At 68.4% G+C, this 57671-nt stretch carries 44 protein-coding genes and 1 tRNA gene (2 of these 45 only partly in view); 8 read left to right on the top strand and 37 right to left on the bottom strand.

The features are described 5' to 3' along the window. Positions 1-15709: the start of an Ig-like domain-containing protein gene (locus tag AC07V5_RS24010; protein ID WP_495118244.1), read on the bottom strand. 25757 nt of this gene lie to the left of the window's left edge; 15709 of the gene's 41466 nt are visible here — the first part of the coding sequence; its start codon is at positions 15707-15709; its stop codon lies beyond the left edge, outside the window. Positions 15710-15990: 281 nt separating this feature from the next. Between AC07V5_RS24010 and AC07V5_RS24005 the strand changes: the two genes are divergently transcribed. Next, positions 15991-17073, top strand: a complete 1083-nt coding sequence (locus AC07V5_RS24005) for an NAD(P)/FAD-dependent oxidoreductase (protein ID WP_495118243.1) — start codon at positions 15991-15993, stop codon at positions 17071-17073. A 6-nt stretch (positions 17074-17079) separates the two neighbouring features. On the opposite strand, the gene xopAW is transcribed toward AC07V5_RS24005, so the two are convergent. Both xopAW and AC07V5_RS23995 read right to left on the bottom strand, forming a co-directional pair. After that, positions 17080-17772 (bottom strand): XopAW family type III secretion system calcium-binding effector, encoded by a 693-nt coding sequence (gene xopAW / locus AC07V5_RS24000; RefSeq protein ID WP_495118242.1) that lies wholly within the window; start codon positions 17770-17772, stop codon positions 17080-17082. Positions 17773-17942: 170 nt separating this feature from the next. Beyond that, positions 17943-20186, bottom strand: coding sequence for an aminotransferase class V-fold PLP-dependent enzyme (locus AC07V5_RS23995; RefSeq protein ID WP_495118241.1), 2244 nt, complete (start codon positions 20184-20186; stop codon positions 17943-17945). Positions 20187-20318: 132 nt separating this feature from the next. On the opposite strand from AC07V5_RS23995, the gene AC07V5_RS23990 reads away from it, so the two are divergent. The 4 genes from AC07V5_RS23990 (at position 20319) to AC07V5_RS23975 (ending at position 21770) form a co-directional block, all read left to right on the top strand. Beyond that, positions 20319-20780 (top strand): Lrp/AsnC family transcriptional regulator, encoded by a 462-nt coding sequence (locus tag AC07V5_RS23990; protein WP_495118790.1) that lies wholly within the window; start codon positions 20319-20321, stop codon positions 20778-20780. A gap of 133 nt (positions 20781-20913) precedes the next feature. Continuing rightward, the gene (locus AC07V5_RS23985) at positions 20914-21165 is read left to right on the top strand and encodes a hypothetical protein (RefSeq protein ID WP_495118240.1); all 252 of its coding nucleotides are present in this window, start codon (positions 20914-20916) and stop codon (positions 21163-21165) included. Positions 21166-21339: 174 nt separating this feature from the next. Then, positions 21340-21528, top strand: a complete 189-nt coding sequence (locus AC07V5_RS23980; protein ID WP_495118239.1) for a hypothetical protein — start codon at positions 21340-21342, stop codon at positions 21526-21528. Continuing rightward, positions 21525-21770 (top strand): hypothetical protein, encoded by a 246-nt coding sequence (locus AC07V5_RS23975; RefSeq protein WP_495118238.1) that lies wholly within the window; start codon positions 21525-21527, stop codon positions 21768-21770. Before AC07V5_RS23980 ends, AC07V5_RS23975 begins: the two co-directional genes overlap by 4 nt. Positions 21771-21784: 14 nt before the next feature. On the opposite strand, the gene AC07V5_RS23970 is transcribed toward AC07V5_RS23975, so the two are convergent. After that, the gene (locus tag AC07V5_RS23970; protein ID WP_495118237.1) at positions 21785-22636 is read right to left on the bottom strand and encodes a PEP-CTERM sorting domain-containing protein; all 852 of its coding nucleotides are present in this window, start codon (positions 22634-22636) and stop codon (positions 21785-21787) included. A gap of 521 nt (positions 22637-23157) precedes the next feature. Between AC07V5_RS23970 and AC07V5_RS23965 the strand changes: the two genes are divergently transcribed. Next, positions 23158-23433 carry a hypothetical protein gene (locus AC07V5_RS23965; protein ID WP_495118236.1) on the top strand — a complete coding sequence of 92 codons (276 nt, stop codon included), beginning with the start codon at positions 23158-23160 and terminating at the stop codon, positions 23431-23433. A gap of 46 nt (positions 23434-23479) precedes the next feature. Next, positions 23480-23683 carry a hypothetical protein gene (locus tag AC07V5_RS23960; protein ID WP_495118235.1) on the top strand — a complete coding sequence of 68 codons (204 nt, stop codon included), beginning with the start codon at positions 23480-23482 and terminating at the stop codon, positions 23681-23683. Positions 23684-23702: 19 nt separating this feature from the next. Here AC07V5_RS23960 and AC07V5_RS23955 read toward each other — a convergent pair whose 3' ends face one another. The 22 genes from AC07V5_RS23955 to AC07V5_RS23850 all read right to left on the bottom strand — a co-directional run bounded on the left by AC07V5_RS23955 (position 23703) and on the right by AC07V5_RS23850 (position 38107). Further along, the gene (locus AC07V5_RS23955; protein WP_495118234.1) at positions 23703-23975 is read right to left on the bottom strand and encodes a hypothetical protein; all 273 of its coding nucleotides are present in this window, start codon (positions 23973-23975) and stop codon (positions 23703-23705) included. Positions 23976-24504: 529 nt separating this feature from the next. Beyond that, on the bottom strand, positions 24505-25152 hold the full coding sequence (locus AC07V5_RS23950) for a hypothetical protein (RefSeq protein WP_495118233.1): 648 nt from the start codon (positions 25150-25152) through the stop codon (positions 24505-24507). 95 nt (positions 25153-25247) lie between these two features. Beyond that, positions 25248-27698 (bottom strand): hypothetical protein, encoded by a 2451-nt coding sequence (locus AC07V5_RS23945; RefSeq protein WP_495118232.1) that lies wholly within the window; start codon positions 27696-27698, stop codon positions 25248-25250. A gap of 85 nt (positions 27699-27783) precedes the next feature. After that, positions 27784-28347, bottom strand: coding sequence for a hypothetical protein (locus tag AC07V5_RS23940; protein ID WP_495118231.1), 564 nt, complete (start codon positions 28345-28347; stop codon positions 27784-27786). Further along, on the bottom strand, positions 28344-28610 hold the full coding sequence (locus tag AC07V5_RS23935; protein ID WP_495118230.1) for a hypothetical protein: 267 nt from the start codon (positions 28608-28610) through the stop codon (positions 28344-28346). The genes AC07V5_RS23940 and AC07V5_RS23935 overlap by 4 nt, the downstream gene beginning before the upstream one ends. A 9-nt stretch (positions 28611-28619) precedes the next feature. Continuing rightward, a complete protein-coding gene (locus tag AC07V5_RS23930; RefSeq protein ID WP_495118229.1) occupies positions 28620-29219 on the bottom strand; it encodes a hypothetical protein in 600 nt (199 codons plus the stop codon). A 2-nt stretch (positions 29220-29221) separates the two neighbouring features. Further along, a complete protein-coding gene (locus tag AC07V5_RS23925; RefSeq protein WP_495118228.1) occupies positions 29222-29419 on the bottom strand; it encodes a hypothetical protein in 198 nt (65 codons plus the stop codon). Beyond that, positions 29416-29835, bottom strand: coding sequence for a hypothetical protein (locus AC07V5_RS23920; RefSeq protein ID WP_495118227.1), 420 nt, complete (start codon positions 29833-29835; stop codon positions 29416-29418). Before AC07V5_RS23920 ends, AC07V5_RS23925 begins: the two co-directional genes overlap by 4 nt. Continuing rightward, the gene (locus tag AC07V5_RS23915) at positions 29832-30011 is read right to left on the bottom strand and encodes a hypothetical protein (protein ID WP_495118226.1); all 180 of its coding nucleotides are present in this window, start codon (positions 30009-30011) and stop codon (positions 29832-29834) included. The genes AC07V5_RS23920 and AC07V5_RS23915 overlap by 4 nt, the downstream gene beginning before the upstream one ends. A gap of 56 nt (positions 30012-30067) precedes the next feature. After that, a complete protein-coding gene (locus AC07V5_RS23910; RefSeq protein WP_495118225.1) occupies positions 30068-30316 on the bottom strand; it encodes a hypothetical protein in 249 nt (82 codons plus the stop codon). A 181-nt stretch (positions 30317-30497) separates the two neighbouring features. Further along, positions 30498-31589: an AAA family ATPase gene (locus tag AC07V5_RS23905; RefSeq protein WP_495118224.1), complete on the bottom strand. Its 1092-nt coding sequence runs from the start codon at positions 31587-31589 to the stop codon at positions 30498-30500. Further along, the gene (locus AC07V5_RS23900) at positions 31586-32026 is read right to left on the bottom strand and encodes a hypothetical protein (protein WP_495118223.1); all 441 of its coding nucleotides are present in this window, start codon (positions 32024-32026) and stop codon (positions 31586-31588) included. The genes AC07V5_RS23905 and AC07V5_RS23900 overlap by 4 nt, the downstream gene beginning before the upstream one ends. Further along, positions 32023-32229 (bottom strand): hypothetical protein, encoded by a 207-nt coding sequence (locus AC07V5_RS23895; protein ID WP_495118222.1) that lies wholly within the window; start codon positions 32227-32229, stop codon positions 32023-32025. Before AC07V5_RS23895 ends, AC07V5_RS23900 begins: the two co-directional genes overlap by 4 nt. Continuing rightward, the gene (locus AC07V5_RS23890) at positions 32226-32417 is read right to left on the bottom strand and encodes a hypothetical protein (RefSeq protein WP_495118221.1); all 192 of its coding nucleotides are present in this window, start codon (positions 32415-32417) and stop codon (positions 32226-32228) included. Before AC07V5_RS23890 ends, AC07V5_RS23895 begins: the two co-directional genes overlap by 4 nt. Continuing rightward, positions 32404-32619 (bottom strand): hypothetical protein, encoded by a 216-nt coding sequence (locus AC07V5_RS23885; RefSeq protein ID WP_495118220.1) that lies wholly within the window; start codon positions 32617-32619, stop codon positions 32404-32406. The genes AC07V5_RS23890 and AC07V5_RS23885 overlap by 14 nt, the downstream gene beginning before the upstream one ends. Then, positions 32616-32894: a hypothetical protein gene (locus AC07V5_RS23880; protein ID WP_495118219.1), complete on the bottom strand. Its 279-nt coding sequence runs from the start codon at positions 32892-32894 to the stop codon at positions 32616-32618. Before AC07V5_RS23880 ends, AC07V5_RS23885 begins: the two co-directional genes overlap by 4 nt. A gap of 81 nt (positions 32895-32975) precedes the next feature. Next, positions 32976-33395 carry a hypothetical protein gene (locus AC07V5_RS23875; RefSeq protein WP_495118218.1) on the bottom strand — a complete coding sequence of 140 codons (420 nt, stop codon included), beginning with the start codon at positions 33393-33395 and terminating at the stop codon, positions 32976-32978. Then, positions 33392-33913, bottom strand: a complete 522-nt coding sequence (locus tag AC07V5_RS23870; RefSeq protein WP_495118217.1) for an HNH endonuclease — start codon at positions 33911-33913, stop codon at positions 33392-33394. Before AC07V5_RS23870 ends, AC07V5_RS23875 begins: the two co-directional genes overlap by 4 nt. Before the next feature lie 222 nt (positions 33914-34135). Further along, positions 34136-34549, bottom strand: coding sequence for a S24/S26 family peptidase (locus AC07V5_RS23865; RefSeq protein ID WP_495118216.1), 414 nt, complete (start codon positions 34547-34549; stop codon positions 34136-34138). A gap of 125 nt (positions 34550-34674) precedes the next feature. Beyond that, on the bottom strand, positions 34675-35916 hold the full coding sequence (locus tag AC07V5_RS23860; RefSeq protein ID WP_495118215.1) for a tyrosine-type recombinase/integrase: 1242 nt from the start codon (positions 35914-35916) through the stop codon (positions 34675-34677). 173 nt (positions 35917-36089) lie between these two features. Then, positions 36090-36165 (bottom strand) — tRNA-His (locus AC07V5_RS23855). A gap of 28 nt (positions 36166-36193) precedes the next feature. Continuing rightward, positions 36194-38107, bottom strand: a complete 1914-nt coding sequence (locus AC07V5_RS23850; protein ID WP_495118214.1) for a SurA N-terminal domain-containing protein — start codon at positions 38105-38107, stop codon at positions 36194-36196. Positions 38108-38444: 337 nt separating this feature from the next. Here AC07V5_RS23850 and AC07V5_RS23845 point away from each other — a divergent pair, with 337 nt between their 5' ends. Next, complete coding sequence (locus tag AC07V5_RS23845) at positions 38445-38693, top strand: hypothetical protein (protein WP_495118213.1); 249 nt, start codon at positions 38445-38447, stop codon at positions 38691-38693. A gap of 151 nt (positions 38694-38844) precedes the next feature. Here the strand turns inward: AC07V5_RS23845 and AC07V5_RS23840 are convergent, their stop codons facing one another. From AC07V5_RS23840 to AC07V5_RS23790, 11 genes are all read right to left on the bottom strand, one after another. Continuing rightward, positions 38845-47955 carry a PLxRFG domain-containing protein gene (locus AC07V5_RS23840; RefSeq protein ID WP_495118212.1) on the bottom strand — a complete coding sequence of 3037 codons (9111 nt, stop codon included), beginning with the start codon at positions 47953-47955 and terminating at the stop codon, positions 38845-38847. Continuing rightward, a complete protein-coding gene (locus tag AC07V5_RS23835) occupies positions 47895-48170 on the bottom strand; it encodes a hypothetical protein (protein WP_495118211.1) in 276 nt (91 codons plus the stop codon). Before AC07V5_RS23835 ends, AC07V5_RS23840 begins: the two co-directional genes overlap by 61 nt. Before the next feature lie 426 nt (positions 48171-48596). After that, positions 48597-48803 carry a hypothetical protein gene (locus tag AC07V5_RS23830; protein ID WP_495118210.1) on the bottom strand — a complete coding sequence of 69 codons (207 nt, stop codon included), beginning with the start codon at positions 48801-48803 and terminating at the stop codon, positions 48597-48599. After that, positions 48790-49269, bottom strand: coding sequence for a hypothetical protein (locus tag AC07V5_RS23825; RefSeq protein ID WP_495118209.1), 480 nt, complete (start codon positions 49267-49269; stop codon positions 48790-48792). The genes AC07V5_RS23830 and AC07V5_RS23825 overlap by 14 nt, the downstream gene beginning before the upstream one ends. Further along, on the bottom strand, positions 49269-50729 hold the full coding sequence (locus AC07V5_RS23820; protein WP_495118208.1) for a hypothetical protein: 1461 nt from the start codon (positions 50727-50729) through the stop codon (positions 49269-49271). The genes AC07V5_RS23825 and AC07V5_RS23820 overlap by 1 nt, the downstream gene beginning before the upstream one ends. Before the next feature lie 5 nt (positions 50730-50734). After that, positions 50735-51139 carry a hypothetical protein gene (locus AC07V5_RS23815; protein WP_495118207.1) on the bottom strand — a complete coding sequence of 135 codons (405 nt, stop codon included), beginning with the start codon at positions 51137-51139 and terminating at the stop codon, positions 50735-50737. Continuing rightward, the gene (locus AC07V5_RS23810) at positions 51136-53106 is read right to left on the bottom strand and encodes a hypothetical protein (protein WP_495118206.1); all 1971 of its coding nucleotides are present in this window, start codon (positions 53104-53106) and stop codon (positions 51136-51138) included. Before AC07V5_RS23810 ends, AC07V5_RS23815 begins: the two co-directional genes overlap by 4 nt. Further along, entirely contained in the window at positions 53106-53525 is a 420-nt protein-coding gene (locus AC07V5_RS23805; protein WP_495118205.1) for a hypothetical protein, read from the bottom strand. Before AC07V5_RS23805 ends, AC07V5_RS23810 begins: the two co-directional genes overlap by 1 nt. A gap of 5 nt (positions 53526-53530) precedes the next feature. After that, positions 53531-53821, bottom strand: a complete 291-nt coding sequence (locus AC07V5_RS23800; RefSeq protein ID WP_495118204.1) for a hypothetical protein — start codon at positions 53819-53821, stop codon at positions 53531-53533. Between the two features lie 3 nt (positions 53822-53824). Next, the gene (locus AC07V5_RS23795) at positions 53825-56053 is read right to left on the bottom strand and encodes a hypothetical protein (RefSeq protein WP_495118203.1); all 2229 of its coding nucleotides are present in this window, start codon (positions 56051-56053) and stop codon (positions 53825-53827) included. A gap of 129 nt (positions 56054-56182) precedes the next feature. Next, positions 56183-57671 carry the 3' portion of a hypothetical protein gene (locus tag AC07V5_RS23790; protein WP_495118202.1) on the bottom strand. Its footprint extends 74 nt past the window's final position, so the window shows 1489 of its 1563 coding nt (coding positions 75-1563); its start codon lies beyond the right edge, outside the window — the gene reads right to left on this strand; the stop codon is at positions 56183-56185.

Genomic DNA, 57671 nt, shown 5'->3' with positions numbered 1-57671 from the left:
CGCCGATGCCGGCCGTGACGGTGGGCGTGACCGAGCTGGTCGACTTGGCGCCCGAGCTGGCCACGATCAGGCCGCCGGTGGCGGCCGAGCTGGTGGCCGTGGAGTTCTGGTTGGCCGTCGCGTCGACGACAAGACCGCCGCCGTTGACCTTGGCCGCGCTCGTGGCGGCCGTCGTGCCGGTGGATGTGGACGTGGCCGTCATCGCACCGCGCGCCGCGCCGCCGCCGCCCAGGGCCGAGCCGTCGGCATTGACGAGGTTGTTGGCCAGGGCCTGCACGGTGGCAACGCCGCCATTGCCGTTCAGCGTTGCGTTGACCTGGGTCGTCGCGCTGGTGTTGGCACCCGACTTGGCCACCGAGGTGGCGCTTGCCACGCTGACGCCGGCACCGATGCCGGCGCTGTCAGCCTTGGCGCGCGCGCTCTGGCCGCCCTGGTTGTGTTGGGACAGCACATTGACGCCCTGCCCACTCAGCGTCGTCGTGCCTTGCACAAGGTTGATGACGGTGGGCGACACATCGGCATTGGCCGACATGAGGCCGACCGCGCCGACAAGCCCGACCGACAGGCCACGCGCCTGCGCATTGGCGTCCATCTCGGACAACGCCAGGATGGTGATGGAGCCCGAGCTGTTGACGGTGCTGGCCGAGCTGGTGTTGCCCGCGCCGGCCGTCACGGTGCCGTTGGCCTTGGCCGTGGCGTCGCCGCTGTTGACGCCCGCACCCAGGCCGCCACCCGAGGCGTTGGCCTTGGCGTCGGCATAGTTATGGCCCAGGGCGCGCACGTCGACAAAGCTGCTGCCGCCCGAGCCGCCGGCGATCTCGGCCGTCGTCGCGCCGTTCGCGTTGGAGATGGCGACGGACTTGCCGGCCGCCACCAGTGCGCTGATCGACACGCCCGAGGTCTCGGTGTTGGCGACGTTCGCCGCGTCGGCATGGATGCTGATCGAGCCACCCGCCGTCAGCACGCTGCCGGCACCGCTGCGCGCGGTCGTCGCGGCATTGGCATTGGCCGTTGACGCGGCGCCGGTGGCGCCCAGCAGGCCGCCACCCGAGGAGCTGCGCGCCAACGCCGTCGTGTTCTGGCTGCTGGCACCCGCGCCGTCATGGTTGTGGCCAGCGTGGATGTTGATGTTGCGGCCCACATTGGCCGTCTCGTTGCCCGTCAGCGCGTTGACGCTGGGGCTCATCGTCGCGGACGCGATCGAGCCACCCATGCTGATGCCAGCCCCCACGGCCGCGCCGGTGGCGGTGGCCGTCGTGTCGGCCAGCGAGATCGCATTGACGATGAGATCGCGGCCCACGTTGAGGCTGCCGCCGCCGCCCAGGTTGGCCGTGAACGTCGGCGTGAAGCTGGCCGTCGCCGAGTTGAGCTGGCCGGCGCCGAGCAAACCCAGCGCGGAAGCCTTGGACGTGGCGTCGACGACGTGGTTGGCCGACGTCTCGACCTTGAAGTCGATGCCCTGCGTGCCGCTGACGGCGCCGAGCACCTGGCTCACGGTGCCGTTGGCGGTGGCATTGGACAGCGCACCACCCAGGCCGCCCACCAGGCCGAAGCCGCGCGCGTCGCCATTGGCGTCCACATGCGCACCGGCCAGCGTGGTGAAGGCCACGCCGCGCGCTGCGTTCAGCGTCACACCGGTGCCCGTCGTCGTGTTGATGTTGTAGTTGAGCGCTGCCGTCGCGTCGGCGCCGCCGCCGGCCGCGATACCGCCACCGGCCGCGAAGGCCGTCGCCGTGGCGCCGCCGCCCTGGGTGCTGCCGTTGTTGTGGCTGAGCGAGAAGTTGATGTCGCCGGTGTTGGCCGAGTGCGTCGTCGCGTTGACGCCGGTGCCCACGCGCAGCGTCATCGTCGGCGCCAGCGTGACGTCGGACTTGGACAAGCCCAGCGACGGCCCGGCCGACACGGCCACGCCCTTGGCCGTGCCATCGGCATCGGTCGTCGCGCTGCCACTCACATTGATGGCGCCGGCCACGTCGATGACGGCACCGTCGCCCAGGCCCGCACGCACGTCGGGGTTGACGGTGGTCGTCACGCCCGCGCCGGTGCCGGCCGCCAGCAGGCCGCCGGCCGCGCCTTCGGCGGTCGCGTCGCCGGTCTGGGTCGCGGTGGACTGGACGGTCAGCGAGCCGGCCTGCACGTCGGCACCGCTGGTGGCCTCCGTGATGCCACCGGAACGCGCCGCCGCCGACACGACGCCGGCCGAGATGCCCAGCGCGCCGTTGAAGGATTCGCCCGTGCCAGTGACGACGTTGTTCGCCGTTGCGAGCACGGAGACACCCTGGTTGCCGGCGTCGAAGCTGGTCGCATTGCCGGTCAGTGCCTTGGTGTCGGCCGCGGCCGTCGCGTCGGCACTGGCGCCGCCGATGGACACGCCGCCACTCACGCCGGCCGCGTCGGCAACCGCCGTGCTGTCTTCGCCGCCCTGGTTGTGGCGGGCGCGCACGGTGATGCCGTTGCCGGTCACGCCGGTGGTGCCGCGCACCTCGGCCGTCACGGCCGGGCTGACCTGGCTGGTGGCACTCATGATGCCCACCGCGCCGGCGAAGCCGAAGGAGAAGGCCTTGCCCTTGGCGTCGGCATCGGCGCTGGAGAGCGCGTCCACGAGCACGGCGCCCGTGCTGAGCGCGTTGCTGGCGACGCTGCCGTCGCCCATGCCGGCCAGCACGCCGCTGTTGGAGCGTGCCGTCGCGCTGCCGCCGCTGACGCCACCCAGGCCCGCCGCGCCGGAGGCCGCAGCCTCGGCCACGGCCACGTTCTTGCCCTGGGCAACGACGTTGATGGATGTAGAGCCGCCGACACCGCCGCGCAGGTCGGCCGTCGTGCCGCCGCCGACGACGGCCGAACTGGTCGACTTGCCGAAGCCGATCAGGCCAGCGGCGCCCAGGCCCGAGGTGTCGCCGGTGGCGATGTTGGCGCCGTCGGCCAGCACCTTGACCGAGCCGCCGGCCGTCAGCTTGGCGCCGGCGCCGACGGTGGCGTCGACATTGGCGGCCGCCGTGGCCGAGGCGGACGCACCCGTGCCGCTGACGAGGGCGCTGCCCGCCGAGGCCTTGGCCGTGGCGGTGGTGTCCTGGCCGGTGGCAGCCGTGCCGTCGTGGTTGTGGCGGGCCTCGACGAGGACAGCACCGCCGGCGTCCAGCACCTGCGCGCCGGTGCGAGCGAACACGGTCGGGCTCATCGTCGCCGTGGCCGAGGACGCACCAATGCTGCCGGCGATGCTCAAGGCCTTGCCGATGGCGCTGGCCGTCGTGTCGGTGCTGGAGAGCATCTGCACTGTCGCGTCGCCGCCCACATGCGTCGTGCCGCTGCCCAGGTTGATGCCCATCGTCGGCGTGAAGCTCGCCGTCGCGCTGTTGATCTGGCCGCTGAACAGGCCGCCGCCGGCTGCCTTGGCCGTGCTCGTGACGGGCTGGTTGGAAATGCCCAGCGCGTTCAGGTCACGCCCGACCGTGCCACTGGCGCTCGTGAAGTTGCTGGTGGCCGAGCCGTCCACCGTCGCATCGGCAACAGCGCCGCCCACGGCGGCGACGAGGCCGAAGGTGTCGCTGTCTGCCAGGGACTCGACATGGTTGCCCACCAGCAAGCCGATGTTGAGGTCGCGGCCGGCGTTCAGCGTGACGCCCGAGCCGGAACTCTGCAGGACGTTGTAGCTGGTCTGCGCCGAGGCGCCGGAGCCACTGGTGCCCAAGACGGCGCCGCCGGAGGCGGCCGTGGCCGTGGCCGTGGCGCCGCCAGCCTGGCTGCTGCCGTTGTTGATGCGGGTGCGGATGGAGAGGTCCGACCCGGCACCGTTGGCACTGAGGCTGGCCCCGGCGCCGATACGGTTGGTCATGGTCGGGCTCAGCGTCGCGTCGGCAACGGACTTGCCCATGGAGACGCCGCCCGACACGGCGACGCCGGTGGCGATGCCGTCGGAATCGGCATTGGTTTCAGCCACGATGGAGATCGGGCCGCCAACGCTGACCTGGGCACCGTCGCCGATGCCTGCGTTGACCGTCGGCGTGACGCCGCTGGTGCCAAAGGCACCGCTGGCCCCGGTCAGCACGCCGCCGGACGCCGCCTTGGCGTTGCCGTCGGCGTTCTGGTCGGCGTGGGCCAGCACCGAGTAGCTGGCGCCGCTCACGTCGGCGCCGCTGACCGCGCCCGTGGTGCCACCGGTGTAGGCATGGGCCACCACCGCGCCCGCGCCGACACCCCAGGCCACCGACAGGGCGTCGCCCGTGGCGTTGGCGATGTTGTCGGACAAGCCCTCGACGACCACCGCGCCGCTGCCGCCGGCCATCGACGTGCTGTCGCCCACCAGGGCCTGGGCGCCGCCCAGGCTGCTGGCATTGACGATCGCGCCGGACGCCGCCAGGCCCAGGCTGCCGCTGGCTGCGTCGGCCGTCGCGCGCACATCCTCGCCGCCCTGGTTGTGATACGCCCCGACGCGCACGCCGCTGCCCGACACGAGGTTGGTGTTGCCGGTGACGGTGGAGCGCACGTCGGGCGAAGCCTCGGCGCTGGCCGCCATGATGCCAACCGCGCCGCCCAGGCCCAGTGACAGGCCGAAGGTGTTGGCCGTGGCGTCGTTGCTGGAGCGGGACTCGATGACGATGCTGCCGCTGGCGTTGAGGGTCGCGTTCTGTGCCGCGACGCCGATGGTGGTCTGCACGTTGCCGTTGGCACGCGCCGTGCTGCTGGCGCCGTTGGTGCCGACGATGCCGCCGCCGGAGGCGTCGGATGCCGAGTTGGCGAGGTTGCGGGCCTGCGAGCGCACCGTGAGGTCGGTGGAGCTGCCGACGCCGCCGAGCAGTTCAGCCGTGGTGCCGCCGTTGGCACGCGCATTGCCGACGCTGACGCCAACCGTGGCGCCACCCACCGACAGCGCCAGCGCCTTGGCCTGGGCCTCGTTGTTGCCGTAGGCCAGCACATCCACGCGGCCGCCCGCGCTGATGAGGGAGCCCGAACCGACGCTGGCCTTGACGACCCCGTTGGCCTCGACCGTGGGCACCGCGCCGTTGCCGGAGAAGCCGCCGAAGCCTGGCGCCGTGGACGTGGCCCAGGCGCCCTTGTTGGCGAGGGCGCTCGTGCCGTTGTGGTTGTTGCGCGCCTGCACGCGGATGAGGCCGCCGGCGTTCAGCACCGAGGTGGCGCCGAACAGCGCCTGCACGGTGGGCGAGAAGGTGGCCGAGGACAGGCTCACGCCGGTCGCGCCGGCACCGCCGGTGACGGTCAGCACGTTCGCGTCGGCCTTGCCGGTGGTGATGGCGTCGACGGTGGCGTCACCCGTGGTCTTGATCAACGAGGCGTCGCCCACCGAGGCGCGCACGGTCGGTGTCACTTCGACGATGGCGAAGTTGGCGCTGATGGCGACCGCGCCGATCGAGAAGCCCAGCGTGTGGGCGTAGGTGTCGAAGTTCGCCTCGGCGTCGACGTGCAGCGCGCCGACGTTGAAGCCGGCGTCCTGGCCGATGCGGGCGCCCAGGCCCACGTCGGCGCTGACCTGGCCGTCGCTCGTCAGCCGCGTGAAGGACGCGCCCGCGGCAACCGCGCCGGCGGTGCCCTGGTCGGTGTTCAGGTGGATGGTGCGGTTGGAGAGCGCCGTCACGTCGACGCTGGACGCGGCCCGCACGCGTGCGCTGTCGGCCAGGGCGCTCTGCACATAGCTGTGGTCGCTGAGCACGGACACGGCCGCGCCCAGGCCGACGAAGCCGGCGCCGCCCGCAAAGGCGATGGCGTCGACGGTGCTGTCCAGCCGCGAGTTGACCTTGAACTGGCCGCCCGCCGTGTAGGTGCCGGCGGCGTTGGCATTGGTGTTGAAGGCGGTGGAGAACACGCCGATGCCGGCGCCGATGCCGCCCGCGCCGGCACCGATGGCGCCGACGAGGAAGTCCACGTCCGCCCACTGGCGGGCATTGACGGTGATGGCGTTGCCGGCCGTGATGCTGGTACCACCGGCGACCGTCGCTTCGGTGCCCTGGGCCGGGTTGGCCGCGTTGATGGCCGCCAGCCAGTCAGCCTGGCTGGGGCCGGAGCCGTTGACCAGCGTGCTGGCCGCGCCGGCACGGTCGTGCACGCGCTGCTGGCCGCTGCCGGCCGAGCCGCCGCTGAAGCCACCGAGCACGCTGCCGACCTGGCCCTTGGCCATCGAGGCCTGGCTGGCTGCATCGCTGTCACCCGAGCCGGAGCTGCCGTCGCCCTGGGTCTTGGTCAGGCCATCGGCTGCGGTGCCCTGGTCGTTCTTGTAGCTGCGCTCCAGCGGCGTGCCGACGGACCAGACCGTCACCGCGCCCGCCGCGCCGACAAAGCCGCCGGCGCCGGAGATGGTCAGCGAGTCGAGGTCGATGCGCGACAGGCCGTTGACGGCCACGTCCGCCGCCGCGGCCACATCCGCATTGCCGAGGATGCGCGCCGCCGTGTCGTTGCGCAGGCTGCCCACCTGCACCGCACCGCCCACGCCGACGAAGCCGCCGGCCACCGCACCGGTGAAGTGGGTGCCGCTCGCGTTGTTGGCCGCCGTCACGTAGACGCCCTGGTCGCCGTCGGCGCCGGCATTGCCGTTGTTGCGGTTGATCCTGGTGTTGGCGCCGATGATGGCCGTCGTGTCGGAGTCCAGCAGCGTGACGCCCACGCCGCCGCCCACGCCCACGTAGCCCGCGCCGGCCGCCACGTCGAGGTGGAAGAAGTTCTCGCTGCTGTTGGCCTGCACGACAACGCCATGGCGCTCGGCCGTGCCGAGGCCGCCCGCGCCGACCGAGCCGTCCAGCATGCCCAGCAGCCCCGTGCCGACGCCCTTGCCGTCGACGCTGGCGCCGGTCAGCACGCCGGCATCGGTGTGCTTGGTCACGCTCATGACGCCGACGGACGCACCCACGCCCACCGTACCGCCGCCGAAGGCACCGGCTATGAGGTTGATGTCGCTCACGTCCTTGGCCAACACGCCGACGTCGCCGCCGGCCAGCACGGCCGACGCCGCGCCGATGGTGGCCGCCGTGTGGTTGTTGACGACCAGCACGTTGACCGCGCCGCCCACGCCGACCGTGCCCGCCGCGATGCCGGCGGAGATCAGCAGCAGGTGATCCTGGTTGGACGACTGCACGACGACATCGTCCCGGGCCTTGACGCTGGCATTGCCGCCGATGCTGGCGCTGGTGTCATGCGTCAGCACGGTCACATCCACGCCCGGGGCCACGCCAACGGTGCCGAAGCCGAGCGCGCCGGCCAGCGCCACGTGCGAGAAATCGTCGCCCGCGCCGACGAGGACGCTCTGGCCCGAACCGGCCGCGGTGGTGTCGGCGTTGACGTTGGCGCCGGCGCCGATGCCGGCCGTCGTGCTGGTGCTGACGACGTTGGTGGCCGAGCCAACGCCGATGCCGGCCGTGCCGGCACCGAGCGCGACGGCGAAGGTCTCGATGTCATCGCGGTTGGTGGCCGTGACGGCCAGGCCCGTGAAGCCGCTGCGCAAGCTCAGTGTGGCAACACGGTTGCCGCTGAAGCTCGGGTCGGTGCTGCTGTTGCCGTTGCCGTCGGGTGCGTTGAAGGTGGGCGTGCCGACCTCGAAGGCGGCCGCACTGCCCTTCTGGCCGGCGGCTGCGTTGGGCAGGCCGCTGGCGTTCATGGGGGGCGCCGCTGCGTAGCCGACACCGATGCCGCCGTCCGCGACGCTCAAGCCCGCGCGCAGGCCGTCGGCCGTGACCTTGGCGCCGTCGCCCACGAGGGCCACGGTGTTCTTCGTGGCCGTGACCACGCCCACGGCTGCGCCGACGCCGGCCGAGCCGGAGGCGCCGACCGAGCCGGTGATGAGGTCGATCTCGGTGTTCTCGTCGGCCGCGACGACGATGCTGCCCTCGGCATGCAGGTCGCCCGTGCCGGCGCTGGCCTTGGCATCGGTCGGGTCGTCGCCAAGGATGGCGCGCGTCGTGATGTTGAGCACCTGCACGTTGGCGTCCGCCGCAACGCCCACGCTGGAGCTGGCTGCGACGCCGGCCGCCACCGTGGAGATGTCTTCGTTGGACGAGGACGTGACCTTCAGGTCGCCATCCGCGGTGCCGACCACGCCCGAGCCCAGCCGGGCCTCGGTCGTCTTGTTCAGCGTGTTGACGACGACGCCCAGGCCGACGCCAACGCTGCTGGACGCGGCCACCGAGCCGGCGACGGAGACGATGCTGCTCTGGTCGTCCGCCCTCACCTTCACGTCGGCCTGGGTCGCACCCGAAGCGGTGCCAACCGTGAGGGTCGAGCTGTCGTCGATGCGGGCCTTGGTCGTCTCGTTCAGCACGTTGACGACGACCGAGCCGGCCACGGCCGCGCTGCTGGACGCGCCACCGCCGACGGCGATGGTGATGAGGTTCTCGTGCGAGGTGGCGGCCACGTCGACGCCACCGATGACGCCGGCCGCGATGGCCGTGCTCGGGCCCACCAGGGCCTGCACGGTGTCGGTGTGGACCAGCACCGTGCTGGAGATGCCGACGCCGGCCGAGTTGCCGTAGGCCAGCGCGCCGGCAATCTGCGTGAGGTCGAAGGGCGCGTCGGCGACGACGGCCAGCGCACTGCCGGCGTTCAGTGCCGAGCCAGCGCCACCGGCCGTGGTGGCTTCGGTGGTGTTGGTGACGACATAGACCGACACGCTGCCACCGACGCCGGTGCCGTCGGTTGCAACGCCCGCCGTGGCGGCGACGCTGGTGACGTCCTGGTCGGAGTTGGCGCGCACGCTGATGTCGCGCGCGGCGTTGACGGCCACGCCCGAGCCCAGCGTGGCCTTGGTGTTCTCGATGAGGATGGTCACGTCCAGGCCGATGCCGACGCCTGCATTGCCGATGGAGATGCCACCCGCGCCGGCGCCGCCTTCGAGGTCGGTGCGGCTCTTGGCGCCCACCGTCACGTCCTGGGCCGCGCCCGCGGCGACGCCCATCGCGGCGTCGTTGACCTTCACGCCGTTGTCCAGCCGGGCGATGGTGTCCAGCGTGTAGATGTTGACCGCCGCCGAGCCGGCGCCCGCGCCGCCATCGGTGGAGATGCCGCCGGAGATCGCCAGGTTGCTGACGGTCAGGTCGGGCAGCGGGCTGGGCAGGTCCAGCGTGGCCGGGATGACGGCGCCGCTGGCCGTGACGGTGGTCGCGTCGCGCGCGGCCAGCTGGGCGCCAGCGCCGACGGTCGCGTTGGTGTGCTCGACGACGATATTCAGGCCGACGGACGCACCGACGCCGGTGCCGCCCGTGCTGAGGGCCGCCGCGCCGGCGACGGCCTGGATGGCGGTGCTCTGGTCGGCGACGACGTCGAGCTTGCCGGCGTTCGCGCGGATCTGCGTGCCGCTGCCGACGGAGGCGGCCGTGTCCAGCGTGACGATGTTGATCGCGACGCTGCCGGCCACCGAGGTGTCCTTGCCGCCCGCGGCGGCGACGCCCAGGCTGCGGAATTCATGGTCGCCGCTGTTGCCGGGGCGGTCGGCGCGGATCAGCACCGAAGCGCCGCGCAGGTCGGCATTCGCGCCGACGCTGGCCGTGTTGCTCGCGTCGACGACGCCGAGCGCGACAGCCGCGCCGACGTTGGTCTTCTTGCTCAGGTCGATGGCATCGCCCTGGGCCGTGTTGATGGCGTTGTAGTCAGCCTGGGCGTCGATGGTCATCGCCCCGCCGGCCGTCAGCTTCACGCCATCGGCCACGCTGGCCGTGTTGTCGGTCACGAGGACCTGCACGACGACGGCCGCGGCCACGCCGGTGCCTTCCGAACCGCTGCCGCCGGTCTCGCCACTGGTTTGCGAGTTGGCGGAGGTGGTCTGGTCGTTGCTCTTGGGCAGCGTGCGCGACTGGTCCTTGTTGGGGTTGTTGTTGACCTGGTTGTCGGCTTCCTTGTCGGAGCTGCGGCCGCTGGAGCTGTTGCCCGAGGCGCTGGCCTTGGCCGTGCCTGTGGCCAGCACCGTGGCGCCGGAGGACACGTCGGCCGCGCCGACAGCCGTCACGTTGCGGGCCAGGCGCGCGCTGACGTCGCCGTCCACCACCGTGACAACGACGGAGGCGCCGACGGCCGTGTCGGAGCCGGCGGCTTCGGCCTTGGCGCTGCCGCTGACCTGGTCGAGGCGGAAGGCCCGGACGGCCACGTCGCCGCCCACGGCAAGCGTGCCGGTGGCCGTGCCGACGTAGGCATGGGTGTTGTTCGTGTCGATGGTGACGGCCGCGGCCACGCCGACGCCAGTGTCGCCCTTGGCGCCGTTCTCGGTCTCGGACGTGATGGTGTCCATGGCGGTCGACGTGACCGTCATCGCCGAGACATTGCCGTTGATCTGCGCGCCGTCGGCCAGCGTCGCGTCGAGGTTGCGATCGACGACGTTGACGGCGACGGACGCACCGACGCCCACGTCGCTGCCGCCCGCCTGGGCGCCCTCGTCCTCAGGCAGGGCCTTGGCCGTGTCGCTGGCGGTGGACTGGGTGATCGCCTGCAACGCGCCGCCGGAATCGGCACCGGCCAGCGTGGCGCTGGCGCCGCCGCTCATCTGCGCGCGGGTGTCTTCGTTGACGATGTTGATCGCGACCGAGCCGGCCACGCCGACGTCGCCGCCACCGGCGCCGCTCTTGGCGCTGGCCAGTGTGGTGTGTGTCGTGTCGCCGCCGACATTGGTCATCGTCGCGCCGAGCAGCAGGCCGTCGGCCGTGATGGCAACGGTGGAGCCCACCAGGGCCTCGTTGGTCGTCGCGGCGTAGTTCACCGCGACGGCCGCGCCAACCGAGTCGCCACCGTCGTTGGTGGTGGCGCTGCCGTCCGCCAGGGCCTGCACGTCGGTGTTGGCGCTGGATTGGACGGAGACGTTCTTGGCCGGCGTGGAGATCGTGCCGGCGGTGATGCGGGCACGGCTGGTCACGTCGGTGATATTGACGCCCACGGCGGCGGCCACGCTGACGGTCTCGCTGCTGCCGGAGCTGTCGGAGGTGTCGGTGCTGGCCACGCCGGCCGAAGGCGTGGCAGAGCTGCTGCTGGAGTCGCGCGCGCCGCCGGAGTTGGCGGCGGAGTTGCCCAGGCCGCGGCCGGCCGCGGTCTTCTGGTTGACGCCATCGTCATCGGACGAGCTGCTGTCGTCGTCCTGCTCGCCACCCACTGCGCTGGCCTCGGCGTTGGCCGTCGTGCTGACCTGGCTGGTGCCGGCCACGCTGACGGCGCCGGTGCTGGTGACGGAACGGGCCAGCTCCGCGTTGGCGTGGTCGAGTTCGATGTTGACGGCCACAGACGCGCCGACGGCGGCGTCCTTGTTGCCCACGGCCTTGCCCTTGGCCGTGGTGTTGTTCGTCGAGCGCAGGTCGGCCGAGATGGACAAATCGCCCGTCGATGTCAGCAGGCCACCGGTACCCAGGCGCGCGATGCTGTCCTGGTTGGCCACCGTGACGGCGACGACCGGTGCGACGGCGGTGCCACCCTTGGCGCCGCCCTCGGCCTGGGTCGTGATCGTGTTCTGCAGCGAGGACGAGATCGTCAGCGCGCCGGCGCTGGACAGGCCCGCCGAGTTGCCGACTTCGGCCCGCGCGATGTGGTCGGCCACGTTGACGGCGACGGACGCACCGACGCCGGTGTCCTGCGCATTGGCCTGCACGCCCGAGTCGGTCGGCGTTGCGCTGGCGGTGTCGGCATGCTTGCTAGCAGCCGTGACGCTGCTGGCGCCCGTGCCGGCATTGACGACGGCGCCGGTGACGACCTCGGCCGTCGTGCGGTCCACGGCCACGTTGACGGCCAGCGCGCCGGCGATGCCGGTCTTGGCGCCGCCGGCACCGCTCTTGGCCTCGGCGCTGTTGGTGTGCGTGCCGTTGTTCGTCATGCCGGCGCGCACGTTGATGCCCTGGCTGGCGACGACGGCGTCGCCCAGCACCCGGGCTTCGTTGGTGTTCACGCCGACATTGATCGCGACGCCCACGCCGACGCCGGTGTCGTTCGCGTTGTTCGGATCCTTGGCCCGTGTGCTGCCGTCGGCCGTGGCCTTGGCATCGGTGTCGGTCTTGCTGTCGACGCTGACCGCGCCGCCGGCCGTCAGCGTGCCGCCGCCCGCCGTCGCGCGGCTGGTGGCCTGGGCGATGTTGACCGCCGCGGCTGCCGCCACGCTGACCGTGCCGCCGCCGCTGCCGCCTTCGGCGCTCGGCGTGGCCTGTGATGTGGAGGAGTTGCGCGCGCCGGCCGAGTTGGCGGCCGAGTTGCCGCTGTTGCGCGCCGCGGCGTTCTGGTCGTCGACGGCGTGGTCGTCGCTGGAGGAGGAGTTGTCGTCCTCCTTGCCGCCGACGGCACTCGCCTTGGCGGAGGCCGAGCTGGCCGCGCTGCTGGTGGCCGAGATGCCGATGGCGCCCGTGCTCTTCAGGCTGCGCGAGCTGCTCGCCAGGCTCTTGTCGTTCTCGACGTTGACGGCCACGGCTGCGCCGACGGCGGCATCCTTCGTGCCCTCGGCCTTGCCTTCGGCGCTGGTGGTGTTGGTGCTGGCCAGCGTGGCGCTGACGCCGATGGCGCCGTTCGCGTCGATCAGCGTGCCGGTGCCGATGCGCGCGTTGGCATCCTGGTTGGCCACCGTGACGGCCACGACGGGCGCGACGGCCGTGCCGCCCTTGGCGCCGCCCTCGGCCGCTGTGATGATGGCCGAGTCGGTCTTGGCGTTCAGCGTCACCGAGCCGGCCGGCGTCAGCTTGGCGCCGTTCTCGATCTCGGCGCGGCTGAGATGGTCGGCCACGTTGATGGCCACGGAGGCGCCAACGCCGGTGTTCTCGGCCACCGTGCCGCCGCCGTCCGGCAGTGCCTTGACGCTGTCGCCGGTCGTCGAGTCGGCGTCCAGCGTCACGGCGCCCGCGTGGGCGTTGACGATGGCCGCAGGGGCGAGCGACGCCTCGAACTTGCTGATGCCCACGCCGATGGCCAGCGAGCCGGCGACGCCGGTATTGCCGCCTGCGGCACCGGAGGTGGCTGCGGTTGTCGCGTCGTTGCGCTGGCCGCTGACGGTGGTGGCACCCAGGGCCAGGCCGCTGCTGTCGACACTGGCGTTGCCGACGCGGGCGCTGCTGCCGATCTCGGCCACGTTGATGGCCACGGCGGCGCCGACGTTGGTGCTGCCCTTGCTTGCCACGCCGCTGGCGTCGGCCTGGGCGTCGAGGTCGCTCTCGTTCTTCAGCGACAGCGCACCGCCGGCGGTGATGTTGGCGCCGTCGCCCACGCGGGCCGTGCTCTGGGCGCCGAGGTGATGGATAGCGATGGCCGCAGCCGCGGTGACCGGGCCGTCACTGCTGCCGGCCGAGGGCGTGCTGCCGGAGGCGCCGCGCGCGCCGTTGTTGCTGGCCGCCGTGTTGCCGGCGCCTTGCGCGCTGGCGCCCTGCTGGTTGGCGTTGCTGCCGTTGTTGGTGGCACCACGCGCGGCGGCCTTGGCCTCGCTGCGTGTCATGCCGGTGTTCTTGCTCGACAGCAGCACGGCCGCACCGGCCTGCAGCTTGCCGTCCAGCACCGCCTCGACGATGGGCGCCGCATGCGTGACGACGACGGAGGCGCCGACGGCCGCGTTGCTGCTGCCTTCAGCGTCGCCAAGGCCCTTGGCGAGCACGTCCAGCGTGCTCTGGGCATTGCTCGTCATGCCGTTGATGAGGCTGATGTCGCTGCCGCCCAGGGCGCCTACCTTGGCGCCGGTGTTGACGACAGTGATGGCAACGACCGGTGCGACGGCAGTGCCGCCCGTGGCGCCGCCCTGTGCTTCGGTGTCGACATCGCCGGTGGCGGTGGCGTTCTGCGTGAGGCCGCTGCCGGTGAACTTGGCGTTGGCGTCCGCCTGGGCGCGCGTTGTCTCGTCAACGACGTTGATCGCGACGGACGCACCTAGCCCCAAGCTCTCGCCGGTAGCGCCATTGACCTTGGGCAGGGCGCGCGCCTGGTGATGGGTGTTGCTGGTGGCGCTGAAGCTGACGGCGCCGGTGGAGCTGGCCGTGCTGCCGGCTTCTTGAACAGCTTCGGTCTTCAGCACGGCGACGTGCAGGGCCAGTGAGCCGGCCACGCCGACGCCGCTGGTGCTGCCTGCGCCGGAGGTGGCGATGGCGCCGAACTTGGCATCGGTCGTCGTGCTGGCCGTGAAGCTGGCGCTGGGCGCCGTGAGGGTGACGCCGTCGCCCAGGGAGGCACGCGTGGTGCCGTCGGCAAAGCTCAATGCAGCGGCCACACCCACGCCGGGGCTGCCGGTGGCGGCGCTGCCGTCGGCTTCGGTCGTGGCGGCGGCGCCGGCTGCCGTGCTCGTGGCGGCTGAGGCAGCCACGGTGACGGCGGCGGCGCTGGTCACGCCACTGCCGGCCAGGCGAGCCGTGGTGTCGCCGCCCACGTGGGTGACGGCCACGGCGGCGCCGAAGTTCAGTGCGCCGTCGCCGGTCTGGGCGTTGTTGCTGGAGAGCTGGGTCTGGCCCTGGGTGGGCGTGCCACTGGGTTGCGTGGCGCCGCCGGCGGTGGCCTTGGCAGACGTATGCACGGTGCGCTGCGTCGTGGCCGTTGCGCTGACGCTGGCGCCGGCCAGGCTGGCGCTGCCGGTCACATCAACGGATGTGTTGCCGCCCAGCTGACTGACGGCGACCGTGCCGCCCTTGGCGCCGCTGGCACTGGCGCCGGCAGTGCCGTCGGCTATTGCCGCGACGTCCAGCGTGTTGGTGGACTTCAGGATCAGCGCGCCGCTGGCGCTCAAGGACGACGTGCCACCCACGCTGACGCCGGCGGCGCTGCTGGCGATGACGGAGGCGACGGACGCGTCCTTGTCACTGGCCGTGCTGTTGGCGTCGGGCTGGGTCGTCGCGTGGGCGGTGACGGTGGACGTGGAGGCCAGCGTGATCTTGCCGGCCGTGGCCGTCAAGTTGGTGGCCCCGGTCAGCGTGATCTGGGCATTGGAGTTGGTCTGGACGAAGGCGACCTTGATGATGTTGCTGGCGTAGCTGGCGTCCTGCGTGTTGACGTTGACGCTGGTGTTGACGATCAGGCCGATGTCGCTGGACGTCAGCGTGGTGCCCGTCAGCGTGATGGCGCCGCTCGCGTTACCCAGCAGGTTGAAGCCGCTGAGCAGCGTCACGCCGTCGGTGACGGCCTTGGTGACGCCCAGGTACATGTCGCTGGCCTGCAGCGTCACGCCGCCGGCGGTGATGGCCTCCTGGGAATCGACGTTGAGGGTGCCGGTGGAGCTGAAGCCGCTGGCGAAGACGATGTCGTCGCTGCTCTTCAGGAACAGCGCGGTCGGGTTGTAGAAGTCCGGGCCGCTGCTCTGGAAGGTCAGCGTGTCGTCGCTGACGAGCGGGATGTCGGTGCCGCCGTCCATCTCCACCATGACGGCGAAGGGCGAGGTGGCGTTGGTGCCGGCGGCGCCGTCGTCGTAGCCCAGGTCGACCTGGACCTTGTCACTGACGCCGGGCAGACCCTGGATGCTGACCTTGACGTTCTGCGTCAGCGCGACCTGGCCGAGCGAGGTGCCCAGCGTGTTGTCCCAGACGCGGATCTGCGGCGTGCCGCCGCTGTAGACGGTCTCGACCTTGAGGTCGCCAGAGTGGACGCTGATCGTCAGCGTGCCAGCGGGCGCAAAGGCGGCCAGCGGGATGGGCGTGTCCGACAGCAGCAGGCGCGGCTCGAGGTGCTCGAAGACGAGCTTTTCGCGGGGCGCCGATGGCTTGGCAGCTTTGGAGGGCGCTGGCGCCTTCTCGTCCGCGCTGCCGCGCAGACCCTGCTGAAGCTTCTGCCACCAGTTCTTGCGCTTGGCCATAGCCGTCTCCGCTCACGCTGGGCATTCGCCGGGCCTGGGTGCACACACGCGCCACCGAGCCGCAACCGAGCGGATGCCAGCGTCAGATCTTGCTCCGCCCGTGATAAATGCACGATTGGGGGTCGTCACCCTTAGCGGCGACAGTTGACCCCCTTAGCTAGGGGGCGGGCCGATGTCCGGTTCCGGTGCCCCGGCCCGAACGCCCTTGGCAAACCCTAGGTTCAATCTCTGGAATTCGAACTACTGGCTAGCCACGGCCAGGCCTTGCTAGGCTCGCAGCCATGGATGAGGTTGAAGTTGCAGTCATCGGCGCGGGCGTCGTGGGCCTGGCCATTGCGCGCGAACTGGCGCTGCGCGGGCGCGAGGTCGTCGTCATCGAGGCGGCCGGCGCCATCGGCACCGGCATCTCGTCGCGCAACAGCGAGGTCATCCATGCCGGCCTCTATTACCCAGCCGGCAGCCTGAAGGCGCGGCTGTGCGTGCGCGGCAAGGCGCTGCTTTATGACTACTGCGCGGCGCGCGGCATTGCGCACCGGCGCTGCGGCAAGCTCGTCGTCGCGACGCGTGCCGAGGACGTGCCGAGGCTGCAGCAGCTCGCGGCCAGTGGCGCGGCCAACGGTGTCGACGATCTGCGCCTGCTGGGCCAGGCCGACACGCTGGCGCTGGAGCCGGCGCTAAACGCGGCTGGCGCGCTGCTGTCGCCGTCCAGCGGCATCCTCGACAGCCACGGCCTGATGACGGCCCTGCTGGCCGACGCGGAAAGCCACGGCGCGACGCTGGCGCTGGCCAGCCCGGTGAGGGACGGCGAGCGCGAGGCGAACGGCTGGCGGCTGCGCGTCGGTGAGGATTTCGAGCTGGGTGCGCGCTGCGTCGTCAACGCAGCCGGGCTGTTCGCCACGCAGGTTGCGCAGCGCCTGGGCACACCGGCACCGCAGCTGCGCTTTGCGCGCGGCCACTATTTCTCCCTGGCCGGGCGCGCACCGTTCACGCGGTTGATCTACCCGCTGCCGGTGGACGGCGGCCTGGGCGTGCACCTGACGCTGGACCTGGGCGGCCAGGCGCGCTTCGGGCCGGACGTGCAGTGGCTGCCCACCACTGACCCCGCCACGCTGGACTACGCCGTCGACCCAGGCCTGGCGCCCGCCTTCGAGGCCGAGGTGCGGGGCTACTGGCCGGGCCTGCAGGCCGGCACGCTGCAGCCGGCCTACAGCGGCATCCGGCCCAAGCTGAGCGGGCCGGGCGAGGCGGCGGCTGACTTCTGCATCGACGGCGCCACGCCCGGTCTCGTCAACCTGTTCGGCATCGAGTCACCCGGGTTGACGGCCTCGCTGGCGCTGGCCGAGCAGGTCGCCGACCTGCTCTGAGCGCGCTCAGGCGGTGGTGCTGATCTGCGTATCCGACGCAGGCTGCAGCCAGTTCTTGCTGATCTGGTCGTAGAGCTTCTGCGCCAGCGCGGCGATCTCCGAGTTGAGGCCCTGGGCGCCATCTTCGGAGCCGGACTTGGCGAGTTCCTTCAGCTCGCCGGCCAGCCGCTCGATCTGCGACACGGTGCCGTCCTGGTTGACGTCCAGCGGGTCGTAGTCGGTCGACGTGGAACTCGTCTCGGTGCTGCTGCCCGACGAGGCAGCCGGTGGCGGCATGCCGCCTGCGGGGCGTTGCGGCCGGCCGGCCTCGAATTCGGTGCGCGACAGCTGGCCGTCGCCATCGGCGTCGAGCTTGGCGAAGGCGTCGCTGTCGCCGTCGTCATTGGCTGCGCCGCGCGACTGTGCGAAGTCCAGCGTCGATGCCGGCGGCGGCATCAGGTCGCGCATGCCCTGGCTGAGCTCGTCGCTGGACAGGCTGCCGTCGCCGTCGCCGTCCATCTTCTTCAACAGCTCGGCGCTGTCGGCGGACTGGCCCGTGTGCTCAAGCATCGAGGCCAGCTCGGTGGCGTCGACGCCGCCGCTGCCGTCGCTGTCCACCTTGGCGAACATGCGGGCGTCATGCTCGGCCTTGCGGCTCTGGCCGCCCTCGGCAATTTGCCAGGACCGGTTGGCACCGCCCAGGCCGCTGATCGTGCTCATGGTTATTCCTTCAAAAGAGGTTGTGTTTGCCCCCGCGAACCGGCTGGCCGCGGGGTGAACTCATTCTTCTGAGGGCGAGTAAGCCGTCTTTAGCCGCTGTGTATCGAGGTGGACACAAAGCGGGTTTCGATGCCTCGAACTGGCCGCGGTCTGCGGCGCTTTTCCAGCGATCAGATGGCCAATGCGGCATCCGCGCCGGCCATGGTCCGCGGCCACAAGGCCAGGCCGCCTCCCAGGCTCCAGGCCTGCTCGTGGCCCAGCCGGCGCAGCGCCCGCGCGGCCTGGGCACTGCGGTTGCCGCTGCGACAGTAGAAGACAACGTGCGTGTCGGCCGGCAAGGCCAGCCACCGCGTCAGCGCATCGGGCAGGCCAGACAGCGCCACGGCCTCGCGCTTCACGGCGGTGCCGAGTTCGGGTGCCTGGCCAAGGCGCTGTTCGTAGGGCTCGCGCACGTCGACGAGAAGCAGGCCCGGGTGCTGGCCCAGCAGCTCGTGCAGCGCGGCCAGGCTGAGTTCGCTGGACACCTGCGCGCAGCCACTGTCGACACGCGCGCCGCAGGCAACGGTCTGGTATTCGGTCAGTGCCAGGCCGCTCTCCAGCTGTGCCTTGGCGGCAGCGAAGGCAGCGGCGTCGATGCGGCCGCCCAGCACCTCGGCCAGCAGTGGCTGCGCGGTGCATTCCACGGCCAGCGTGCTGGCGAAGCGGTCGTCGTAGTCGTGGCCGGGCAGCAGCAGCGTTTGCGGGCCCACAGCCTGCTCAAGGCGAGCGAGCGAGGCACCGTAGGCCAGCGGCGCGCTTTGCTCGAAGTCGCTGCGCCCCAGGGCGCCGGGCATGACGGTGTCGCCCACGAAGGCCAGGCGCAGGCTGCCTGCACCGTGCAGCAGGTAGGCGGTGGAGTCTTCGGTGTGGCCGGGGATGGCCAGGCGGGTCAACCGCGAGGCGCCGAGCTCGATGGCCTCGGTGCCGCGCGGCCAGCCCAGGCCGTCAACATCGCCGCGTGGCTGCTTCACGGCGGCCAGCAGTTCGGGTGCGGACGAGGCGTGGTCGCCGTGGCTGTGCGTGTCCAGCACGGCAGCCAGCTCGTAGTTCTGGCAGCGCAGCCACTGGGCCAGGCGCTCGGTCAGCTCGGGCAGGGGGTCGATGACGACGGCGCGGCGGCTGGCGGCATCGGCCAACAGGTAGCAACAGGCGCCGTCGACGACGAAGCGCGTCAGCCCGTCGGCCGGCAGGGCCTGGCCGGGGGCGCTTGGGTCCAGGCAGCTGTCGCGCAGCGATTCACCGCAGATGCGGATGCGCGCGCAGGCCTCGTCGATGAAGGCGCGGTCGGCCACCGGGCCAAAGGACAGCCGCACGGCGGAGGCCGTCTGCCAGGCCGGCAGGCCCATGGCTTCGAGCACGTAGCTGGGCTGGGCCTTGGCCGCACTGCAGGCCGAGCCGCCGCTGACGCGCAGCTCTGCGGCATCGAACAGGTCGAGCAGTAGCTTGGAACTGATGCCGGGCACGGCGAAGTTCAGCGTCGTTGGCAGGCAGAGTTCGGGCGGCGCGTTGAAGACGAGGCCGGGAAAGGCCTGCTGCAGCGCGCTGGCCAGGCGGTCGCGGTAGGCCACCAGCGTCGCGTGATCGCGGAAGGCCACGCCCTCCTCCAGCGCTTGCAGCACGGCGCCCAGGGCCGCGATGCCCGACATGTTCTCGGTGCCCGAGCGCAGCGCGCCCTCCTGGCCGCCACCGGCCAGCAGCGGCGTGAACGGCGCGCCCTCGCGGACATAAAGCAGGCCGATGCCCTTGGGCGCGTAGAGCTTGTGGCCGGAGAACGGCGCGTAGTCGATGCGTCGCTCGGCCAGGCGCAGCGGCAGCTTGCCCAGCGCCTGCACGCCGTCGACCATCCAGCGCGCGGAGCTGCCGGCCAGCGCGGCTTCAATGCCGTCGAGGTCGCTGATGATGCCGGTCTCGTTGTTCGCCGCCATGGTGCAGACGAGGCCCGCACGCGGCGCGTGTTCACGCAGCCAGGCCAGGTCGTGACGGCCATCGCGGCCGACGGGAATGGCGCGCACCTCCAGGTTCAGGCCCAGCAGGGCGTTCCAGTGCTTGATGGCCTCGGGCACGGCCTTGTGCTCGGTCGCGCCGTAGAGCAGCAGTTCGGGGCGCACCGGGGCATCGCGCAGCGCGCTGAGGGCCGACAGCACGGCCGTCTGGATGCCTTCGGTCGCACCACTCAGGAACAGCAGCTTGCCCGTACCGGCGCCGAGCACGCGGCGCGCCCGGGCACGCACGCCGTCCATCAGCGCCCTCGCCTTCAGGCCGGTGCTGTGGATGCTGCTGGGGTTGCCGAAGTCATCGGCCATCGCCGCCATTGCGGCCTCGCGGGCCTGGGGCAGGACGGGGGTCGTCGCATTGGCGTCGAGATAGATTTCCATGGGAAGGGCCTGGGCGAGAGTGGGTGGCGCTGACCCCATTGTTGCCGGCGGCGCGCGGAACTGGGTTGCACAAGTAGGGCCGCATTGCAGCCTTCGTAGCATCTTGTGCCACGTATCATCATCCAGATGAAATTGGATTCCGTCGATGTTCGTATTCTGGAAATCCTGCAGCAGGATGCCACCCTCCAGGTCGCCGAAGTGGCGGAGCGCATCGGGCTGTCGACGACGCCCTGCTGGCGGCGCATCCAGCGGCTCAAGGAGTCCGGCGTCATCACGCGCCAGGTGGTGCTGCTGGATCCGCTGAAGGTGAACGTTGGCGTGACGGTGTTTGTCTCGGTGCGCACGAGCACGCACAGCCAGGAATGGTTCGATGCATTCAAGGCGACCGTGCAGGCCATTCCCGAGGTCGTCGAGTTCTATCGCATGAGCGGCGATGTGGACTACCTGTTGCGCGTGGTGGTGCCCGACATCGCCGCCTACGACCGGGTCTACAAGCGCCTCATCGCCGGTACCCAACTGCACGATGTCAGCTCCAGCTTTGCGATGGAAGAACTCAAGCTGACGACGGCGCTACCGCTGAGCTACGTCACCTGAGGAGCGTCCGCTCGTCACCAGAAACCGCAGCTCATGCGGTTCCGGCGTCGATCCGTCGCCGAGGGCTCGCGAAGGCGGCGGCGCGCGACGACATTGACGTCACTGACGCAGCACACGCCGACCGGAGCCCGCCATGAACGCCGTCGCACAGACCTTCGCCATCGCCTTCGCCTCCGTGGCCGCGGCTGCCACCATCGGCATCGGCCTGGCCAACAGCACCACCGAGACTGAAGCGCAAGTCGTGAAGCTGGAGCGGGTGGTGGTGATCGGCCAGCGGGCGCAGGTGGCGGTGGTGGCCAAGCTGCCGCGCGTGGTGATCGAAAAGCGCCGGGGCGAGCCAGCTGATCTGACGGTGGCACAAGTCCAAACCGTCAGGGCGCTCTGAAACGGCTATCCCGACTGAAGACGACCCAGATACCTGTTCAGCCAAAGCACCATCCTCCTTTAGGGGGAGACGGCGGGGGATACACCCCCACGCATCCCCCATCGTCCCCACCAAAGGGCGATTCCAGCCGCGCCGCCGGACTCCGAGACTGGCTCCATCGACACAGGAGCCGACATGCAATCGCAAGCCACCTCGCCCGCCCTCGATGGCGCCCACTGGGCCAGCGCAACCGTCCTTGGCATCACCATCCGCCAGTTGCACGAGTGGGAGGCACAGGCCTCGCGGCATCTCGTCATCGTGCCGAAGGCCGACGAGGAGGCCTGGGAAGACACCGAGATGGACGTCCGACGGACGGCGCTGTGAAGGGCACGCCGGTGGGTGTCGAGGCGCTTCTGGAACGGATGCCGCGCTGGTTCGTCGAGCACGCTCGCAAGACCGCGGACAGGGCCCGTCGCCGCCGTGAGGCTCAGGCCAAGCGCTTTGAGCTTGAATTCCTTGGCACCGTTGAAGTCAAAGACAACAACTTGCACGCGTGGCAGGACACCCAGGCGGACTTCGCCGCTTTGCCCGGCGAACAAAAAGGCGCAGAACGCCACAGTCCCTGAGTGCGCCTGGTTCTTCAGCTGGCACGCCGCCTCGCAACGCAGCCGATGGCGGCCAGGCCGGCCAGCAGCAGCGCGCAAGACGCGGGCTCGGGCACGGCGACTGCATGGTTCAGCCCCTGGACCGTGGCACTGAGCTGCAGGTGGCCGGTCATGTCGGCGCCGGTCAGGTTGACAAAGGAGACCGCCAGCGTGCGGCTGTCGCTGGCACTGACGACGGGATCGAAGTCGAAGGCATAGACCATGGAGAACATGCTGTCGCTCGCACTCTGGCTGCCGCCGCCACCGCCCGCGGGGCCGGTGACTTTGAGGTCGATGTTGGCCTGGGCATAGGAGCCAAAGCTGTTGGCATTGGTCGATGACGCGGCGACGCTGAAGGAAGCATTGCCGGAGATAACGACCACGGTGTTGGCTGACAGCACGAAGGCGCCAGTCGACGCGGCGCTGGGCGCAGACGCCGTGGCATAGAAACTGGAGGTGTCGAAGGCGCCTGCGCCGAAGTCGGCGGCCGAGCCACTGATCGAGACCAGTGCGCCACCACCTTCAGGCGCGGCGGCGCCACTGACCGACGCGCTGGCCGATGCAAGGCTGACAAGGGCCGCGGTCGTGACGCCAGCCCAGGCCTGGTTGCCGTAGAGAGTGTTGTCGATGGTGGTGGAAGGAGCGCTTTGCCCGGCCCCGGCACGCACCATGCTGTCGAAGTTGCCGTCGCTGACAAAGGTGATGGCGGGTGCGATGCCGTCCAGCGGGTTCAGGTCGAAGAGCTGGATGCTGATCGGACCGATGCTGGCTGAGGCGGCGCTGGAAGCGAACGCGGAGCCACAAGTGGAGAGGATGGCGGATGCGGCAAGCAGGGCAATGCGTTTCATGGCGGTGCTCTCGGGCGGACGACGACGTGTCAATCTCGCACCGCCGAGTGGGCTTGACCAGCCCCACGAATCAGAGTGCGCCGCGAGGCACTGCATCCCTAGAAGCGACAAGCACGCCATGGCCCGGCCGAAACTGTCCTGGGTCTCGTACGCGCCGCCGGCGCGCGCGAATGACCGCTTCAGCCTCCGCGACCTGGAAGCGTTCCACGCCACCCGGCACAGGACCACTTCGCAAGGCCCCGCAGATTACGGCGACCCCCATGACCGCGTGGAGCCCGTGCCAGGGCAGAGCGTGCATGGTGCTGTCTCCCTGGCTTGCTGGGTTTGAGGGCGTCTGTTTCATAGCGCCGCCAGTGTCTGAATCCAGGCGCTCGACGGGTATCGCCCTCAAGGGGGAGGCCAACGGGCCACATCCCCCAAAGGGGGGAGACCCCTCCTTCAGCTCCCACCTAAGGGCGATGGTCTGAACTCCCCGCGGTCGAGACACTGACGGTCATCGAAAGCAACCCCCGGAGCCCGTCATGCAAGCCGTCGCCACCGTTGCCGCCCACCGCGCCATCCAGTTCCCCGGCCTCTTCGCCCGCTCCTCCGACAAGATCCAGCCCATCCAGCGCAACGTGCAGCGCACCTACGCCAACGAGGTCCGCGACAGCATCCTGCGCTGCACCCGCCAGATGAGCGGTACGCAGTCCCACAACCGGCGAGTCCAGTTTCTATCTGGCGTCGATGCGCGCGAGATCAGCATGGATGACTGGGTCAAGGCCAATGAGGCCTTCCGGCCTGTCTGGCTCGGCTGAATCGCTGTTGGTACTACGACTGCCCGTCATCGCAAGGAGCAAGCCCATGACCGCCACCGACCGCACCATTGCCCTGATCAGCCGCCTGCCGCACTGGTTCATCGAGCAGCACCAAGCCGTCGACGCTCAGGCGCGCCGCCGTCAGGAGGAGTGGGAAGAGACCCGCCGCCGCCGCAACGCGGCCTCCAAGCGCGCCGAGCTGGAATTCATCTGTGCCGTCCACATCAGAGATAGCGGCCGGGACAAGTGAGGGGACACCGTGGCGGAGTTCAGCGCTCGCTGACGGCCTCGGCGTGGCGGCAGCTCCACGCTACGGCCGAGAGCTTGCTCTTGGGGCGGGTGTACCGGTATTTCCTGAAGGTCAGGCGCACTGGGCCGAGCCAGCCGGCCTCTACCTCGACGCGGATCTCGTCGTCAGGCACCAAGGCCGCGTCAGGCAGCGAGCTTTGGGCCTTGCCGACGTACTGGCTAGGCACGCGGGCCAGGATGCCGTTGTCGATGGGTATGGACGGCGCAGGGGTGATGTGGTCAGGGGCGTTCATGCAGCCATCCTGCGGGCGCGGTAGCTCGCAGGGTGAGCTTGGCGCTACGCTACCCTGCAGCCGGTGTCGGCAGGCTGGAAATGCTCCATGCCCCAATCCGCGTGAGCGGCTTGATTACGCGGACGCAGCGCCCCGCCCGGCACCTGATGTGGCACGGCGGGCAGAGGGTCGACCCAGCCAAGCACTGGCTTTTTGGGCCGCTCGGGGAACAGATCGGGGCACTGGTGAGCTGCCGAGCGCGCAGTTGCAACGCTAGCGCGGCCTTGCTGGCAGTGTTCAATGCCCCGTTCGACCCGCGTTCCCCTAAACGTGCGCCTTGTTCCCCTGCACTTCAATGGTGTGCTGTGGTGGGTACAGGCGTAAAAAAGCCCCAAGTGCTTGATGCGCTTGAGGCTTTTGGTGTTTCATGGTGTCCCATGAAGTGTTTTTATGGGCTGATGGAGATTGAACAGTTCAATGCAGGCCGCGCCAATGCTCACTTCGCGGCGTGCGGTCGCCGATCGTTCCCCGATCTGTTCCCCTGTGAGTGCTATCCCCCTCCGAGCTTGGTGTACCACTCACCCAAGGCCGTCCAAGGATTGTCGGCCGGCCGTTGATGCTCCCCAAGCTTGAACTTGAGTTGTCGGATCGTGTTCTCTTTGTCGCCAATGCACAGCGTCATCAACAGGCACGCGGCACACCACCAAATGCGTTCTCGGAACTGCGCGGCGAAGGCCTCCGGCGACTCCGCTCTGAACTGGGGCACGTCTTGAGCGTCGGCGTGAAACGTTTTCCGTGCGAAGTCGACTCGCTGCTCGAGTGTCATCTGGCCAGCGTAGCTTTCGAGAGTTCCGGCCAACCCGGTTAGCGAGTGCACGAACCGATTGCGGATCGTCGCCAGCGCTCCGAAGGCCTCGACACACTGCACATCGATGAGGCCCGCCGCAACGGCCAGAGCGAGCTTTCCTGAGCGTCCCTGAAGACCGAGCTGACCGACGAACTCGGCGAGATCATGCCCAGGCGACACCTCAGCAGTCACGGCATTCAGCGCCGCTTCGAGGACCACATTGATCTTCACCACGAATGACCAATCGTCCTTCTCGTCCATCAGCGCCGCAACAAATCCGGGAGTGAGCCCGACCTTTGTTTCAATGTCGGCGAGTTCTGCAGCCGCTTCCTGCATCGCTTTGCTTGTCATCGTGCCTCCCGAGACAGCAACTGTAGTCAGCGCGGCTGACATGAAAAAACCCGGCGCGCGGCCGGGCAAACACAGGACGACTGATCCGATCAACGCTACTTCCGCGATGAATACATGCGCTCTTGCTGCTGGTGCAGTTGCTGGGCGTAGACGTCCGCTGCCGCTCGACTGGAGAACTTGCCCAAGTGCTGACCGGAGCTGCGGTATTGTTCGATGGCGTCCTGATTCGACAGCACACGTCCGTCCTCGCTGACGGTCGGAATCAGCACCTCCTGGCCGTCGATGTTCACGCCGATGCTGCGGACCGTGCTGATCGATCCGTCGCTGTTCTTGACGACTGGGCGCTTGCTGAGATCGATGTTGCCCGGCTCCAGCATGCCGTCGCGACGCGGGTTCAGCTCTTGCTGCCGGCGACGCATCCACTCTTCATTGCCTTCGCGCGTGTTGTCCTCTGCCTTAGCCGTCTTGGCGCGCGTCATGAGGTCAGCCCACATCTTCGTGACCGGCTTGCCATCGGGACCATGCACCGCAAGCACGTCGCCGTCGGCGCCGCGCAGGCGCAGCTCCAGGCCGGTCTCTTCTCTGTTCGTGATCCACATCGACCGGTAGCGCAGCGCGTCGTCGGCGAGTATCTTGGGCGCGTCTTCAACGAAGACTTTGGCCCGTCCGGTTTTCACCAGATCCTCGATCACCGCCTCTGTCCCCCGCCGAACCTCGCCAGCGCCGATGCCGTTCGGAACGCGATAGGTTTGGTCGAATTGGTATTTCCATCCCACCATAGTCGTGAAAGCCTGTTCGGCGGCTGCCTTGGGCTTCTTGCCGCGCGACACGTAGACGGCCGCAAGCTTTTCGGCCTCATCGAGGAGCATTGCCAGCGTGTGATTGCCGCCCGGCCCCTGGGCGACGAAGCTGGGCTGAGCGGCTGCAAATGCCTTTAGCGTCTCCTCCTTGATGAGCGGCATATCACCAGGTTTCACGAGCGCCGCCAGTTCTGCAGGCTTCATCGCCGACACCTGGGCTAGCAGCGCTCGGCTGGCGTCGTTGCGCATGTTCGGGATGACAAGGGCGGCGGCTGGCATGCGGTCGTCAGCTGCGAGTTGGCTGAAGACCTGCGGCCAGTACTTGCCGTAGAACTGCTCCAACCCCTGCACCAGCTCGGCTGATTTGGCGCCGCCCGTCTGCATGTCGTTGAACTGATCCACGTAGGCGTTTGCCTGCTGGTTCGTCAGCAGCTTCGGGCCGCGGGGCTTGTTGCCAGCACGTTCGTCGCGAATCGTGTCAATGCCGAGGCGCAGCTGCTCTGCACTCGTGGTCAGTGCATACCGCTGCACCGCCATGTCGATGGCTGCCTGACGAGAGGTCGGCGTGTCGAACTTCGTGCTCGGAGCTGAGACCTCGGTGGTCAACTCGCTGAGCTGCCGCTGCGCCTCGCGCACCAGCGGCGAGTTCTCTAGTGCGTAGGCCGCGGGGTCATCAATGATGCGCTTCTCCGTGATCTGCTTTGCCTGCTGCAACAGGTTGCGCTTCTGGAGGTTCCCGGCGAAGCCGGCACCGGCTTGCGGCGCGGCCTGCTCGACCAGTACCTGACGCTCGGCGGCGCTCGCGGTTCGCATCTGTTGCAGCCCGCCATCTAGCTCGAGGAAGTTGCCCACTTCCTGCTGCCAGATCGCGAGGCCGTCCTTGCCGTGGAGGGCCACGTACTGCTCCTTCGTGGGCACGACATCCTTCGGCGGCGAGACGGCATTGAGCACCATGGCCTGCAGGTCTTTGGTCTGGCTCTCGATGCGATAGCGGTCCTCGGTGCTGCGGCGCTGCACCTCGGTCTGCGCTTGGTGCAGCGCGCGCTGCAGCTTGTCGGCGGGCAGAGACGACAGCACCGGGTCCTTCTGGATGGTGTCGTCACCCAGGTTGCCCAGTTGCTGCACCACGGAGCCAGGATCGCGCTGGATGCGCGTTGCGAGAGCGACGCTGGCGATGGACTCGCGCGCCTTGCGCTTCGCGTCCTCGCGCTCCGCGGCCGGCAGAGGCAGCAGTTCGATGGATGCCAGGCGGCCGGCCATGACGTCGACGGCATCGCCGGGGTTGGTGAAGACCGCCTGACCGTCGGCCTGCACGCCCTCGTCGACGTCAGCGCGCAGCTTCAGCTGCTTAGCGTTGCGCTCAGCTGTCGTTGCGTGTAGCGCAACCTCGGTCAGGAGGCGCGCTCCGTGGCTTTCGCGGAAGACGCGCTGCGCCCTGGGCGACATGCGCTCGTACTCAGCGCTGAGCTGCTTCTCGAACCGGCCCGTGATGCGGCCCGCCATGCCATCGGCGGCGCCATCGTCGACAGCCCCATCAGCCGCAGCTACACGCAGCCGGCTCATGGCGTTCGTGATCGCTAGGTTGTCTTCGGCGGCGCGCTCGCGGTCGACATGCTGTTGAAGGGCGTCACCGATGCCAGCAAGGGCACCTCCGACGGAGCCAGCGCCTGTGCCTGCCCCGGGCCTCACCTCGGTCGGCTGGATGAGGCGCGTGGCTTGGAACTGCGGAATGGGAAGTCTAGGCATGATGGAAATCCTTGAACGGCAGATCGGGGAACAAATCGGGGAACCGCACCACACCCACTGTTAGCAGGCGCAGCGACGGTGCGGGCTACGACCCAGCGTTCGAGGTCCGAGCCCGACTTTGAGCACGTGCCAGCAGCATCTTTGCCACCGGTGCCGAGTTGGCGAAGCCCATCACCAGCGCGTACTCGGCGTACGTCATGCCGTCGCGCGCGCTGTCCGGCAGCGCATCGAACAGCCGCCTGCCCTCGGCGTTGGCCAGGCGCAAGTTCACATCGAAGGCTGTTCCCCACTCGCGGCGCAGCGCGGGCTCGGCGGACGCGTAATCGGACGCGACGGACAGGGGCGTAAGGTCGTGGCGCATGGCCCCGACGGCGACGGTGTAGAGCGACGACGCCAGGTTGTTGTCGACGCCGGATGCGTGCAGCGCGACGCGCAGCTCAACCTCGCCGGCGAAGTCGACCTGCAGGCCCTGCTGCTGGGCAAGGTGGCTCGGGAGCTGATAGTCGCTGGGAGACGGCGGCGCGGCGAAGAACGCAGCTTCGGCCTCGATGTCGGCCTGCTCGGCGTCGGTTTCGCCGGGGTCAGCCACTGCGGGCGCGGCCGGCGCCGCGGCGTTGGGCGCCTGCTGCAACTGCGGCCCGGCGCTCATGTTGCGCTCTCTGCGAGAGCGGCCTGGAACACGCCGGGCTTCTGGCCCGCGGCGTCCAGCACGTCCATATCCGTCCAAATGGCCTGCTCGATGGTCCGCATCACGCGGTGAAGGTCGCCGGTGTTGGTGATCTGAGCCGGGTTGATGATGACGGCGACACCGGCCTCACCGATGAATCGGCTGTCGGGCCCGAGCTGCTGGGATGCCTGCATCTCGTCGATGCGCTGGGCGATGTTGCCCAGGTACAAAACGGTCTGAGCCATTGCGGCCTCCTACTCTGCTTGCTGCGGATGGGCCGCAACGTCCCTGACGCGGAAGAACTCCGCGACCGATTCGACAGGCCGAGACCGGCTGACGGCGCCGACATCAATCTGGCGATCCACCTGCTGAGAGAAGCGCCGCCAGATTCGCCGCCAGATCTGATCCGGCTTGGAGCCGTTCGCGTCCAGAAAGGGCGCCTTGGCGTCGATGGCCGAGAGGCGAGCCTTCTGGAACAGCCGCTCCACCTCCTGCCAGCGTTCGGCCAGTTCACCATTCACCAGCTCGTCGAACTCGATGGCACGCGCGATCAGGGCCTGCATGTCGCGGTCATGGGCCTCGCGCCGCGCAGCCAGAGCAGCCTCCTCAGTGCGCTGCCGCTCGCCGCGCTCCAGCTGCTCGCCGGCTTCGATGGCGGTGGCCAATGCCACGATGTCCTCGTCGAGCTTGTCCAGCGCTTTACGCGCCTTGGTGGCGGCGGCGTCGTCATCGGAAGCGATGGCGGCCAAGTACTCGCCCTCAAGGTCCGGGCGGCGCCCGCGGAGTTCCTTGATCTGGCGCTGGCGGCGTGCCGAGCCGTCCAGAAGGCGGTTCAAGAGGGATGGGAGCTGCATGGTCAGTCCTTTCGGAGGCGGAGGCCCGCCAGGTTGGCGACGTAGACCCTTGGGGCGATGGCGCCGGCCTCGTCGATGCGCTCACGCGCTTCTGAGACGCTGATACCCGGCCGAAGCAGGATGCCAACAACAGCGGGTGGGGTGAGGCCAGCGCGGGCCTCAAGGCGTCGCACGCGGGTACGCAGTGAGTTCAGGGTCATGGGGTTTCCTTCAGAAGATCGCCGGCGAGGACGACGTCGGCGAGGTACCTGCGTCCCACCACGCGATTGAGCTGCTGGTGTCGCCACGCGGCGTGGGCTTCGACATCGAACGGCGACGGCTCGACGAGGTCGGGTTCCTCAAGAGAGGCCAGCGCGGCCAAATGCCGGAGACCACGATGCCGGACGGCAGAGCGCAGGCGTGCTTCGAGGTCGTCGCCCACCGGCTCAGGCTGGTCGAGTGCCGCAACAGCCCTGGCGACGCTTTGGCAGCGCTCAGCGGCCTGCTGCTGGGGCGTCAGCGCGTGCCAGCGCTCCCGAGCGCGTCGCAGCAGCTCTGCAAGCGATGGGCAATCGCCTTTGGAGCGCACCTCCTCCAGCCTGCGGACACGGTTTCTCAGTGAAGCATTCAACGTCATTGCTTTCCCCTTTCCTTTGCTTCCAGCGCCTCGATGCGCGCGATGGTGTCGGTGCCCTCGATGAGCCGCCCCAGGATCGCCAGCAGGTTCCCGAGCTTGGACGCGTCGGCGATGTCACGCCGGCCCGCCTTCGCGTCCTTGTAGATCCTGGCGATCTCCTGCTTGACGTGACGCATGGTCTTCAGTGGCGGCTCTCTACCCCGGGAGGGGGTTGCCGGACTTTTCTCAGTGCTCATCGGGGTTCTCGCCGTTTCTGGGTTGCGGATTCCGCTGGAAATCCGCCCTCCGCGATGCCATTTCCATTCGAAAACAGCTCTTGAAGTGCCGAGTCACGCCCGCAGCGGTAGGCCTGCAGCTCGTCGGCCGTCAGGTCGTTCGGGACGTGCGGTGCCCAGTCGATGACGGCGTGCATGACCCCCGCGGCGAGCGGTGGCACGGTCAGCGTGGCCGTGTATCGGCCGACGGCCCACGTCTTGGTCAAGGCGGGAGCGGAAGCGCTCACAGGCCGCCCTCTGGGAAAGTGGGAAAGTAGGAAACCTGAGAAACCTGGGAAAGCTCAGAAACCGGGAAACCCAATGCCGGCGCGGCTTTCCGAGGTTTCGTAGGTTTTCGAGGTTCAGTAGGTTTCCCGGTTTCCCGGTTTCCCACACACCACACGGCGGTCACGCTTCGCCCCCGGTCTTGCGGGTGATGTACCGCGTGTTGTTCTGCAGCATCCGGTGCTCGATCCACAGCGCAGTTGTCGACGCGCCGCTGGTGCCGCAGTACTCGTCGATGACGCGCTCGACCTCGCGGCGCGATCTGCCCAGGCCTCGGGCGCCGTCGTGGACCTCGTCGACCAGCTTGGTGCGGGTCTTGCCGTTCGGGCGCAGCGCAACCAGCACGAGGTCGATCACTGCCTGGTCTGCCTTGCGGCGCTGCGTTGCCTCGTTCACGGCCGCCACGTCGATGACTTCGTCGACCTGTTCGAGCACCATCGACACGGTGTCGAGCCGGAAGGTCAGCGGCTTGATCTTGGCCCGCACCTTGTCCGGCGCCATCGTCAGCGTCACGCGGCCGGCGGGGTCCTTGTCGCTCGACTGGATGTAGATCAGCTCATCGACGTCGTTGCGCACGTCCCCGACGCCCTCGAACACCAGCTTCCCGGTCACGTCCTTGTGCTTGTTGCAGTGCCCGAGCAGCAGCACCGTCGCGCCGCGCTGGCTGAGCGTCCGCATGGTCTTGAAGAACGCACGCGAGCCGCGCTTGCTCATCAGGTCCGAGTACTTCTTCAACGTGTCGAAGATCAGCACGAAGTTCGACAGGTCGGCCCCGTCCTGCGCGAGGCCCTGCAGCACGTCCACCTGTTCCTCGGGATCCGTGCCTGAGAGCGTCGAGTTCAGCAGCGAGTACCCGTTATTGCGGGCGTGTTGGAACAGATCCGGCAGGTCGCCAGCGCTCGCGTCCTCCTGGAAGTACATGACGCGGTAGCCGTCGTCGGCCAGGTCCGCCGCGGCCTGCTTGGCGATGGTCGTCTTGCCGCCATTGGCCGGTGCAACCCAGGCCGCGACGTGGGCCGAGGCGATCATGTCGCGCCAGATGAGGCGCGTCGCTTCGAGTTCTTTCACATGGTCCTCCGTGACGATCCAGGCCGACATGGCGGCAAGCGGGTCTCGGGCGCCGACGATGCGCTGCACGCCGCGCTGGGCAACCGCTGCAGCGCCGCCGCGGGCTTCGATGGCCTCATCCAGGGAGCCGTGGTCGTCCAGCCTCATGCGCGGGCCTCGTCTCTCAACAGCGTGATGCGCGCGGCGCTCTGCAGCAGCCGGGCTCGGGTGGATTCATTGAGCGGCCGGCCTGCGGCCATGTCGCTGGCGCAGACGACGGCCAATGTCATCTCGGTGTCGAGCAGGTCCAGAGCCTGGCCAGCGCTGATCAGGCGACGCCGCGAAGGCCTGCCGCCGGTGTGGTGGTGCGCCTTCGGTGGAAACAGGTCGGTCAGCTCCAGCCCGAGGGCGTGCGCGACCTGCTCGACCTCGCAGCCTGCCCAGCAGCGAAGAAGGCAGGCGCCGTTGTCGCCCTCACCCACGCTGAGCTTGCTGCCGTTGTTGCCGCCGCAGGCCGGGCAGCAGGCGCGCCAGCGGTCGCGGCCGTGCTGGCGCAGCTTGAAGGGCTCGAGCCGGCTCAGCACAAGGTCAATCGGGCTGCTCATGCCGGCGCTCCAAGGTCGTAGGACTCCACCCAGTCCACGAGGCCTTGCAGTTCGCGGCTGCGGTCATCGGGCAGGCGGTGGATGCTGGCCATGACGTCGGCCCCGGGCCGCAGGCCCATCAAGCCGCGGGCAATGTCGAGCCGGTGCTCGGCGCGCGACATGCCGCCCGGCCGCTGCGGTGCCTGTGCGGTGCGGCTGCTCACCGCTTGCCCTCGACGCGATCCAGCCAGGCCTCGACGTCTGCCAGATCCTGGAAGCTGGCCGTCAGCGCCCACTTGGTGCAGATGTAGACGGGCCGGCCGGCATCGTCCGTAATGCAGTGCAGCTCGACGCCGGCCATCGCGGCCCGGGCTTTGGCATTGGCGGCACGCTTCGTGTCAGTGCCGCACATCGCCGGCCTCCAGCATCTCCAACCACGCGCTGACCTGCTCTTCAGAGATGAAGGTCGTCGTGGTGCCGTTCAGCCTGGCCACCCAGTCAGGCCGCCAGTCACTGGGCGGCAGCAGCAAGGCGCCACGCCGGGCGGCACGCTCCTGCAGTGCAGCCTCGACAGGGTCCGTGCAAGGCACCAGCACGATGCCTGGCCCGCTCACTGGGCGCCGCCGGCAAGGCGCTGCAGGTACGCACGGGCGTCCTCGCTCTTGACCCTGGTGCAGCGCGGGCCAACCTTGGTCAGGACCAGCAGGCCACGCTCCTTCGACGCGTCCAGATACAGCGTGGAGACGCCGCGACCCGCGATCCTGGCCACGGTTTCGAGCTTCAGCAGCGCACCGTCGATGCGGATCAAGTCAGCAGGTTGCGGGGCGCGGGGGCGCTTCGCATCGCGTGCCTGGGAGGAGATTTCTTGGGACTGGGTGGGTGTGTTCATCAGCCGACTCCGGTTAGACCTACTTGGAGGAACCGGGCCGACTGTGGGCGCTCTAAGAGCGAACGTTTTTCCGAATCTGGATCAAAGCCTGAAATCCATCAGGCCCCTTTTCCTGGCTATGTCGTATCGAGTCTTCGCCTGGCCGCGGGTGATGCCCAGTAGCCGTGCAATCTCGTCGAACAAACGGGGCATCTTCACCAGGTGAGCTTTGCGGGTGCCCGTGTATTGGCGTTTCAGCAGTTCGGCCGCCGAAACCGTCTGCTGCACATCGAACGCCGATGTGACCCTCTTGGGCTTCCCCTCGCCAAGGTCCCTCATCTTGGCCTGCAGGCACTTCCTGAATTCGTCGTCATGGATCGCCAGCTCGACGGCCTGCTCGAACACACGTGCCTTGAAGCGCTCCCGCGCATCGACGTCGACGGTCAGTTGGATCTGAGGATCAGCCGGCTGGCCGAGCAGCGCTGCTGCAGCGCCGATCGGCTTCGGAGCGCGGTCGCTCATGCCGCCCCGCTCCGCAATACGAACTCCAGCGCCGTCCGGTCGCTCTTCTGCAGGTTGCAGCGCTCGCAGGCGGCGACGAGGTTCAGCGCTTCGTCTGTGCCGCCCAGCGCGCGCGGCAGTTGGTGCTCGACGTGCCAGGCGCCGTCGAGTTGCAGCGGCGTGCCGCAGTAGCAGCAGCACCCGCCCGAGCGCACAAACACCTCACGCCGACGCCGCGACACCGGCCGGGACGGCGGTTCAGCGGCCACGACGGACAGTTCGGCGTCCGACCACAGCCGCGGCTGCACCCAGCGCGGCTCGTCGTTCGCGGCGTCTGTGGCGCACAGCACCCGCCTGGCTCCGGCCAGGGCCTCAGTCTTCGTCTCGGCGATGGCCAGTACGCGGCCGGCGCGCGGCTGGATCACGAGGAACCGAACCGAGTGCAGGCCGGCGCAAATCGTCGGCTGCGTGGCCAGCTCGAACTCGCCCTGGCCGAACACACCGCCCATGATCGGGCGGCGGAGCATCGGCGCGTTCATGGCGGGCTCAATTGGTTTATGGGCAAGTCGAGATACATCCGGAGGCTGCTCTCCGCCTGCCAAAGCTGAAGGGGACTGGCACGCTGCAGCGCGGCGAGCACCTCTGGGGTAAGAGGCCAGCCGGCTACTGGGCGCCGAGCTGACGGCTCTGGTGATGCGGCGCCTGTCTGCTGGACGGGGGCCGGATTGAAATCGCGGCCGCCGACGAGGCGCAGTGCTTGGTTAGCCATAGGACACCCCCTCCGCCGGAATCACACCGATCAGCACAGCCACCAGCCAGCAGCGCTCTTCGCTCGACAGGATCGGCTCGTAGTCGGGGTTCAAGGGACAGCCTGCCCATTGACCGTTCGGCAGGGGCTCGTACTGGCGGATCTCGTGACCAAAGATCGTGCCCATGAGCACGCAGGAGCCCGGTTCGGGCTTGGTCACCGTACAGAACACGGCCTCGTCGCCGAGCGACAGCATCGGCTCCATGGCTGCATCCTTGACGGGCAGTCGGAACTGCGCCGGCAGGGCGCCGGGTGGGATCGGCTTGTGGCCACCCATCAGGAAGCCACCATTGGGCGATGGCCCGCGGGGCGGGCGGGTCGGGATGCGCGGAAGGGGTAGAACGGGCCGCGCGAACGCGATGTTCATCCCGCCAGTGCTGAGAGAATTTGCAGTAGCCAAAGTTCACCTCGTTATCAGGTGGGTTGTGGTCAGGGCCTGCTCGGTGTGTCACCACCTTGCTGGCCCGCTTTGCCGCCATCCGGGCGGCGCGGTCAAGCAGCCTTGAAGGGCACGATCTCCGCCCCCTGTGCCAAGCGCTGCAAGTAGTCGGCCCACAGATTCATCATCTGTCGGCGCTGTTCCATGAATTCCGCGCGGTCGTAGGCCATGCCCAACGGCCCGGACTTGCCGTGCGCCAGTTGAGCCTCGATGACGTCGGGGTGCACATTCAGGCGCTCGACCATCAGCGTGCGCGCCATTGCGCGGAAGCCGTGCGGGGTCATCGTGTCGTTGTCGAAACCCATGCGGCGCAGCGCCGTGCGCAGGGTGTTCTCGCTCATCGGGCGCTCGCCCGTGAGCAGGCTCGGGAAGACGAACCGACCATGACCGGTCAGCGGCTGCAGATCCTTCAGCAGCTCGACGGCACGCGGCGCCAGCGGCACGAAGTGCGGCCGACCGTTGACCTTGCCGGCCTTGACCCGCTTCATGGACTCGGCCGGAATGGTCAGCATGGCCGCATCCAGGTCGACCCAGGCCCATTCCATCGCCCGAACGTTGCCAGGCCGCTGGAACACCAGCGCAGACAGCTCCAGTGCGGTGCGCGTGCTGGGCTGGCCCTCATAGGCCAGGATGGCGCGCATGAGGTCGCCGGCCGCCTTCGGCTCCAGCACGGCCGCCATGTGCTTGGTGGCAATGGGCCTGAGCGCGCTGCTCAGCGTGGCCGCCGGGTTGTGGTCGCAGGCGCCAAGGGTGTTGCCGTGCTTGAAGACCTGGCCGCAGCTCTCGCGCAGCGAGTGCGCCAGCTCCTTGACCCCCCTGCCCTCCACGCGGCGCAGCGTGCTCAGCAGCAGCGGCGCCTTCACGTCGGCGATGGGCTGCTTCCCGATCCAGGGGAACACGTCCTTTTCGAGGCGGGCGAGCCAGCGCTCGGCGTAGTGCGGACTCCAGCCGGGCGACTTCAACTCGTGGAAGTCGCGGGCGACAGCCTCGAACGTGTTGATGCTGGCGGCCTTGCGTTGCAGCTTGGCAACGACGCGCTCTTGGGCCGGGTCGTTGCCGGCCTGCTGGAGTAGCCGGGCCTCATCGCGCTTGAGCCTGGCCTGCTTGGGCGCCGTCTCCGGGTAGGAACCGAGCGCCAGGCGCTTCTCCTTGCCGCCGAAGTAATACTTCCAGAACCAGCGCTTGGAGCCGTTGGGTGCGACCTCCAAATACAGGCCCTGGCCATCGGCCAGGCGAACGCGCTTCAGCTCAGGTGCGCACGCGGCGTTCTTGCACTCGAGATCGGTGAGCGGCATCGGGGAACAAACCTCGCTGCAGAGCCCGAAACGCCCCGCGTTCCCCGAAATGTGCCCCTTGTTCCCCTGCGCTGCAACTAGCCAACGCTAGACGATCCTGAATGAAAAAAGCCCCAAGCTGTTGATTTGCTTGGGGCTTTTTGGTCATTGCTAGAGGCAATGAGATGTTTTTATGGGGTGGCTGATGGGACTCGAACCCACGACGACAGGAATCACAATCCTGGACTCTACCAACTGAGCTACAGCCACCGCAGAGCCAAAAAGTATAACCGAAAAATCAGGGTGCGCTGGCAGCCGAGGCCGGTGCGGCCACCTTGATGACGGCCTTGTACTGGGATTTCAGTGCCGCCAGGTAGGCCTGGCTTTCGGCACGCGCCCAGGCGCTGGCGTATTGCTGGGCGGCGCGCTTGTCGTCGATGACGGTGGCGTCGCGCGGCTGCAGCTGGTTGATGCGCACGACGACATAGCCGCCGTCGTCGGCCGTAACGCCCACGGCTGCCGGCAGCTTGGCTGCGTCGGCGCCGAGCACGGCTTCGATCTGGGCGCGCGTCAGGCCTTGCGGCTTGGCGCGCGACACGGTCGCGGCCGCTTCCAGGCCGGCGGTGTCGGCGGGGTTGGCCTTCAGCGCAGCCAGGCGGGCTTCGCCGGCCTTCTTGGCCTGCTCGGAAGCAAGCTTCTTGACGAGTTGCTCGCGGACCTTGTCCTTCACGTCGGCCAGCGGCGGCACGCGGGCCGGGTTGTGCTGGGTGACGCGAGCCGACACGAGCTGGCTGGCGCCGGTCTCGACGGCTTCGGTATTGCGCTTGTTGCGCAGCGCGTCGGCGCCGAAGATGGCATCCAGCAGCTTGACCGAGGCCAGCGGGCCCTGGGCGCCGGCCTGGGGCTGGCGCTGCACGGTGGCGGTCTGGAGTTGCAGCTTGAGCTTGTCGGCCGCGGGTTGCAGGCTATCGGATTGCTCGTAGACGAGGTTGCCGAACTGCTCGGCGGCTTCCGAGTAGCGGCGCTGGGCCAGCTGCTTGCGCACTTCGTTCTCGACCTCGGCACGCACCGCCTCGAACGGCTTCTTGTCGCCGCCGCGGGTGCCGGTCAGCTGGATGATGTGATAGCCGAAGTCGGTCTCGACGAGGTTGCTGATCTCGCCCTGCTTCATCGCGTAGACGGCGGCGTCGAACTCCTTGACCATGGCACCACGGCTGAAGAAGTCGAGGTCACCGCCATTGGCACCGGAGCCTTCGTCCTGGGAGTTCTTCTTGGCCAGCGCCGCGAACTCGGCCGGGTTCTTGCGCACCTGCGCCAGGATTTCTTCCGCCTTGGCCTTGGCCTTGGCACGCTCTTCGGCGGGCGCGCTGCGCTCGACCTTGATGAGGATGTGGCTGGCGCGACGCTCCTCGGGCACGCCGTAGCGGGCGGCGTTTTCCTTGTAGTAGGTCTGCAGGTCGTCTTCGCTGAACTTGACGTCCTTCTTCAAGGCGTCCAGGTCGAGCAGGACGTACTGGATCTGGGCGGACTCGGGCAGCTGGAACTTGGCAGCGTTGGCAGGTTCCTTGTAGAAGGCCTCGATGTCGGCATCGCCAGGGTTGAGCTTGGCGGCAAAGTCCTTGAGGTCGAAACGCTGCAACTGCACCTCGCGCTGCTGCAGCAGCGAGTCAAACGCCAGCTTGGGCGCGGCGGCGCCGACGGCGACCGAGCTTTCGATGGGCGTGGTGACCTGGCGGATGGCGTAGTCCTGCCGCAGGCGCTCCATGAAGATGGAAGGCGTCATGCCCTGGGCAGCGAGCAGGGCCTTGTTGACCGTGCCATCGGGATTGCGCAGGAAGGCGAACTGCGGGTCGTTCCAGAAGCGGGCGTTGACGGACTCGGCGCTGGGCGTGAAGTGCTGATGCTCCGCCGCAGCCTTCAGCGTGCGCTCGCTGACTAGGCCTTCGAGGGCCTGGCGCTTGACCTCGGGCGTGTCCAGCAGCTTGGCATCAACGCCGGGGCTCTGGCGGCGGATGCGCTCGGCCTGCTCACGCTGGGCAGCGTCCCATTCAGCCTGGCTGATCTTGCGGCCATCGACGCTGGCCACGCCGGCGTTGGCACCATCCATCATGCTGGTGTAGCCCTGCATGCCGACGAAGGCAAAGGACGGCAGGATCAGCAACAGCAGGATGAACTGGAACAGGCGGTTGTGCTGGCGAACGAATTCAAACATCTCAGAAGGCCTTGAGGATCAAACGCGACGAAGGCGAACCGAGGTTCGCCTTCGAGGGAGCCGCATTCTAAATGCGAGGCGGCTGACGCCGCCCGGAGGGTGGGTGGTGGGCGCTGACGGGCTCGAACCGCCGACAATCTCCGTGTAAGGGAGGTGATTCTCTAAGTACATCAAATACTTAGAAGTCCAACCAACCAGAAGAGAAAAGCGGCGGGCTGCCAGACACAGTATTTTCACTTAGTTTATAAATCGTCTTACTGTCTAAATAGACAGTACCCGGGATATGGCTGGCGTCGATGGCTCACCCCCTGATCCACTATGCCAGCACGATCAATGCATGGCTCGATTCAGCGCACACCACTACCGCACGCAGGCGATCCAGCGTCGCCGCGACCCTGAGCAAGATGCGAAGAACGCCGCCGCGTCTGAAGAGATGCGGCGGCGGGTGAATGCGGCGCTGGCCCACCTACCCGTCGAGTTGCTGACAGCGGCGGTTGAGCAGCGGGTCGCCGCCCGCCAGCCGGATAAGATTGGCCATGGGGCCAAAGCAAGGACGTTAGCCGCAGTGAGAGAGCCCGGCCGTTAGGTTCGTCATGCGCCTGGAGCCACTCAGGGCGCCCCGCCTTATCTCTTCACCGCTGCCAGCATGATCCCGACATGCACGGCCGCAGCCAGCGCGCCCCACCAGCCCGCCACACAGACCAGCGCCACGTAGCCGGCCACGATCAGCGCGCCGCTCAATTCAGCGACTCCTTGACCGTGCTGCGCATCTCCTTGGGCGCCGCCTTCACCGTCCGGTCTGCCCGGCTCGACTTCAGGGCCTTCACTCGCGCCAGCACCTGCTGCAGCGTGATCTTGATGGGCGCGGTGGGGTTGTCCTTGTTCCACTCGGCCAGGCTGGCGCGGGCCTTCGCCACGCCTTCACGGTCGCCGTCAGCCATCGCCTGAGCCCAGCGGCCGGCAATCTCGCCCTCGACGTTCTTGGCGAGCTGGATGCTGCGCATTGCCTCGCCCACCCTGCCCGACTCGCGCGCCACCTCGGCGGGCTGGAAGCCGATGAACTTCATCGCCGCGTCCGTCATGTCCGTGTTCATGACCTTGGCGCCCTTGCTGTTGCGGTACTCGCCGGTCTGAGCCATCTGGATGGCCTTGGCCATGTTCTGCACCGCCATGGGCATCGCAGTCATCGCGCCGCCGGCCAGGTCGCCGCCCAGCGCCTTGGTGACGCCGTCCTTGAGGTTGGAAGCCAGCCCGCCCGCAGCGCCAGCCACTTCCAGCAGCTGCTTCGCCGTGTCGGTGTTCGAGCGCAGGAACAGGCCCGTCGCCGGCAGCAGGTTGCCCATGCCCATGCGCAGGGACAGATCCAGCGGGAAGCCTGGCAGAGCCGTCAGGCCGCGCGTGGCCACGTCTGCCGCGCCATCGCCCAGGCCCAGGGTCTGCGCGACGAACTTGCGCTTCCACCGCTTCGAGTTGGTGTCGTGGCCCATGGCCTGGCCCAGCGTGTCGATGAGGTCGTCCAGGTCGTCGGCGAACGGCAGGCCGCCGGCGCCGCCCATCAGAATCAGCAGTGCCAGCGCCACGGCAACCGCCTTCTTGCCCTCGGGGCCAGACTTCCACATGCGCACCAAGAACTCCAGATAGTGGGTGCTGAACTGCTTGAACGTCATCACCGTGGCGCCCACGGCCCCGCGCGCCACGTTGGCCTTGTTGCCCTTGTTGTAGAGGCCCTGGGTCTCGACGACGGCCTTCTCGGCGAAGGCGAACGGGTTGGCGATGCCCTCCTGCTGCGCCGTCTGCCAGGCCGCCACGAAGGTCGCCCGGCGGTTGAACTGCTCGGCCAGGCTGAACATCGAGCCCCACACGAACGCCGCCTTCTTCAGCAGCGGGTTCTTGCCGAGGGTGTTCATGGCCTCGGCTTGCAGGTGGTGGATTTCCTGCGGGCTGACGATGCCATCCGACTCGGCGCGCTTCAGTGCGTCGGCCAGGTCGGCGCCCATTCCCTTGCCGCTGGCCACCATCGCCATGGCCGCGGTGAGCCGCTTGCCGGCCTTGATCGCGCCGCCGTACTGGGTCAGGTAGGGCAGCGTCATCGTGATCGGCTGAGTCATGTTGACCAGCGCGCTCGCCACCGAGCCCCCGATGAACGAGGTAAACAGCAGGCCGCGCACGGCCGCCGCTTCCTCGGTCGGGGTGGTGACGTACTCCACCAGCTTGATCGCGTCGTCACGCAAGTCGCCTTGCTCCTTGGGGATGGCCTCGGCCGACTTCTTGGCGTCGGCAAGGTGCAAGTGTCCTGCGGACATGCGCGCGTTGGAGGTCACGAAAGAGGCCAGAACCCGGGCAACGTCGTCGCTGTAGCCCGAGATGCCCTTGCGCTCGATCATCCGCTTCAGGGCCGAACGATTGGCGATGGCCAGCTTCAGGTAGGCCTGGAACACCGGGTTGTCGCTGTTGCCCGTGGCGTCGGCGAACAGCTCCAGCGAGTCCATGGACAGGCCGTTGAACAGCTTGTGACCCTCCTGGCTCATCACCCCTTGGGTGAAGGTCAAGCGCCCCATGGCGGGGTCGGCGCGGAGCTGGCGCGCGGCCCGGTTGGCGTCGCGCACCGTCTCGTACATGCCGAAGAACTCCGTGCCGCCACCTGGGCCGGTGACGTGCAGGGTGTGCTTGCCGAAGCGCGTCAGCGGCGCGTAGCCCTCGGCCTGCAGCTGCTCGATGCGATCCACCTTGGCGCTGATCTCGGCGGCCAGCGCTTCGTCGCTGGCAAGGTGCTCGGCCAGAAGGTCGCCCGCCTCGCGTGCCGTGGGCGCTGCCAGCACGGCCTCACGCACGGCCCGGCCAGCTTCGCCCGCAATGCGCAGGATCTCGGTCTTGGCCAGCCCATCCAGCGACTGGTCGACGGCGGCACGGAACTCGCGGTAGAGCTCGACTTGCTTGGCGCTCAGGCCGAACTGGCTCCTCAGCGTCGCGTCGTCGTACAGCACCTTGTCCAGCGTGCCCTGGAAGATCGCTTCGCCGGCCTTGGCCTTGTCCTTGTGGTCGGCTCCGTGGCGCAGCAGGCCGCCCTTCATCAAGTCGGATGCGGTGTCCAGCTTGGGTAGCAGCGACGGCGCGAGGTCGGCCGCCCGGTTGGCGAACACGCTGGTGTCCTTGATGTAGTCCTGCACCGCATCGAACACGCGCCCGAAGGTCTTCGGGTTGGCCTGCGCCTTGTGGTACTGGGTGCCCACCGTGCGGCCCCACAGGTTCGTGCTGCCGTGCGTCGTCACTGCGTCGAGGAACGCATTGCGGGCGCCGGCCTGGCTGAAGTTGGTTACGGCGTCGGCAAGGGTCGAGCGGCTGAACACTGCCCGATCTGCCGGCAGGGCCAGCATCTGGTCGAGCGTGTAGCCGTGGAGGTCTTCGATGGACTTCGCTTCAAGCGGAGCCTCTTCTGCCATGTCATGGCCGTAGAAGATGCGCTCGCCATCGCTCCAGCGCCGCTGCAGGTCGCTGTACGACGAGATGGGCTGCCCACGCTTCTTCAGTTGGCTGGCCAGGCTCTCCTTACGGCTGAACGAGGTATCCCCGGCGGCCTCGCCAGCGGCGCCACGCTGCACGAAGGCACGGGCGGGCAGGATGTAGTTGCGCACGATCTCATCATCGCTCAGTGCCATGTCGCGGAAGCCCGGCACATGCGCGCGCAGCCAGGTGCGAATCGCCGCCACGGCCTTCTTCGACCAGCCCACGTCGGGCGCGCGCTGCGCCATCTCGGCGAGCACTTCCTCAGCGGCCATGCGCCGGTCGCTGGGCTTGTCGTAGTCCAGGCCGTACTGCTTGGCCTTTGCCCGCACCTTGCCGGAGTTCAGCACGGCCAGGCGGTCAAGGATGGTGCCCAGCTCGGGGCCGAACGTGCCACGCAGCCCGAAGTGACCCAGGGCCTCGTGGAACAGCACGCGCACCACGTCAGCGTCGCCGCCAAGCTGCGGCGCGATCAGGTAGACCTTGCCGTCGTGGAAGAAGCCTTCCGGGTCGCCCTGGGCGCCCTGAGACAACTGGGTCTGATCTGCAACGCGGACGGCGCGCGGTACCAGCGGGTCATTCATGCCGCTCAGCACGACGACTGCCGGCGCGTTCTTCCAGCGCGCGGCAATCCGCCCGGCCAGCGCCTCTACGGCTTGGCGTCGCTCGGCGCTGGCTCGGTCTTCGCGGCGTGCCGGTTGACTCGCGCGGTCGACTTCGCTTTCTGTGCTGGCGTCAGCGCCGTCACGCGCTGCTTGACTTGAACCAGCATCTCGGAACGCTGCTCCGGTGTCCTGGGCTTCGGCATAGGTTTTCCAGTTGAGGTTGCCATCGTAGGCGCCTTCCACGTTTTGTTGGGGAATACCCATCTTTTCCCAAAAGCCGCGGGCCTCCGGGACGACGTTGCTGATGTCCAGGCCACCGGCCGGGTTGGCAGCCAGCAGCGCCTCGATGACGTTGCGGGCAACGCCAGACTGGCGCCCCTTCTTGTCTACCTCGATGTCCAGCAGGGCCTTCGCCTGGCCGTCCTTGACCAGCAGCTCCACGTACCCCAGCACGTCGAAGCCAGTGGCCGACATGATCGGGTAGTTGACGACTTGCTCGCCAGCCACCTCGATGACTTCGAGCCGTTCGGTGATCTGCGGGAACTCCAGGCGCACCTTGTCGCCGATGTAGAGCGGGAGGCCGCCCTCGTCGTGTTCCACGGTGATCGACGGACGCGCGGGGGCCTTGCTGCGGCTGAAAGCGGGCATGTCGCCCGGCTCATCGCCAACGACTGGGGCGGCTTCATCGACGCTCGCCCCTTGGGCTGCCGCTGCAATGCCCTCTTGGCGCAGCTCTTCTTCAAGCGTCTTGAGGGCGGCCCACTTCTCCAGCATCTCCTGCTGATGCTCGAACGGGGCGCCGATCTTCTTGCGCAGGCGCGTGACGTCGGTTTCGTTTTCCTTGATGGCTGCTCGCGCCTTGCGCAGATCGGACTCGACGCTGTTCAGCGCGTTGACCACCTTGCGTGCCAGGCCAACCGCGTCCACATCGGCGCCCATCGACTCCACCTCATCGCTCACGTCGATGGTGTGTGGGCCTGCCGTGACGGTCAGCTGATGCCGGCCGTTGGGCACCTTGACCATGCTGGCGTCCTTGCCGTCGCCGTCCTTCACGTACTGGAAGCCGGCGTGCATGGTCAGCGCCAGCCCGTCGCCGATGGTGCCCAGGCTTTGCTCTTCGCGCGCCGGGTCCAGGGCGGCGGCCTTGGCGCCCTTGTTGAATGCGTCCTTCAGCGCCTGGCCGAACTCACCCGGCTTCGTGAAGGTCGCGCCTTTGACGGTGCCGGCCGTGAAGGCGAAGTAGCGCCCACCGATGGCCTCGAATGCAGCGCCGTAGGTCTTCTCCCGCTTCTGCGCGCTCTCGATGGCCCACTCGGCTTGGCGCAGGGCCTGGCGTGCATTGATCTGCTCGCTGGCGTGCGCAGCCTGCTGGCGCTCAAGGCGCTCGGTGTCTTGCCGCAGACCGGCCAGCAGCAGCGCGCGGGGGTCGCCCGAGGCCATGGCCGCCGCCTGCTCGTAGAGCGATGCCTCGCCCAAGTCGTCCATGCTGCGCAGGTTCTTGTCCCCACGGAAAGCCTGGTCGATGAACCGCTGCTTGCGGCCCACCATCTGCCACATGGTCGAGTCGTAGCCGCCCTTGGTGGCGTACCAGTCTTCGCCTGCGATGGGGTTCTGGTTGCCCTGGCGGATGATCCGGCCGCGCGGTTGCTCCACGTCGGCGGGGAACCACGGCGGGTCCATGTAGTGCAGCGCCGTCAGCCGGTTTTGCACGTTGACGCCAGTGCCCATCTTCTTGGCGCTGCCGATCAGCACCCGGAAGGTGCCATTGCGCATGCCCTTGAACACCGCTTCCTTCTTGGCGTCCGTGTCAGCGTCGTCGAACCATGCGATGTGCTCGCGCTTCACGCCACCCGCGACGATTGCCTTGGTGAAGGTGCCGCGCGAGTCGAAGCCGCGCCGTGCCGACGAGGCCGCGCCGAAGCCCACGTTGTAGAAAACGATCTGCGTGCCGCCCTTGGCCGTCATCGGCTTGCCGTCGCGGTCGACGTAGACATTGCGCGCAGTGGCCTTGTACTCTGCCGCGATCTTGCCGGCGGCCTCGTCGATCTTGGTCGTCTCGCCTGGCAGCACGCGCCCGCCGGGGATGAACCGCGGGTCGGTGGCAGCCAGTCGGCCGTCGCTGATGATGGCGATGACCGGATCAGGGTTGTTCGGCTCGTCCTTGCTCGGCTTCCAGGCCCGCGACTTCTCCAGGCGCGGCTGAAGCACCTGCGTCTGGTAGTCCTTCATGGCCTGGCTGGGCTCGACGAGGTTCAAGTTCGGCTTGCCGCCCCGCGTCTCGGGGCGCTTCACGATGGCGCCGAGCTGGTCCGACTGCAGCACGTCCATGAACATGCGAACGCGGGCCATCAGCTCGGGCACGTTGTCGAACTTGGCGAACCGCTCAACGATCTCGTACTTGCCGGCCGCGTTGGGCTCCAGCGCCGACGCCACCTCACCGAACATGCGCGCCCACGAATCGAAGGTACTGATGCCGCCCTCGTCCAGCGTCTTCGGGTCGAAGAACCGCATGATGGTGTACAGCTCGCCCATCGTGTTGGTCACGGCGGTGCCCGAGGCGAACACCATCGCCCGGCCCGGCTGCTGGCGATCCAGGTGGCGGGTCTTGACGTACATATCCAGCGCCCGGCGGGAGCCGTTCGGGTCAATGCCCTTGATGCTCTGCGCGGTGTGGAAATCGAGCTTGCGGTAGACGTGCGCCTCGTCCGCAAAGATCATGTCCACGCCCATGTCCTCGAAGTCGACGATGCCGTCTTTCTTGCCGGCGGCGAGGATGCTGTCGAAGCGCTGGTTCACCGCCTCGATCTGCTGCTCGAGCTGGCCACGCCGCACGCGGGCGCCTGCGTCCTTGGCGACGGCCGTCAGTTCTTCCTCAAGGTCGGCCAGGATCTCGTCGCGGATCGGGTTGATCGTCTCCGGCTTCACACCGATGCGCTGGAAGGCGTCGTGCGTGATGACGATGGCGTCGGGTGCGTTGAGCGTGGCCGCAGCGACGAAGGCCTTGCGGCGCTCCTTGCTGAAGTTCTGATCGTCGGCCACCATGATGTTGGCCAGCGGGTACAGCTCCATGAACTCGTTGGAGAACTGCTCCAGCATGTGGTTCGGCACCACGTAGATCGGCTTGCGGATCAGGCCCAGGCGCTTCTGCTCCATGCCGCCCGCGATCATCTCGATGGTCTTGCCGGCGCCGACAGCGTGCGCGAGGTAGGTGCTGCCGGTCTGAATCTGGCGCCAGATCGCGCGCAACTGGTGGGGGTGCAGCTTGTAGCGCAGGCTCACGCCGGGCAGCGTCAGGTGCGAGCCGTCGAACACCCGGGGCGCGAGGTTGTTGTAGCGGTGGTTGTAGCCCTCCACCAAATCGGCGGCGCGCTCGCTGTCCGTCCACACCCAGGTCTTGAACTTGTCGCGAATCTTCTTGGCGGCTTCGTTGGCCGCCGTGGTGCCCTCTTGGTCGACAACCTGCTTCTTGTCCGCGGTCGTCGCCATGACCTTGATGCTGCGGCTGTTGAGGATGGCCTCCAGCAACTCGCTCGGGGAGCGGGCTGCCGTGCCGTACTCGGCGCCGGCCTTGCGCTGGCTGCGCATGTTGCCGCCCTCAACCTGCCACGTCTCGGTCTTGGGGTCGAACGTCACGTCGCCCGCGTCGATCTCCTTGGCGAACTCCTGCACATGCTTCTCGCCCACCCACGGGGCGCCGAGCTTCACGCTGATCTGCGACGGGCCGAGCTTCTCCGGCTGAACCGCCTTCAGGGCCTGGACGTTGCGCGCAAGGCTGCGGTCCAGTCGCGCCGCCATCGTGGCCTCTTCGAGCTTGTCGACCACATTGCCAGACAGGTACTCATCAGCCAGCGTCCAGTCGCCGCCCGGCACCTTGTAAATCTGGCTGCCCAGGGCTTCGATGGCCTCGTCGCGGCTGATGTGCAGGCGGGCCGCCACGTCGGCCAGGTCGAGCCGGCCAGTCGCGTCCAGGGACACGGCCAGCGCGTCGCCAATCGACTTGATCTCGCGCGTGACCGGCTTGCCGATGGTGCGGCCCAGCAGGAATGCCGACTTCTTGATGTTGCCGTCCTCGTCGATGGCCTCCATCTGCGTCATCAGCGCCGAGTCGTAGTCCTCGCGGATCAGCCGGCGGTTGATGAACACACGCGTCGGCGTCTCCACCGGGTTGCCGTCCTCGTCGGTGCCCTTGCGCACCTGCACGCGGAAGGCGTTGATGTGGCCGTTCTTCTTGACGAAGGCGTCATAGGCCTTGTTCAGCTTCTTGAGCGCAGCCTCCCACGGCCCATCCGTCACCTGGGCGAGCTGCGCCTCCTTGACCAGATCGCGCACGCCCACGTAGTCAGCGAGCCACGCCTTGTCCTTGGCCGACAGCTTCACGACGTCGGCAAGCGGCTTGCCGATGCCGTCCTCTACCCTGAACACATCACCATCGTTCGACAGGTAGACCACCCCCTCGCGCTTCACCTTGGGGTCGAAGTCCATCTTCGCCACTTCGGCGCGCTGGGCCACCGGCTCCATGCCGCTGGCCGAATAAACGTTCACGGGCAGGCGCTCCACGGCCGCGGCGAACTTGGCGTCAAGCTCGTCGGTCGTCGTGTCGTAGGACACCACCGTGTACTTGGCGCCGCCGATGCCGTTGGCATTGATGCGGCGGCCTTGGTCGTCGGTGTTGCCGCTGATGCGGTTCTGGCCCAAGACCATGTGCGGGTTGGCCGCGAAGTATTCGTTCACGACCACCGGGCCGTCCTTCGTCTCGACAGTCGCCACGTTGGCCCACGGCTGGCCGCCAGGCGCCTCACCGGGCGCCCGCTTGCGCAGGAAGATCACATCCGTGACCACGCTGGTGCCGGCGTTGTCCTCGAAGGCCGTTGACGGCAGGCGGATCGCGCCCACAAGGTCAGCCTGCGCCATCAGGTAGCGGCGGGCCTTGTCGGTCTGCTTGTCCATCGTCCCCTTGCTGGTGACGAACGCCAGCAAGCCGCCCGGGCGCACCTTGTCGATGGCCTTGGCAAAGAAGTAGTCATGCAGCATGAACCCGTGCTTCTGGTAGCGCGGGTCGGCCGTGATCTTGGTCTGAGAAAACGGCGGGTTGCCCACCGACACGTCGAAGAAGTTGTCGGGCAGCCGACGCTTGATGAAGTCGTCGTGAATCATGTTCTGACCCGGCGACAGCAGGCGCGCGATCAGCGCCGTAGGGCCGTCGAACTCGATGCCGGTGAACTTCGACGTCTGGTAGACGCTCTCCGGCATGAGCATGGCGAAAGAGCCGATGCCGCCGCCTGGCTCAAACACCTTGCCGCCCGTGAAGCCCAGGCGCTGCACCGCTGACCAGACCGAGCGGATGATGCCCTCGCTGGTGTAGTGCGCGTACTGCGTGCTTTGCAGGATGGTGCGCTGCCACTCGGTAGGCAGGGCTGCAGCGCGCACGGCCAGCGCCTTCCACTTCGCGTCGTGGACGGCATCCGGGAAGATCAGCGCGCCGGCCGGCGCATTGGCCTTGTGGTACGGCTGGGCCACCGGGAAGATGGCGTTGCGGATCTCGCTGGCGCCGAAGCCCACGTACTTGGCCAGCAGCGCCTGCTCGGCCGGCGTGGCGTCGCGCTTCTCGCTCTCGATCTGGCGGGCCAGGTCGATCAGGTCAAGGTTGCGCTCGGCCGACTTGAGCCAAGAGCCCTCGCGCTTCAGGTCTCCGATGCCGGGTCGGTAATCGGGGGCAGAAACTCGGCCACCACCTCCTGCCACAGCAGCAGGCGATCCATCGGGAACTTCTCCAGCCCCTCGGCTGTTCCCCACGTCCCCGCCTTCATCATCGAGTCCTTCAGCGAGTCCTCCCTCGTCTCGAACGCCTCGATCATCTGCTCGTCCAGGCTCTCCGCGCGGCTGGCTAGCGCTTCGGATTGCACCGTCGCTGACGGGTCGCTGTCCTGCATCCAGCGGCTGATCGAGCGCAGGCGCATCGCTTGAAGGGGTGGAATCATTGGTGGCCTCCGGGCCTTGAGTATCGACCGATGGTGCTTCGGTAGGGGCGTCAGGGCCAGTTGTGGCCCCATCGTTGGTAGTGGCAGCGTCGCGCTCTTGCTTGGTGGTGGCTTTCGGCCGGGTTGGCGGGCTGGGCTCGTCGGCCGGCGCTTCCTCGGTCGCCTTGGCTTTGGTCGCCCGCTGACCGGCCGGCGTCTTGGCGTAGGCCTCGGCCGCCACGCCCTCGATGCGGGCAGCTTCCGCGCGCAAGTCGGTGAGCTTCGCGTCGATGACTTGCAGCCAGGCATCGTCCTTGTCCATGCCGCCTGCGATCAGCTCGTCAGCGTCGCCCAGCATCTCGGCGCGGAACGCGTGGATGGGCGAGCTTTTGCCCAGGTGCTTCACTACGCACGTCGTTGCCTTGCTCACAACATTTCTCCAGTGACTGCCGCTGTGACCAGCGCCAGGATTAGTTCGTTCTGCCGCTTGATGCGGCGCTGCTGTTCTTCATGCTCGTGTCGCCAGTCGCCGATGAGGGCGGGCATCTGCCGCACGACCGGCGCCCCGCCAGCCGGGAAGCGCCACGACTTCGGGCTGAAGGACTTGGGTGAAAAGCTTTCACGGCGAAACACCAGCGCCTCGCCATGGGTCAGCCTCAGCGCCAGTGCCGATGACGGCCGCGCCGTTCATGCGCTTCACATCGACGCCCGGCGGGGTGGTGTTCATCGCGGCAAGAACCGCCACTGCGATGTCGGCTGCTGTCGGGCCGCTGCCGCCGACTGCGGTGGTGGCGTAGGCCGCGCTGGTCTTGCGCTCCACGTAGACGCCGGCCACCGGGAGGATGGTCCCGCCCAGGTTGCCCGCGATGGTGTAGTTGCCCGGCGTGGGGAACCGCAGCCGCCAACCGTTGACCAGATCCAGCGCGTAGAAGAACGCCCCGCTCCCAAGGTCGACGGCCTTCCACGTGTGCGTGGCCGGGTAGATCATGGCCGGCGCCGAATCCTCCCAGTCGCGCAGGGCGGCGTGGAAGACGGGCAGATCCAGGATCGAGCTGTCCGACTCGATCACCAGGCTGCCGGGGAGGAAGGTCAGGGCCATCAGGCGTCAGGGTTGCGGATCGCGTTGACGGAGCCGCCGGCCGACGTCACGGCGAACGTGGTTTCAAACGGCACGATGGGGGTGCCGCCGCCGTTGCGCACCCGCACGCGCGCCGTGAAGTCGCTGCCGTAGTTGAAGGTGCCGCTGCTGACGCTGGTCGTGGTCACGGCCTTGTCGACCAGCGGGAACCATGTGGCCCCAGCGCTGTAGCCGCCCGCCGGCACGGCTGGTGACAGCCCCGATACCGTGGCGCCAGAGATGCCGGTGTAGCTGTGGGCATTGCCGCTCACCCGAATGAAGCCCGCGCCCGTGGGCACATCGCTCGCTGGGGCGCCAGACAGCGTCAACGTCGTGGCCGCGGCCGTGCCAGTCGACGTAATGCCGGTGGTGGTGTTGAAGCCGCCGCTGCCGTCGTCCTTGCCCACCAGCACGTAATCGCCGCTGACGATGGCGCCCACCGACACAGCGATGGCGACAGGCGGCGTCACACTGGTTCCGTCGTGGCTGACGAGCGCATAGCCCTGCAGGTCCAGCGAGTTCAGCGATGCCGGGTCGATCCACCAGCCTTGCGCCACAAGCCACTTGCCGCCAGCCAGCGGGCCGAAGGGCGCCGCCAGGACGTCGGTGTAAGCGGCGTTGAGCTTGCGGTAGTTCCAGCCCGGGATGCTGTTGATGGTGCCGCCGCTGGTCTCGGAGCACAGGAACTGCAGCGCCTGCCAGACCTCGGCCAGCCGCGCTGCGCCAGTCCAGCTGATGGTGCCCTTGTAGAGCTTGCTCACGCCGCCCAGGACTTGCGTGGTGTCGCCGATGGTCAGCGATACCGTCGTGCTGGGCGTGGTCGACGTCACCGCGTTGGTGCCGCCCGAGTAGTTGCCCACCAGGCGGGTGATGTTCGCGTCCGCCGACACCGAGAGGGCCGCCACCTGCTCCGAGCCAGCCGAGCCGTCCACGTCGAAGTGGCTGAAGCTGTAGCCCCATTCCCGCGACAGCACGGTGACGATGCCGCTGGCGATCAGCGCGCCGCCGGTCTTGACCTTGAACAGCGCGCGCACCGGGCCGGCGCTCCACCATTTGGTGCCGCTGTTGTACTTCGCGCCGTTCTGCACCACGTAGTGCGAGCGGCCAGCCAAGCCTGCGCCGATGGTGTTGATACCTGTGTACAGCACCGCCGCGGCCGACTGCTCCACCGAGCCGAAATAGAACCGCTGGCTGGTGGCGTCGTCGATGTTGATGCCGTTGAGCAACGACAGCGCCGAGGGCCGGGCAGCGTTGCGCTTACCCGCCAGCTCGGACGGGTTGCTGCCCAGGATCGACACGTTGTCGTCCGCGGTCGGCCCCGAGTTGTCGGCCAAGTCCTGCAGCCACTGGTGCAGATCGAGCACCGAGTAGATGCCCGAACCCGCGATGCTGCGCACATCGCCGCCGGAATTGATGCTGAAGTCTGTTGCAGTAATGCTCATGGCGGTTACTCGTCGGGGATTTGGGACACAAAGACTGTTTGCGCGCCCACGAAGGCGGTGCTCAGCGTCTCGTAGGGGCGGTAGTACGGCGCCGAGCTGCCCTTGCGGACCTTGACGCGCAGGTCGTTCGCCGCGTTGCCCGCGGTGTAGGCCGGCACGTTGAACACCTCGGAGGTGCTGGCTACGGTGCGGTTCTCGATGGCAGCGCCGGCCTGCGTTTCGATCTGCACCGCAGACCCGACAACAAGGCCGGTCAGCGTCAGCACAAACGTGCCGATGGAGTCCGTGGGCAGGCGCTTGACACCGATGGTCCCGCCGGCCGTGCAAGGCTCGATGCCCAGGAACGCGCCGCTGGTGTAGCTCCGCCAGCCCTGCAGGCTCTTCTGGCCGACGCGCATCTGCGTGCTCATGTGATGCTCGTCTCAGGGTCGATGTAGAGCTGCACGCCAGAGCCACCCGGCGGGTTGCCAGTCACCTCGAAGTACACGGCGACCTCGGTGCCCTGCTTGATGGCCAGGCTGGTCGTCAGGCTGAGGCGCCGGCTGCTGTGGCTCGGGAAGTTCGAGATGCCGGCCCAGGTCGCTCCAGGCGAGGACAGCGCCGACGACTTGCCGTAGGTCGTCTCGCAATAGACCTTGTTGTCGGTGCTGATGTAGTACACCCGCATGGCCACGTCCAGCGCCGTCACGGTCACAGGCGTGAGGAAGTCCAGCGCGACGGTGCGCGTCGTCGACGACAGGCGGCAGATCGTCGCCATCCGCGGCGTGGTCAGGTTGTTGAAGACCGACGCGGCCGACGCGAACCAGTCCATCTTGACGGACCACGGCGTCGAGTTGTCGCCCAGCAGAGCCGAGCGCGTCGGGTAGGCCGGGCTCGCGTCGGGGTTCCAGTCCACCACGCCCGCGCCGTACTCGTAGCGATAGCCGAGGCCCGCGTCCAAGTTCTGCGTGATGACGGTCGCGTAGTTCGGGTTGTCGGTGCGCAGCGAGGACAGGCCGACGTAAGTGGTGCCCAGGTTCACGCCCGTGCAGCCCTCGGCAACGGCCTCGGAGCCGCTGCCCATCGTCATGCTGGCCGGGAAGATGCGGTAGCGACCGAAGGCCCAGCCGGACAGACGGAGCCCGATGAACTTGAGCGACCCGCCGGCAGCAATCGCCGTGCTCTGCACTAGCGAGCCAGGGTCGGACCCGGCAGTGTGGTTCGCTGTGACTTCGCAGCCCTCGAAGATCACCGCACCGTCGATCCCGTTCAGCAGCACCAGGCCAGACCATGACGTGCGGGCCTCCTTGAACAAGAAGTTGCAGCGCTTGAACCGGAACGCGTACTGCAGCTGCGAGCCGGCGAAGATGCGCGGGCCGGCGCCGCCCGTGTTGTAGGTGCTCGGCGTCTCGAAGGTGATGCCCTCGACCATCGCTGGCGTGCGCGAGCCGCCGCCCGGGTTGATCGCGATGTAGATCGCGCCGCCACCATTGCTCGTCGCCCACAGGAACCGCAGGCCGCCGGTCATGATGGCGCGGATGGACTTGGGCACACCGTTGGTGTTGCTGACCAGGCGCAGCGTGTTGTCGGCGCTGCTGATCGACATGCTGACGGTGATGACGCCCGTGCCGCTGTCGCCAGTCCAGATCGTGTTGCTGTCGAACACCAAGTGCTGCGGGTAGTTCGGCGTGCTCAGGTTTGGAGTGCCGTTCGCCGCGCAGGTGATCGTCTGCCCTGCCCCCGTGCGGCAATAGATGACGTCGTTGGTCGTCGGCGTGGCGGCGGTCGTCAGCGCGGTGCTGGCCACGGCCACGAGCGGCACGGCCATGACCATCAGGCCGTAGGCCAGCGCAGCCAGGCTCGACGACACGCCGATGGCCGCCGTGTTGAACAGCAAGCCCCAGCAGCCGCCAGAGCCGCCGGAGAAGTCCACCGGCAGGGTTGAGCTCGACGTCCAGCCGCTGGCCGTGGCGCGGCAGTTCGTGTTCGTGGCGCCGTTCAGCGTGGCCGAGCCGACGCGCATCATGACTTCAAGCGTGGTGCCGCTGGTGTTGCGGGCGAAGACCAGATTGCGGAGCTGCGGGGTGCCCACGGCAACGCCAGAGGCCACCGTCGTCGTGCTGGCGTTGATCGCCGCGACGAGGTTGTCCAGCGTGTTGGTCAGCGCTGCGCCGACGTTGAACTGGTTGCCGGTCGCGCCGCTGGCCACGGCCGTGAAAACCACGCCGCAGACCGTAAACGTGTTGGTCGCCGCGGCGTTGGCGGTGAAGACGACGCCGGCCGTCGCGCCAGCAGTGGCTGCGGTGGTGGCCGAGCCGTCGCCTTCTTGCGGCACGCCCCAGGTCGGGGTGGCCCCGAGCGAGGTGGCATAGGCGCCGTGGTCAAGGTAGTACGGCATCAGTAGCCCCCGAGCATCTGGTTGATGGCGTCGGCGTCGAGCTGCAACTCGGCGAGCGCCGACAGCGCCTCAAGGCCTGCGCGCATGCGCGGGTCAGCGCGGTCCACCGAGGTGCCGTCTGCCTCTGGCGTCAGCAGGTTGAACTTGTCCAGCCACAGCGTTGCGAGCGGGTTGGCTACCGGGTCGCTGGCCAGCGTGCGCAGTGCCAGATAGCGCTCGTCACCGAAGAGCGCCATGAACTGCAGCTGGGTCAGGCGGCGCGGCCCGACGTGTTGCGCCGGCGCAGGTGCCGGGGCGCTCGCGGTCGCGGTGTGATCGTGCGTGGCGAACTCGAAGCCGCCGAACTCGATGGGCGCATCCGCGTCGTAGCGGTACACCTCCTGGCCCGTGGCTTTGTTGGTGACGATGTAGGTGGTCATTGAGTTCAGTGCAACTTGAGGGGCGTCGCAACAATCGTGTCGAGTGACCCGTCGTTGAGGTAATTGGCCTTGAACTCCCAGCCGCCGGCCGGCTTGTCCTTGGGGTGCTTGGACATGGCCGTCAGGGCGCTGGTGAACGCGCGCTTCACGGCGTCGATTTCCCTCTCGAACATGGCGGCCTGAGCGGCGAGCGCCGCTTGAAGCTCATCGGGCGTGACCGATGCCGGCGGCGGCGGCGCGGCCTCCGGGACGGCTGCCGCCTGCGTCTTCTTCTTGTCGGGGATGACGACGGGCATGGATCAGCCTCCAGCCACGCAGGCGCGGAACGACTCAAGCGCTGCGATGTCCGCTTGCAGCGCCTCAAGCGCGCTGTGCGCGTCGATCTCTTGATCGGCGAACGTGCCCGTTTCCTCCATGAAAACGGGCGTTGTCACCATCACCTTCTTGCGGAAGGACTTCGGCACGCCGGCCGCCTTGGGTGCTTTCTTGGCTGCTGGCTTCGCCGCTACCCCAGGGGCTTCCACGGCTCCACCAGTTCGCGCCTCGACTCCGGCGCGTCCTGGCTCTCCAGCCGCTGGCGCTGCAGCGCTTCCCGAATCAGTTCCTTCTTGGATGGCGGCCGGTGCAGCAGCCTCGGGTACTGCGGCAGCTTGCTCGGATTGGGCATCAGGGCCCTCCACGGGGGCGGGCTGCACGGCATGGCCGCCTTCCACCGCAACCACCTGGCTGCCGGCGTGCTTCATCTGCTCTCGCGCAGCGGCCATCTCGGTCTTGAACGGCTTGCCCTCCCGGTTCAGGATCAGGCCCGGGGTGGTGTCCGACACCACTTTGCCGGCTTCGGCGGCGGCGGCAATCCGCTCATCGGGCGTGGCCTCGGTCTGCCGCTGCGGGTTGATCCGCGCCAGCACGTCGGCATCGGTCACCCGGCCGGCGCGGTAGTCCTGCACGAACGCACGGGCAGCCGGCGTGTTCACCTCGGCCTGCTGGGCGATGAACTGCGCCACGGCGTTGGGCGCGGTCGGGTCGATCTCGACGGCATCGGCTCGCCGCGTGCGCGGGGTGCGGCCCACGGGCGCGTTTGCTGCTTCCTGAACCCTCGCGGCCTTCGCTTCGCCGGCTGCCTTGGTTTCAGCTTCCTGCTCACCGCGCGCCTGGGCCGCAGCGGCTGCGCGCTCGGTGTAGTCCAGCAGCACCGGGGCCGATACCCACTGGCGCGGCACGACGGTCCAACCCTCGCCGTCCGGCATGGGCAGCGCGGTCATGGGCTTGTTCAGCTCCGACTCGGCGCGCTTGGCGATGTCCTTGGCCTGCGCTTCCTCCATCGGCTGCGCCTGCTCCATCCAGCGCTCGATGTTCGCGCGGGAGGTGCGGTTGGCGGCCTCGGGGGTCTGCTGCACGGTCCACTGGCCGCCGCCGGCCTCCACAGGCTCCAGCTCGCCGAACGCGCCTTGCTCGCCGATATGCACGTCGGCCAGCTGCTTGTTGGCGAACAGCGGCTGCTCCGGCGCCTTGCCATTGGGGAAGGCAATCGAGCCAGCGAAACGCGGGTCGGCCTCGAAGTCCAGTGCGGTCGTGTCGGGCTCGTCCTTGACGGCCAGGCCGTCGCCCTTGCCTGGGATCGCGGTCGGCGTGAAGTCCAGCGGCTTGCCGCGGGCTGCGATGGTCGCGGCATTGGCAGCGCGGGACATGGGGCCGGTGTCAGGCAGCAGCGGCGGGTTGGCGGCCGGGTCCACGACAGCCGGGCCATGCCCGCCAAACGGCGCAGCGCCAGCGCCCAGCAGGCCACCAGATAGGCCGCCCATCACGGCAGCGTTGGCGGCACCCTGATCCCATGGCTTGCCCTGCGCGATGTTCTGCGCAACCTGCTCTTGGAAAGACTGCGGGAACTCCTGCAGCACGCCCTCGGTAGCGAAGCCCTCCAGCAGCTTGCGCGCGAGGCCCTTCTGCACCTCCGGGCCGGCGCGCTGTGCGCCAGCGATCATCTGGTTCACGTCGCCGATGCCCAGGCGGTTGGCGATGCGGCCGGCGACCGAGGTAATGCCCGCCGTCAGCAGGCCCGAGGCGCCGATGATGGCCGCCTGCTCGCCAGTGACCAGCCCGTCCTTGGACTCCTGGCGCACTTGCTCCAGGTTCTGCCCGGCCGACGAGGCGCCTTCAGCCAGGCCGCCAGCCAGCCAGCCAGGCGCACGCAGCGCGGTCGCCGCACGGCCAATCGGAGCGCCGGCCAACATCGAGCCCATCGACGTGACGGCCCCGTGGTAGATCGTGCTTGGGTTCGCGAAGGCCGCTTTCAGCGTGTCGACGATGCCGTCCGCGTCCTGCACCTTCTTGCTGGCGGCCTTGTACTCAGGCGAGTAGAGCTCGTCCAGCGCGTTGTTCGCGTCCTTGAACCGCACGCCTGCCGACTCGACCAGCTTGCCGGCATGGCCGCCCGTCACCATGTCGGCCATGCCGACGAACGTCTCGGGCACGCTGATGGCGCTCTTCACCAGCGACACACCGGTATCGCCCAGGGTCCGGCGCAGCATGCCGCTCGGCTGCTCCTGCTCGGGCTCAGGCGCCGCCCGGGTTACCTCCGGTTCACCGACAGGACTTGCCCAGTCGATCTCCGGGGCGACGAGGGGGACGCTGCTCTTGCGCTTGGGTGCCATGTTCGGTTACTCGGCCGACAGGCCTTGTGCTGCTGCTGCGCGGACAAGCTCGTCGTCAGCCTGCTTGTCGGACTTGCGCCGCCCCTCGGTCTTGGCGCTGCGTGCGGCCAGCTCGCGCTTGGCGTAGGCATTGCCGACAGCCACGTAGCGCTTCAGCTCGGCCAGCGGCATCGCTTCAAAGGCGGCGTCGTTCCCCGCGAAAGAGTTGGCGGTGGGCTCTGCCTTGCTCGCCGCCTGGGTCATCGTGGCGGCTGGTGCAGTCGCTGCCGGCGCGGCAGGTGCGCTCGTGGTGGGCTTGGCGCCCGGGGTCGCGCCGGGGTTGTCGGCCAGCGGGATGAACCGGCCGCCGTAGAGGATGCCCTCGACCTTGACCGTGCCACTGCCGTCCTTGCTCTTGAACGACTGCGTGGCCGTCTCGCCGCTGCGGAACGCGACGATGGCCTGCTCGGGCGTCATGCCGAAGCCGGCGGTCATGGCCCCGGTGTAGAGCCGCTGCACGGTGGCAATCTCGCTCTCGCGGGCCACCTTCAGCGCCTTCAGCTTGGCCGGGTCGGTTTCCGACTCGATCTGAGTCTTCCAGTCCGCGTTCAGCGTCGTGGCGATGCCCTTGTGCCCTTCCTTCAGGTCGGCCAGCGTCATGCCGCCTGCCTGGGCTGCCTTAGCGGCACGGCGCTCGGCAGCGGCATCGGCGCGAATCGACGCGATCTCGATGTTGGCCGCCGTGCGGTCGTTGGTCGCCTTCAGCATGCCCTGGTGGTACTGGTCGGTCGACGCGTCGCGCGTGGCCTGCTGCGCGAGCATGGCCTTCTGGTGCAGGTGGGCCAGCTTCTTGTCGGCGGGCATGCGCGCGAGTTCAGCAATCGCCAGGGCCAGGCCATCGGGCGTGTTCGGCACTACCTTCTCGGTCGGGTGCAGCTTGCCATCGGGGCCGATGACGTTGACCACGCGGGTCTTGCCATCGGCCGACACCACCGTCTTGACCTTGATCTCCCCGCCGTGGCCGTCGCCTGCGCTCTCGCTGACGAACTTGTCCAGCGAGTCCCAGTCCTTCACGTTCGTCTGCAAGTCAGCATTGAACTTGGCGTCGATGTCCGCGCGCATCGCGTCGTTGAGCTGGTACTGGGCCGTCTGCTCAGCCATGGCGCCTGTGCGCAACTGCTGCGCTTTCAGCGGCTCACCGTTGCGCATCGCCACGTCGGACATGCGCGCTGTGACGGCCTGCGGGGTGTTGGCCGCTGTCGCAGCAGCGTCAGCCTGGCCGCGGTCGGTGAAGCGCTTCCCAGCCACGTCATAGCCCGCAGTCGGCAGCGGCGCCTCGCCGGCCTGGCCCACGTCGCGGTTGTCCATCGTGTCGGGGCGATCCTGCTTCACCTCGACCGGCGCCACCGTGGCCGCAGCGTTGCCCATGTCGTCGCGCATCTTGAGCGACCGGGCACGCTCGCTCATCGTGAACTTGCGGTCCTCGTCTTCCTCCTGGCGCTTCTTCTTCAGGGCC

This window comes from Roseateles sp. GW821-FHT02E12 (genome assembly GCF_059421665.1).
Note: the sequence above shows the minus strand (reverse complement) of the source record. Positions and strands in the feature narration are given on the sequence as shown.

What these genes read in the sequence shown, in the direction of transcription:
- AC07V5_RS23970 (WP_495118237.1), bottom strand. Translation starts at nt 22,636, where the DNA reads ATGAAACGCATTGCCCTGCTTGCCGCATCCGCCATCCTCTCCACTTGT.
- AC07V5_RS23950 (WP_495118233.1), bottom strand. Translation starts at nt 25,152, where the DNA reads ATGACAAGCAAAGCGATGCAGGAAGCGGCTGCAGAACTCGCCGACATT.
- AC07V5_RS23805 (WP_495118205.1), bottom strand. Translation starts at nt 53,525, where the DNA reads ATGACCACCTACATCGTCACCAACAAAGCCACGGGCCAGGAGGTGTAC.
- AC07V5_RS23905 (WP_495118224.1), bottom strand. Translation starts at nt 31,589, where the DNA reads ATGAGGCTGGACGACCACGGCTCCCTGGATGAGGCCATCGAAGCCCGC.
- AC07V5_RS23965 (WP_495118236.1), top strand. Translation starts at nt 23,158, where the DNA reads ATGCAAGCCGTCGCCACCGTTGCCGCCCACCGCGCCATCCAGTTCCCC.
- AC07V5_RS24005 (WP_495118243.1), top strand. Translation starts at nt 15,991, where the DNA reads ATGGATGAGGTTGAAGTTGCAGTCATCGGCGCGGGCGTCGTGGGCCTG.
- AC07V5_RS23815 (WP_495118207.1), bottom strand. Translation starts at nt 51,139, where the DNA reads ATGAGCACGCAGATGCGCGTCGGCCAGAAGAGCCTGCAGGGCTGGCGG.
- AC07V5_RS23820 (WP_495118208.1), bottom strand. Translation starts at nt 50,729, where the DNA reads ATGAGCATTACTGCAACAGACTTCAGCATCAATTCCGGCGGCGATGTG.
- AC07V5_RS23960 (WP_495118235.1), top strand. Translation starts at nt 23,480, where the DNA reads ATGACCGCCACCGACCGCACCATTGCCCTGATCAGCCGCCTGCCGCAC.
- AC07V5_RS23985 (WP_495118240.1), top strand. Translation starts at nt 20,914, where the DNA reads ATGAACGCCGTCGCACAGACCTTCGCCATCGCCTTCGCCTCCGTGGCC.
- AC07V5_RS23940 (WP_495118231.1), bottom strand. Translation starts at nt 28,347, where the DNA reads ATGAGCGCCGGGCCGCAGTTGCAGCAGGCGCCCAACGCCGCGGCGCCG.
- AC07V5_RS23810 (WP_495118206.1), bottom strand. Translation starts at nt 53,106, where the DNA reads ATGCCGTACTACCTTGACCACGGCGCCTATGCCACCTCGCTCGGGGCC.
- AC07V5_RS23825 (WP_495118209.1), bottom strand. Translation starts at nt 49,269, where the DNA reads ATGGCCCTGACCTTCCTCCCCGGCAGCCTGGTGATCGAGTCGGACAGC.
- AC07V5_RS23835 (WP_495118211.1), bottom strand. Translation starts at nt 48,170, where the DNA reads ATGCGCCTGCGCTCGATCAGCCGCTGGATGCAGGACAGCGACCCGTCA.
- AC07V5_RS23845 (WP_495118213.1), top strand. Translation starts at nt 38,445, where the DNA reads ATGGCTCGATTCAGCGCACACCACTACCGCACGCAGGCGATCCAGCGT.
- AC07V5_RS23865 (WP_495118216.1), bottom strand. Translation starts at nt 34,549, where the DNA reads ATGAACATCGCGTTCGCGCGGCCCGTTCTACCCCTTCCGCGCATCCCG.
- AC07V5_RS23860 (WP_495118215.1), bottom strand. Translation starts at nt 35,916, where the DNA reads ATGCCGCTCACCGATCTCGAGTGCAAGAACGCCGCGTGCGCACCTGAG.
- AC07V5_RS23995 (WP_495118241.1), bottom strand. Translation starts at nt 20,186, where the DNA reads ATGGAAATCTATCTCGACGCCAATGCGACGACCCCCGTCCTGCCCCAG.
- AC07V5_RS23945 (WP_495118232.1), bottom strand. Translation starts at nt 27,698, where the DNA reads ATGCCTAGACTTCCCATTCCGCAGTTCCAAGCCACGCGCCTCATCCAG.
- AC07V5_RS23980 (WP_495118239.1), top strand. Translation starts at nt 21,340, where the DNA reads ATGCAATCGCAAGCCACCTCGCCCGCCCTCGATGGCGCCCACTGGGCC.
- AC07V5_RS23935 (WP_495118230.1), bottom strand. Translation starts at nt 28,610, where the DNA reads ATGGCTCAGACCGTTTTGTACCTGGGCAACATCGCCCAGCGCATCGAC.
- AC07V5_RS23925 (WP_495118228.1), bottom strand. Translation starts at nt 29,419, where the DNA reads ATGACCCTGAACTCACTGCGTACCCGCGTGCGACGCCTTGAGGCCCGC.
- AC07V5_RS23850 (WP_495118214.1), bottom strand. Translation starts at nt 38,107, where the DNA reads ATGTTTGAATTCGTTCGCCAGCACAACCGCCTGTTCCAGTTCATCCTG.
- AC07V5_RS23880 (WP_495118219.1), bottom strand. Translation starts at nt 32,894, where the DNA reads ATGAACACACCCACCCAGTCCCAAGAAATCTCCTCCCAGGCACGCGAT.
- AC07V5_RS23930 (WP_495118229.1), bottom strand. Translation starts at nt 29,219, where the DNA reads ATGCAGCTCCCATCCCTCTTGAACCGCCTTCTGGACGGCTCGGCACGC.
- AC07V5_RS23795 (WP_495118203.1), bottom strand. Translation starts at nt 56,053, where the DNA reads ATGCTGCGCCGGACCCTGGGCGATACCGGTGTGTCGCTGGTGAAGAGC.
- AC07V5_RS23800 (WP_495118204.1), bottom strand. Translation starts at nt 53,821, where the DNA reads ATGCCCGTCGTCATCCCCGACAAGAAGAAGACGCAGGCGGCAGCCGTC.
- AC07V5_RS23955 (WP_495118234.1), bottom strand. Translation starts at nt 23,975, where the DNA reads ATGAACGCCCCTGACCACATCACCCCTGCGCCGTCCATACCCATCGAC.
- AC07V5_RS23900 (WP_495118223.1), bottom strand. Translation starts at nt 32,026, where the DNA reads ATGAGCAGCCCGATTGACCTTGTGCTGAGCCGGCTCGAGCCCTTCAAG.
- AC07V5_RS23915 (WP_495118226.1), bottom strand. Translation starts at nt 30,011, where the DNA reads ATGCGTCACGTCAAGCAGGAGATCGCCAGGATCTACAAGGACGCGAAG.
- AC07V5_RS23920 (WP_495118227.1), bottom strand. Translation starts at nt 29,835, where the DNA reads ATGACGTTGAATGCTTCACTGAGAAACCGTGTCCGCAGGCTGGAGGAG.
- AC07V5_RS23890 (WP_495118221.1), bottom strand. Translation starts at nt 32,417, where the DNA reads ATGTGCGGCACTGACACGAAGCGTGCCGCCAATGCCAAAGCCCGGGCC.
- AC07V5_RS23870 (WP_495118217.1), bottom strand. Translation starts at nt 33,913, where the DNA reads ATGAACGCGCCGATGCTCCGCCGCCCGATCATGGGCGGTGTGTTCGGC.
- AC07V5_RS23875 (WP_495118218.1), bottom strand. Translation starts at nt 33,395, where the DNA reads ATGAGCGACCGCGCTCCGAAGCCGATCGGCGCTGCAGCAGCGCTGCTC.
- xopAW (WP_495118242.1), bottom strand. Translation starts at nt 17,772, where the DNA reads ATGAGCACGATCAGCGGCCTGGGCGGTGCCAACCGGTCCTGGCAAATT.